The sequence below is a fragment of the Streptomyces sp. NPDC058464 genome (assembly GCF_042721035.1).
Lineage (GTDB): Bacteria > Actinomycetota > Actinomycetes > Streptomycetales > Streptomycetaceae > Streptomyces.
The window spans coordinates 1-40,621 of record NZ_JBHXMA010000067.1; the positions used below are offsets into that span (position 1 = coordinate 1).

General features: G+C 71.6%; 30 protein-coding genes and 1 pseudogene. 22 read left to right on the forward strand and 9 right to left on the reverse strand.

Translation table 11 applies throughout. From position 1 onward, the window contains the following. Positions 1–1,005 (reverse strand): esterase-like activity of phytase family protein (locus tag ACFWPQ_RS47920; protein WP_384050414.1); only part of this gene is annotated, 1,005 nt, incomplete at its 3' end. 659 nt (positions 1,006–1,664) lie between these two features. On the opposite strand from ACFWPQ_RS47920, the gene ACFWPQ_RS47925 reads away from it, so the two are divergent. The 17 genes and pseudogenes from ACFWPQ_RS47925 to ACFWPQ_RS48005 all read left to right on the forward strand — a co-directional run bounded on the left by ACFWPQ_RS47925 (position 1,665) and on the right by ACFWPQ_RS48005 (position 20,185). Beyond that, positions 1,665–2,753, forward strand: coding sequence for a cupin domain-containing protein (locus tag ACFWPQ_RS47925; protein ID WP_384050417.1), 1,089 nt, complete (start codon positions 1,665–1,667; stop codon positions 2,751–2,753). A 56-nt stretch (positions 2,754–2,809) separates the two neighbouring features. Further along, positions 2,810–4,012 carry an FAD-dependent monooxygenase gene (locus tag ACFWPQ_RS47930; protein WP_384050420.1) on the forward strand — a complete coding sequence of 401 codons (1,203 nt, stop codon included), beginning with the start codon at positions 2,810–2,812 and terminating at the stop codon, positions 4,010–4,012. A 10-nt stretch (positions 4,013–4,022) separates the two neighbouring features. Beyond that, the gene (locus ACFWPQ_RS47935; RefSeq protein WP_384050423.1) at positions 4,023–4,892 is read left to right on the forward strand and encodes a fumarylacetoacetate hydrolase family protein; all 870 of its coding nucleotides are present in this window, start codon (positions 4,023–4,025) and stop codon (positions 4,890–4,892) included. Then, positions 4,889–6,130, forward strand: coding sequence for a CaiB/BaiF CoA transferase family protein (locus tag ACFWPQ_RS47940; protein WP_384050426.1), 1,242 nt, complete (start codon positions 4,889–4,891; stop codon positions 6,128–6,130). The genes ACFWPQ_RS47935 and ACFWPQ_RS47940 overlap by 4 nt, the downstream gene beginning before the upstream one ends. After that, positions 6,127–7,059 (forward strand): hydroxymethylglutaryl-CoA lyase, encoded by a 933-nt coding sequence (locus ACFWPQ_RS47945; RefSeq protein WP_384050428.1) that lies wholly within the window; start codon positions 6,127–6,129, stop codon positions 7,057–7,059. Before ACFWPQ_RS47940 ends, ACFWPQ_RS47945 begins: the two co-directional genes overlap by 4 nt. Before the next feature lie 41 nt (positions 7,060–7,100). Continuing rightward, the gene (locus ACFWPQ_RS47950) at positions 7,101–8,072 is read left to right on the forward strand and encodes a MarR family winged helix-turn-helix transcriptional regulator (RefSeq protein WP_384050431.1); all 972 of its coding nucleotides are present in this window, start codon (positions 7,101–7,103) and stop codon (positions 8,070–8,072) included. A 227-nt stretch (positions 8,073–8,299) separates the two neighbouring features. Then, positions 8,300–9,358 (forward strand): annotated as a pseudogene (locus ACFWPQ_RS47955) (pyruvate dehydrogenase); the annotation flags it as partial. A gap of 481 nt (positions 9,359–9,839) precedes the next feature. Further along, entirely contained in the window at positions 9,840–10,328 is a 489-nt protein-coding gene (locus ACFWPQ_RS47960; protein ID WP_384050434.1) for a hypothetical protein, read from the forward strand. Positions 10,329–10,828: 500 nt separating this feature from the next. Then, the gene (locus tag ACFWPQ_RS47965; protein WP_384050437.1) at positions 10,829–11,302 is read left to right on the forward strand and encodes a nuclear transport factor 2 family protein; all 474 of its coding nucleotides are present in this window, start codon (positions 10,829–10,831) and stop codon (positions 11,300–11,302) included. An 89-nt stretch (positions 11,303–11,391) separates the two neighbouring features. Next, positions 11,392–11,808, forward strand: coding sequence for a nuclear transport factor 2 family protein (locus tag ACFWPQ_RS47970; protein ID WP_384050440.1), 417 nt, complete (start codon positions 11,392–11,394; stop codon positions 11,806–11,808). A gap of 94 nt (positions 11,809–11,902) precedes the next feature. After that, positions 11,903–13,168, forward strand: coding sequence for an MFS transporter (locus ACFWPQ_RS47975; protein WP_384050443.1), 1,266 nt, complete (start codon positions 11,903–11,905; stop codon positions 13,166–13,168). An 87-nt stretch (positions 13,169–13,255) separates the two neighbouring features. After that, a complete protein-coding gene (locus ACFWPQ_RS47980) occupies positions 13,256–14,809 on the forward strand; it encodes a GntR family transcriptional regulator (RefSeq protein WP_384050446.1) in 1,554 nt (517 codons plus the stop codon). 74 nt (positions 14,810–14,883) lie between these two features. Next, positions 14,884–16,386, forward strand: a complete 1,503-nt coding sequence (locus ACFWPQ_RS47985) for an aldehyde dehydrogenase family protein (protein WP_384050449.1) — start codon at positions 14,884–14,886, stop codon at positions 16,384–16,386. 64 nt (positions 16,387–16,450) lie between these two features. Further along, complete coding sequence (locus ACFWPQ_RS47990) at positions 16,451–17,320, forward strand: hypothetical protein (RefSeq protein WP_384050452.1); 870 nt, start codon at positions 16,451–16,453, stop codon at positions 17,318–17,320. 10 nt (positions 17,321–17,330) lie between these two features. Beyond that, positions 17,331–18,650 carry an acyl-CoA dehydrogenase family protein gene (locus ACFWPQ_RS47995; protein ID WP_384050455.1) on the forward strand — a complete coding sequence of 440 codons (1,320 nt, stop codon included), beginning with the start codon at positions 17,331–17,333 and terminating at the stop codon, positions 18,648–18,650. Positions 18,651–18,702: 52 nt separating this feature from the next. Further along, the gene (locus ACFWPQ_RS48000; RefSeq protein WP_384050458.1) at positions 18,703–19,500 is read left to right on the forward strand and encodes an SDR family NAD(P)-dependent oxidoreductase; all 798 of its coding nucleotides are present in this window, start codon (positions 18,703–18,705) and stop codon (positions 19,498–19,500) included. A 37-nt stretch (positions 19,501–19,537) separates the two neighbouring features. Next, positions 19,538–20,185, forward strand: a complete 648-nt coding sequence (locus ACFWPQ_RS48005) for an NADPH-dependent FMN reductase (RefSeq protein ID WP_384050461.1) — start codon at positions 19,538–19,540, stop codon at positions 20,183–20,185. A 302-nt stretch (positions 20,186–20,487) separates the two neighbouring features. Here the strand turns inward: ACFWPQ_RS48005 and ACFWPQ_RS48010 are convergent, their stop codons facing one another. The 7 genes from ACFWPQ_RS48010 to ACFWPQ_RS48040 form a co-directional block, all read right to left on the reverse strand. Further along, positions 20,488–22,869, reverse strand: a complete 2,382-nt coding sequence (locus ACFWPQ_RS48010; protein ID WP_384050464.1) for a SpoIIE family protein phosphatase — start codon at positions 22,867–22,869, stop codon at positions 20,488–20,490. Between the two features lie 175 nt (positions 22,870–23,044). After that, the gene (locus ACFWPQ_RS48015; protein WP_384050467.1) at positions 23,045–24,094 is read right to left on the reverse strand and encodes a hypothetical protein; all 1,050 of its coding nucleotides are present in this window, start codon (positions 24,092–24,094) and stop codon (positions 23,045–23,047) included. Between the two features lie 116 nt (positions 24,095–24,210). Next, positions 24,211–26,076: an MFS transporter gene (locus ACFWPQ_RS48020; protein WP_384050470.1), complete on the reverse strand. Its 1,866-nt coding sequence runs from the start codon at positions 26,074–26,076 to the stop codon at positions 24,211–24,213. Positions 26,077–26,083: 7 nt separating this feature from the next. Further along, on the reverse strand, positions 26,084–27,031 hold the full coding sequence (locus ACFWPQ_RS48025) for an amidohydrolase family protein (RefSeq protein ID WP_384050473.1): 948 nt from the start codon (positions 27,029–27,031) through the stop codon (positions 26,084–26,086). Further along, entirely contained in the window at positions 27,024–28,496 is a 1,473-nt protein-coding gene (locus ACFWPQ_RS48030; RefSeq protein WP_384050476.1) for an aldehyde dehydrogenase, read from the reverse strand. Before ACFWPQ_RS48030 ends, ACFWPQ_RS48025 begins: the two co-directional genes overlap by 8 nt. 100 nt (positions 28,497–28,596) lie before the next feature. After that, positions 28,597–30,126: a carboxylesterase/lipase family protein gene (locus ACFWPQ_RS48035; RefSeq protein ID WP_384050479.1), complete on the reverse strand. Its 1,530-nt coding sequence runs from the start codon at positions 30,124–30,126 to the stop codon at positions 28,597–28,599. A 107-nt stretch (positions 30,127–30,233) separates the two neighbouring features. After that, complete coding sequence (locus ACFWPQ_RS48040; RefSeq protein ID WP_384050482.1) at positions 30,234–31,286, reverse strand: hypothetical protein; 1,053 nt, start codon at positions 31,284–31,286, stop codon at positions 30,234–30,236. Between the two features lie 148 nt (positions 31,287–31,434). Between ACFWPQ_RS48040 and ACFWPQ_RS48045 the strand changes: the two genes are divergently transcribed. After that, positions 31,435–32,043 (forward strand): TetR/AcrR family transcriptional regulator, encoded by a 609-nt coding sequence (locus tag ACFWPQ_RS48045; RefSeq protein ID WP_384050486.1) that lies wholly within the window; start codon positions 31,435–31,437, stop codon positions 32,041–32,043. A gap of 56 nt (positions 32,044–32,099) precedes the next feature. On the opposite strand, the gene ACFWPQ_RS48050 is transcribed toward ACFWPQ_RS48045, so the two are convergent. Next, positions 32,100–33,545, reverse strand: a complete 1,446-nt coding sequence (locus ACFWPQ_RS48050; RefSeq protein WP_384050489.1) for an aldehyde dehydrogenase family protein — start codon at positions 33,543–33,545, stop codon at positions 32,100–32,102. 359 nt (positions 33,546–33,904) lie between these two features. Between ACFWPQ_RS48050 and ACFWPQ_RS48055 the strand changes: the two genes are divergently transcribed. The 4 genes from ACFWPQ_RS48055 (at position 33,905) to ACFWPQ_RS48070 (ending at position 40,190) form a co-directional block, all read left to right on the forward strand. Next, complete coding sequence (locus ACFWPQ_RS48055) at positions 33,905–34,708, forward strand: PaaX family transcriptional regulator C-terminal domain-containing protein (protein ID WP_384050492.1); 804 nt, start codon at positions 33,905–33,907, stop codon at positions 34,706–34,708. Between the two features lie 136 nt (positions 34,709–34,844). Continuing rightward, positions 34,845–36,425 carry an FAD-dependent monooxygenase gene (locus ACFWPQ_RS48060; RefSeq protein ID WP_384050495.1) on the forward strand — a complete coding sequence of 527 codons (1,581 nt, stop codon included), beginning with the start codon at positions 34,845–34,847 and terminating at the stop codon, positions 36,423–36,425. Then, on the forward strand, positions 36,422–38,509 hold the full coding sequence (locus tag ACFWPQ_RS48065; protein ID WP_384050498.1) for an acetate--CoA ligase family protein: 2,088 nt from the start codon (positions 36,422–36,424) through the stop codon (positions 38,507–38,509). The genes ACFWPQ_RS48060 and ACFWPQ_RS48065 overlap by 4 nt, the downstream gene beginning before the upstream one ends. Then, entirely contained in the window at positions 38,490–40,190 is a 1,701-nt protein-coding gene (locus ACFWPQ_RS48070; RefSeq protein ID WP_384050502.1) for a (2,3-dihydroxybenzoyl)adenylate synthase, read from the forward strand. Before ACFWPQ_RS48065 ends, ACFWPQ_RS48070 begins: the two co-directional genes overlap by 20 nt. Positions 40,191–40,621 lie beyond the last annotated feature (431 nt).

Genomic DNA, 40,621 nt, shown 5'->3' on the forward strand with positions numbered 1-40,621 from the left:
CGACTGGGCGGCGCTCGCGTTGTCGTCGCTGACCAGGAGGACCTTGTAACCGCCCTTGTCGTGGCCCGTTATGACCATGCCCTCGATGTTGTCGAGGAGCGGGTTGGGCTGCGGCTGCTTGGCCGTGGCGCCCAGCGACGGGCAGCTCGCGATGTCCGTGAGCAGGGTCTTCTTGACCAGCCGTACGTCGGCCTGCCCCGTCAGGTTGTCGATGCCACTGGTGTCGGTGGCGTGCCGGGGGTCGGCCAGGTAAAGGCGCACGGTGTTGCCGACGCCGGCCTTGTAGCCGCGCTCCAGGACCAGCAGGCGGCCGTCGGGGAGGGCCTGCACCTCGGAGACGCCGAGGGACGGGTCGTCGGTGCGGTAGGCGTACTGGGCCGACAGCTCGAAGTGGTTGTCCTTCGTGCGCTGCCAGGTCTGGAAGCGCACGGTCCCGGGGGTGTCGCCGGAGATCGCGTCCTCCATGGAGGCCAGCAGGGTGTGACCGCCGTTGAGCAGGGTCAGACCCTCGAAGGTCTGGTTGGAGGTGGCCCTTCCGGCGGGGGAGACCAGCAGCGAGGACGGCACGGGGAGGCGGTCCAGGATCTTGCCGTCCGCCGAGTAGCGGCGGATCGACGGCTCGGTCTCGGAGGTGATGAGCCGGGTGCCGTCCCGGTCAACGACCAGGCCCTCGGAGTCGAGCGCGGCGCCCTTCTCGTCGGCGAGCCCGACGACCGACTCGGGCGCGAGCGTCTTCGCGTCCAGGTCGAAGAGGTAGGACCGGTCGGCGAGAGCGGCGATGGAGCCGTCCTTGTCCACGGCGAGCGCGGACAGGTTGCCGACCAGGTAGCCGCCGAAGGTCGTCTTGTTGAGGGCGTCGGAGAAGCCGTCGAGGGAGACCGACGACGAACAGGCGTTGGCCGGGGCGGAGTCCACCGAAACGGCGGTGGCGGTCCCGGCGGCGGACAGAGAGGTGGCCGCCGCCAGGACGGCGGTGACGGTGGCGAGCGTGGTTCTGAGGTGCATGGCGGTCACCGTAGGCCGGGTTGGTGAAGTGGCGGAGATCAACTCATGAAGCGAAGGGACTCCTTCTGGACACCGCGGGTTTTTTGTGCAGTCTTGGTGCGGGAACGGTCAAGCCCGCTGATTCCCTCTCAGGGCGCCGCGAGGTCCTTGTCGGTGACCTTCGCGACGGCTGGATGGTGTTGATGCCGTGGCTCACGGTGTTGTTGTCGTGGGTCGGCGCGATCATCCGGTGGCCGTGGCCGCCGCCGGTGGACGTGCGTGGCGCGCTGCGGCCAGCCGTTCTCGACGTGCACGGGGACCCCGGACGGCACGCCGTACGGGTATGCCGGGCCCGCGGAAAGACCTGCACTCAAGCCCTCCTCCGCCTCGCCCGCCGCCGCGTCAGCGGCCGGTTCGGCACGGTCCCTGTTGGGGCCTCTGGCCGCCTGCTCGTTGCCATATAAAAAGTATACGGATCATAGAGCAGGGTTGGGTCGGGAGCGTCGAGTATCCGATTTGCTAACATATAGGCCCAAAATTGGCCTACTTGGCTGCCGGAGGCGGGCTTGACGCCTCACCGTGATGGGCTTAACTTCGCGGGAAGTAGTCCGTATACGTTTTAATTTTGAGCCGACAGCCTGAGCGGGCCACACTCCCGCGTCTTTCGAGGAGGAGGGCGGATGACCACCAAGCGATTCCATGACGACGACTCCGCCGTCGACGACTTCTACGCCGAAGTGGCGACGGCCGATCTGCAGCCGTTGTGGACGCAGGAGGGCCTTCTGACGAAGACGCCGGCCCGGCTCCGGCCGCACCTCTGGCGCTGGAAGACGCTCCGGGGGCTGGCCGAGCGGTCCGGGGAGCTGATCGGCATCGACCGGGGAGGCGACCGGCGGGTGCTGTCCCTGTCCCATCCGGACCTGTGCGGTCTGCCCTTCGCGACACACACGCTGTGGGGCGCCGTGCAGTACCTGCGGCCCGGTGAGCTCGCTCCCGCGCACCGCCACAGTCCGGCGGCCCTGCGTTTCGTGCTGGAAGGCAGTGGTGTGTGGACGCTGGTCAACGGTGACCCCCTGCACATGGCGCCGGGGGACCTGGTGCTGACTCCGAGCTACACCTGGCACGAGCATCACAACCCGGGCACCGAGCCCATGATCTGGTTCGACGGACTCGACCTGCCACTGGTGCGCAACCTCGACGCCGTCTTCTTCGAGCCGGGCAGCGACACGTTGACGGAGTACGAGCCCCGGCTCCGGTCGCGGTCCGAGGACCATTTCGCCGCCCCGGGCCTGGTCCCCGTCGGAGCCGAGGCCGTCGCCGTGCAGGACCCCGCGTCCGGCCGGTTCTCCAGGCTGCTCGCCTACCGCTGGTCCGACGTGGACGCGGCCCTGGACCGCCTTCTGGGGTCGACGGGCGGGGCGCAGGCCACGATCCGCTATGCGGACCCGGTGACCGGCGCCGACGTCATGCCGACCCTGCGGGCCGAGATCCACCGGGTGCTCGCGGGGCACCGCACCAAGCCGGTCCGGCGGGTCGGCAGCGGGATCTGGGTCGTGCACCGCGGCTCCGGCGCCTCGGTGGTGGGCGGCACCCGCTACTCGTGGTCGGCGGGGGACATGTTCGTCGCGCCGTCCTGGGCGACCGTCTCCCACGAGGCCGACGCCGACGCCGACCTCTTCCTGCTCTCCGACGAGCCCGTCCTGGAGGCGATCGGTCTTGCCCGCACCGAGGGGGCCGGCCGGGCGGACGGCGCGCCGGACGACAACTGAACCCGCTCTCGACCACCGCTGAGCCGCACCGAGCCGCAGTCCTGAGGAGAACGAAGATGACGAACACGACGCGCCGCGTCGAAAGACTGGTGGTCGGGGGAGGCATAGGCGGACTGGCCGCCGCCCTCGCCCTCGCCCGCCAGGGCCTGGACGTCCATGTGATCGAGCAGGCCCAGGAGTTCGCCGAGATCGGCGCCGGCGTGCAGCTCGCGCCCAACGCCCTTCGGACACTGGACCGGCTGGGCGTCCTGGAGCCCGTGCTCGACGGGGCGGTCAAGCCGCCCAGCGCCGTCCTGATGAACGCCGTCACCGGGGAACGGATCACCTCCCTGGGCTTCGGCCGGGGCTTCCAGCACACCTACGCCCAGCCCTACATCGTCACCCACCGGTCGGATCTGCTGGACGCGATCCTCGCGGCCTGCGTCGAGGAACCGGCGATCACTCTGGAGGTCGGCCGCAAGGCCGTCGTCCTCGCGGAGACCGCTCAAGGGGTCCTCGTGACGTGCGCGGACGGCTCGTCGTACGAGGCCGGCGCGCTGATCGGCGCCGACGGCCTGTGGTCGGCCGTGCGGGCGTACACCGTGGACGACGGGGCTCCCGCCTACGTAGGCGATGTCGCCTACCGCGGGACGATTCCCATCGAGGCGGCCTCGGACCGGGTGGGCCGGGACGACATGACCTGGTGGATCGGACCCGGCGTCCACCTCATCCAGTACCCGGTGCGGGGCGGCAGGCTCTTCAACCAGGTCGCGGTCTTCGCCGCCGACCGGTCCGGCGACCCGGCCGGCTGGGGCGCCCCCGCCGAACTCGACAAGGCGTTCGCCGGAGTCTCGGACCACGTCGCCGCGGGCGTCCGGTCCATCAGCCGTGACCGTCGCTGGGTGCTGCGGGACAGGCTCCCGGTGCCGACCTGGACCCGGGGCCGCGCGACACTGCTGGGCGACGCGGCGCACCCGATGCCCCAGTACCTGGCGCAGGGCGCGTGCCAGGCGCTGGAGGACGCGGTGGTACTCGCGGACGCCCTGGCGGCGCACGGCAGCGATGTCGAGGCCGCGTTCGCGGCGTACGAGGCGGAGCGCGTGCCCCGGACCGCCCGGCTCCAGGTCTGGGCCCGGCGGATGGGCGAGATCGTGCACGCCGACGGCGTGACGGCGATGCTGCGCGACGCGCTGCTCGCCCAGTGCGATCCCGCCGACCTGCCCCAGACCGACTACCTCTACGGCTACGAGCCCCGCCTCTCCGGCGTGCGGGCCGGGTGAAGGAGAACAGATGCGTCTCGTGAGCTACGACGACGGCCGCGTCGGCTGTCTGAGGGACGACCGTGTGTACCCCCTCACCGGCGTGCCGACCATGCGCGCGCTGCTGGAGAACTGGGCCGGAGCCGGGCTGCCGGCGATCGAGGACGGACCGGGGATCCCGCTCGCCGACATCCGGCTGCGAGTACCGGTGGCCGATCCGTCGAAGATCATCGCCGCTCCGGTCAACTACCGCGACCACCAGGCCGAGATGAGCGTCGACTCCCAGGTCGGGGCGCTCGGCTTCTTCCTGAAGGCGCCCTCCTCGCTGCTGGACCCCGACGGCACCGTCCAACTGCCCTACCATGACCGGCGGTTCGACCAGGAGGGCGAGCTGGCCCTGGTGATCGGCAGGACCGCCCGGCGGGTCAGCGAGCGGGAGGCGCTGGACCACGTGTTCGGCTACACCGGCCTGCTGGACATCACCATGCGCGGCGGCGAGGACCGCTCCACCCGGAAGTCGTTCGAGACCTTCACCCCGATGGGGCCGGTGCTGGTCACCGCCGACGAGTTCGGCGACCCCGAGAACGTCGAACTGCGGTGCTGGGTCGACGGCGAACTGCGCCAGAAGGCCAACACCCGGGACCTCATCTGGGGAGTGGCCCAGCTGGTGGCGTACGCGTCGACCGTGACCACCCTGTACCCGGGCGACGTGATCACCACCGGTACGCCCGCCGGCGTGGGCCCGCTCCGGGCCGGTGACACGATCCGGCTGGAACTGTCGGGGCTGGGGGCCGACCTCGCGGTCCTGGTGGCCGACGACGAGGCCACCGCCTCCGCCACCTCCGGCCGCGACAGCGGACCGGTGCCGCCGCCCGCGCGGCCCAGAAGGACGGACCGGTGACCGGCGCCGGGAAGCCACTCCCGCTGGCAGGCGCCGGCAAGCCGCTGCCGCTGGCCGGACTGCGGGTGATCGAGCTCGGCAGCCTCATCGCCGGGCCGTACGCCGGGCGGCTGCTGGCCGACTTCGGGGCCGAGGTCATCAAGATCGAGGCCCCCGAACGGCCCGACCCGCTGCGTGAGTGGGGCAACGCCCGCCACCGGGACCACACCCTGTGGTGGTCGGTGCAGAGCCGGAACAAGAAGGTCGTCACCCTCGACCTGCGCATGCCGGCGGGCCGTGAGCTGCTGCTGGACCTCGTGGAGTCCGCCGACGTCCTGCTGGAGAACTTCCGGCCGGGCACCCTGGAGCGCTGGGGTCTGGGCACCGACGTGCTGTGGGAACGCAATCGGGGGCTGGTCGTCGCCCGGGTCTCCGGATACGGCCAGACCGGCCCGTACCGGCACCGGCCCGGCTACGCGTCCGTCGCCGAGGCGTTCAGCGGCCTGCGCCACCTCGCCGGCTTCCCCGGCCAGCCGCCGCCGCGCATCGGCATCTCGCTGGGCGACAGCCTCGCCGCGCTCATCGCCCTCCAAGGCGTGCTCATGGCGCTGTACTGGCGGGACGCCCGGGGCGGAGAGGGCCAGGAGATCGACGTGTCACTGGTCGAGTCCTGCTTCTCGCTGCTGGAGAGCGTCGTTCCCGAGTACGCGGCCACCGGCGCGGTCCGCCAGCCCTCGGGCACGGCGCTGCCCGGGCTCGCCCCGTCCAACCTCTACCGCACCCGCGACGCGGGCTGGGTGATCATCGCCGCCAACCAGGACACCGTCTTCGAGCGGCTGACCAGGGCGATGGAGCGACCCGAGCTCGCCACGGACCCCCGGTTCGCCACACACGGGGCCCGGGGCCGCCACCAGGCGGAGATCGACGCCCTGGTGGAGGCGTGGTCCAGCGGGCTCGACCGGGCGGCGATCCTGGAACTCCTGGACGCGGCGGGGGTGCCCGCCGGCCCGGTGCACACCGTCGCCGACGTCTTCGCCGACCCCCTGTTCACCGAACGGGAGATGCTGCTGCCAGTCGAGGACGAGGAACTGGGCGAGATCGTGATGCCCGGTGTGGTGCCCAAGATGTCGGCCACGCCGGGCCGCGTGGAGTGGCCCGGCGCGCTCCACCCGGGAGCGCACAACAAGGAGGTCTACGGCGGGCTGCTCGGCATCGACGACGCTGAACTCTCCCGGCTGGAGAAGGAGGGGGTGCTGTGACCGGGGTGGAGATCGTCGAGGTGTGCCCGCGGGACGGGCTCCAGAACGAGAAGCGTGTGGTCCCCACGGACGACAAGATCGAACTGGTCCACCGGCTGATCGCCGCCGGCGCGCGCCGGATCGAGGTCGCGAGCTTCGTCCATCCGCGCCGCGTCCCGCAGATGGCGGACGCCGAGGCCGTCGTCGCGGGGCTCCGGCCGCCGCCGGGGGTGCGCCTCACCGGCCTTGTGCTCAACGCGCGCGGCCTGGAGCGGGCGATCGCGACCGGTGGCCTCGACGAGGTGAACTACGTCGTCCCGGCCACCGACGCCTTCGGCCTCGCCAACCAGGGCCGGGGCACCGCGGACTGCCTGGCAGAGCTGCCGCTGATCCGCAAGCTCTGCGACGAGGCGGGACTGGACCTGACCGTCACCCTCGCCGTCGCCTTCGGCTGCCCGTACACCGGGGACGTGTCCCCGCCGGCCGTGGTCGAGGCGGCGCGGCGGATCGTCGACGTCCGGCCGGACGAACTCGCGCTCGCGGACACCATCGGGTGCGCGGTGCCGGCCGAGGTGACCGGTCTGTTCCGTGCACTGCGGACCCTTCCGGGCCTGCCGCCGCTGCGCACGCACTTCCACCAGACCAGGATGACCGCGCTCGCCAACGTCCACGCCGCCCAGGCCGAGGGTGTCACCCGGCACGACGCCAGCGCCGGCGGTCTCGGGGGCTGCCCCTTCGCACCCGGCGCTGAGGGGAACGCCGCCACGGAGGACGTCGCCTGGATGCTCCGGCGCAGCGGTCACGACGCGGGACTCGACATCGACCGGATCACCGAGACCGGCCGGTGGATCTGTGCCCTCCTGGGTGTGCCCTCCCGGTCCGGTCTGGCCGCCGCCGGGCCCTTCCCCGGCGCCGACCTGGCCCGCCGTGACGGCGGCCTGTCAGACTGAGGAGCATACGTACCATCGGCGTGAAGGCGGGAAGGGGCACTGTGAGCGTCAGCGGGCTGGGGCTGGTGGCATCGGACGGGCTTCCCGTGCTGGGAGCGGCTCCGGGACATCTCGCCCGGTGCGCGCAACAGCTCCACGCGGAACTGTGGCAGCAGCGCGTGCCCCACCGGCTGACGTCGATGCAGTACGGGGTGCTGCTGGTCCTCGGCCAGCAGCCGGGCGCGGACCAGCGGACGGTGGCCGAACTCATGTCGCTCGACAAGACCACCGCGGCCGGGGTGCTGCGGCGGCTGGAGAGCCGTGGGTTCGTGGTGCGTGAGCGGGACGCCGGCGACGGCCGCAGAATGCTGGCCCGGCTCACCGACGAGGGCACCACGGCCCTGCTGGGAGCCGCCCCGGCGGTGCTGGAGGTCCAGGACCTGCTCCTGAAGCCGCTCACCTTCGACGAGGGAGAGGACCTGCTCAGGGTCCTCAGGGCCGTCGCCTACCAGGGCGTGCCGCCGTCCGTCACGGCGGCGTCACCGGAGAACGCGCCGGTGCCCGGCTGGCCCCTCAGGCTTCCCACGCTCCGGTTGCACACCACGCCGGGACACCTCGTCCGCCGTACCCAGCAGCTGCACACCACGCTGTGGGCCGAGCGGGTCTCCGCCGAGCTGACCTCGGTGCAGTACAGCGCCCTGCTCGTGCTGCACCGCGAGGCGCCGCTCGACCAGCGGTCGCTGGGGCGGCATGTCTCCTTCGACAAGTCCACCGGCGGCGATGTGACGTCCAGGCTGGAGAGCCGACGGCTCATCACCCGCGCCCGCGACATGGGCGACAGCCGACGCAACGTCCTGGCCCTGACGGAGTCGGGCCGCGAGCTCCTGTGGCGACACGCTCCCGGCGTGCTCGACGTGCAGCGGGAACTGATGCGGCCGCTGACGGACCCGGACCGCGCACTCTTCCTCACCCTGATGCAGCGGCTGACGAGCCAGACCGACACAGCTGAGGTCGGCGCGCGCGTCACCGTGTGATCCGAGGCCCCCCGGGCCCCTCACCGCCCCGGTGACCCGGGAGGGACGGCGGCACGTCCGCCGGCCTCGGCGCGCGTTGGTCCTCGGGCGTGCGGCGGGACCCCGACCGCCGTGCCCCGAGGCCACGGTCCGTGCCACAGCACGGGCGCACTCTCCCAGGTCCCCCATACGCACGGCCCTGAGGCACGGTGCGGTTCACGGAGGTGGTTTCGATGGTTGCGAAGGTCATGGCGACGGAGACGGCGCGACCGGAGAACGCGGTCCTGGCCGCCATCGGGCGCCGGGTGCTCTGGCTGTCCACGGCGGTGATCGACCACGCCAACCGGGTGCGGCCCAACACCTCGGGGATCAAGGTGGGCGGCCACCAGGCCTCCAGCGCCTCCATGGTCTCGATCATGACCAGCCTGTGGTTCCACGCCCTGCGGGCGGAGGACCGGGTCTCGGTCAAACCGCACGCCTCGCCCGTGTTGCACGCGATCAACTACCTGCTGGGCGAGCTGGACGAGTCGTACCTGAGCACCCTGCGCTCCCTCGGGGGGCTGCAGAGCTACCCGAGCCGTACCAAGGATCCCGATCCGGTGGACTACGCGACGGGATCCGTGGGCATCGGCGCCACGGCCCCGCTGTGGGGAGCGATCGCCCGGCGGTACGCGGAGGGGCGTTTCGGCGGCGTCGGGACGGGACGGCAGTTCTCGCTGCTCGGCGACGCGGAACTGGACGAGGGCGCGATCTGGGAAGCGGTCCAGGACCCCATGGTGCAGAGCCTGGGCGAGGCCGTCTGGATCGTCGACCTGAACCGGCAGTCCCTGGACCGGGTGGTGCCCGGCATCGCTGCCGACCGACTGCAGGGGATGTTCGCCGCCGCCGGCTGGCAGGTGCTCACCCTCAAGTACGGGCAGCTCCTCGAAGAGCTCTTCACCCGGCCCGGGGGAGACGCCCTGCGCACCCGCATCGACGCCATGGGCAACCCCGAGTACCAGAGTCTGCTGCGCTGTTCCGCCGGGGACCTGCGGGAGCGGCTGCCCGGCACAGGTTCGGCCCAGGCCCCCATAGCGGAGCTGGTCGCCGCCCTGGACGACGAGACGCTGCTCGCCGCGCTGCGGAATCTGGGTGGTCACGACCTGGGCGCGTTGCGGACCGCGTACGACGCCATCGACGACACCCGCCCGACGGTGATCTTCGCCTACACGGTCAAGGGGTACGGCCTTCCCCTGGAGGGACATCCGCAGAACCACTCCTCGCTGCTGACGGGCGATCAGATACGGGCGCTGGCCGACCGCTCCGGCGTCGTCCGGGCCGGGCTGGAGCTCCTCGACCGCTGTGGATGACGCCTGCGCAAGTAGGAGCATCGATCAGTAAACGGATCAAATTCCGACGATGAGCGACTGTTCGCCGGCTTGGTCACCGGACGGCGCGGAGCGGCGTCCCGTTGCCTGAAGCGGCAGTCCGAACGATGTTTTCACTTGGTTGTACGCGACGCGGACGCCGTGAGTCTTGACGCTCGTCAAGCAACCACTTAGCTTCAATTAATCCGTATGCGTCCTATCTGAAGCGGGCGTGTGATCGCGGACTCTCACGAAGGAGTGAGAATGATGAAGAAGTCACGTCGCTGGATATCCGAGGAGATCGACCGGCTCGACCCGGAGACCGACTCGGACGGCCGGGCAGGAGACCGCCGCACACCGGTTCTGGCGGGAGATCGGCAAGCTCGTCACCGACGAGCACGGTGAGCCGATCCTGGACTTCCCCGCCGGCTGGGACGCGCTCGTGGAGTTCAACCGCGAGTACGAGTGCCGGGCATGGCTCGTGCACGACGGGGGTGTCCTGATCGCCGACGCGCTCCTCGCCCAGTTCGCGCACCGCTGTTTCCCTCGCCCGCTGCACCCGCTCGGGCGGGCGCTGGTCCTGGCCACCGAAGAGGCCGGCGTCCTGCGGGTGCACGGGCTGACGGCACTGCGCCCGGCGGCCCGCACCGTGGTGCTGCGGGGCCTCGGACTGGTGACGCGCCTCGGCATGCTGAAGGGCGATCCCAGTGAGAACTACCATGAGCGGCTCCTCCGGGAGCCTGAGGAACGGCGTGCGCGGCACGCCGAGCGGATCGCCCGTCTCGACCGGGGCCTCATCGCCCGGTTCCGCAGTGAGCACGGGCTCACCACGCGCGGCGGCCGGCGCGCCCCCTCCGTTGAGCGAAAGGCAGGTACCCGACCGGGGCTGCGGATCGGCTTCAGGACGCTGTCGGTGATCTTCGCCCGCTGAGGCCGAGTCCGCCGGCCGCGCCTGCGGGGATGTCCTTGTGGTGCCGCGCCGGTATGAGCGGGGCGGGGGATTCCCTCGTTGACGGTGCGGTGATCTCACTCGGCACGCCGGCGATGAGAGGCTCCGTCGGATCCGGACCCTTCCATGTCAGGTGTCCCGTACGAGCTGGTCGAGCACGTCTGCTGGCTCGTCTGCGCCGGAAGGCGTCAACTTCGCACTCCTGGCGCAGGCTGGGGGTGCTTCAAGCAGAACTTGTCGGTCCTGGCCCGCTTACGTGGGGACGAGACCCTCGCACAGGTGGGGCCGGCCACGGTCCGTACTCCGTGCCGAGGACCAGGACGGGCAGCGTCGACCGGTGTCACCCCGGGTGTGTCGGCGCCGGCGCCGGGACCACTGCGGCACACACCGCAGAAGCAGGAGATCCGCCGTCTGGTTTGGGCGGGTGAGCCCTCTCTACGATGGCGAAATCGCGCAACGGAGCGTATTCAAGGAGGCCCAGAATGACAGAGGGTAAGCGACTGTCTGTGGAGGACCGGCTCGATATCCAGGAACTGTTCGCCAAGTACGCCTGGGCGCTCGACACCGGTGATCTGGAGGGCTATCTGGCCTGTTTCACCGAGGACGGCTACCTCGTGTCGGTGAACGGGGAGAAGCAGCGCGGCCGTGAGGCCATAGTCAAGGAGATCACCGAACTCTGGTACGGCCGGGGCAACGCCTTCAAAGGCCGCCAGCACCTGGTCAACCATTTCCTCCTGACGCCCGAGGGCGAAGGCGTGCGGGCCCGGGCCTTCTTCTTCATCCCGCAGTTCAGCGTGGACTACATGACCAACATCCTCTTCGGCATCGGCACCTGGGACAACTTCTGCGTGAAGCAGGACGGCGAGTGGCGGTTCAAGGCGGTGAAGCCGGTGCCGTGGCTCAGCGAGCAGCATGTGCCCTGGGGCGGGCTGCCGAATCCGGGCGACCCGGCGTAACGCACCTGATCCAGCTGTGGGCCTTACCCGCTTCTCTGTCGGATTCCCTGAAAAACTCTCCGGCTCCACCATGCCCTGGGGAAGGAACCATGGCACACAATTCATCGATCGCCGCTCCCGAATTGGCGGCGAACAAGGAAGTCATACGCAGGGCAATGGCTCTGCTGCTCGATCCGGAAACCGCTGAAGAGGCACGCGGATATCTGACCGAGGAATACATTCAGCACAACCCCAACATCGTCTCCGGAGCCGACGCCATCATCGCGTGGACGAAGACCGAGGAGGCGCGGCAGGCACGTGAGTCCATGCGCCCGGCACCCGAGCCGCCGGTGTTCGTGGCCGAGGGAGACAGGGTCGTGATGATGCTCCCGCGGGACGTCCCCGACCCCACCGACCCCACCAGGACGTACCGAACCTACTGGTTCGACATGTGGCGCGTCGAGAACGGCAGGCTCGCCGAGCACTGGGACGGCGCGCCGCTGGAGCACAAGGAAAGCGACCGATAACCACAGAGCAGCTCCGCAGTTCCAGGAAAACCGGGCCGGCCCCGGATTCCATTGCCCACACGCAGGAGGCGTAATGGCGCGCTCTCACCGCATCATGTCCACAGTCGGGATATTCACCTGTACGGCCTTCGGTATGTCGGGGGTCTTCGCCGGATCGTTCTCGGTATTCCAGCAGCCGGTCACGCAGTCCCTGGGCTGGGCGACGGCCGTATTCGGCGCCGTCTTCACCGTCGTGAACGTCGTCATGGCCATCGGCAGTCCGCTGGTCGGCCGCCTTGTCGACCGCATCGGTGTGCGCGTTCCCGTCGTCGCGGGCGTCGTGCTGTTCGCCCTCGGGTTGTTCGGGATCTCCCAGATCCACTCGGCGGGGGCCTTGTACTGGATCTCCGCCGTCTGCCTCGGCCTCGGAGCCTCGCTGGCCGGCCCGGTCGCCGCGATGCGGGTGGTGTCCTCGTGGTACGACGGCAGCCGGGCCCTCTTCCTCGGCGTGGTGATCGCCGCCGCACCGCAGCTGGCGCAGGCGGCGGTCGCACCGACGGCCCGGTGGCTGATCGGCTCGGTGGGATGGCGTGGTGCCTACCAGGTGCTGGCCACGGCGGTGCTGGTCTTCGGCGGTGTGGCGGCGGTCTTCCTGGTGCGGACCCGGTCCGCCCCGGCCGGCCCCGCGGTGCAGGACGCCGGTCCCCGGTCGGCAGGGGCACAGCCACTGTCCGAGCCCGGAGTTCCCGCCCGGCGGGCGTACCGCTCCAGAACGTTCTGGTTCATCACCGTCGCCGACTGCCTGGTGACCGGTGCCCTGATCGGGACACAGACGAACATGGTGGGCTGGCTGACCAGCCGAGGCACCTCCGGCGGCACGGCGACCCTGCTGCTGTCGATCCTGGCCCTGTCGGTGCTGGCCGGTGTGGTCTGCTGCGGCTACCTCGCCGACCGCATCCAGTCGCCGCGCGTGACAGCCGCCTGCTACGTGCTTCCGGTGCTCAGCCTCGTGTGCCTGCTCGCGGCCGGCAACTCCTTCGGGCTTCTGGTCCTGGGCGTCGTGATGATGGGCATGGGGCTGGCCTGCGCCGCGATGCTGCTGCCCTTCCTCGTCACCCGTTACTTCGGGCTCAAGTCCTCCGCCGAGATCTACGGCGTCAGCACCGCGGCGAACGTCGTGAGCTCGGGAGTCGGCACCCTCGCGATCGGGGCGGGGTTCGATGCCACCGGCAGCTACACCCTGCCGATCGGCCTGGCGGCGACGGGGACGGCGGTCTCCCTGCTCCTCATGCTGACGCTGAAGCCCTACGCCTACGGAGCGGCCAAGCCGGAACCGACGGGTGTGGAAGGCATCGGCAACACCGCCCCCACCACCGTCTAGCCCCCGGCACCGTACGCACCTGGCCGCGGACGGTTCCCCGCTCTCCCGCCCGCGCCCGCACTCCCTCTTCCTGTCCCAGGAGCAGCCATGCCGACGACGAAGCCCTACGGCCGGAATCCGCATCCCCACCCCCTGAACCCCGTCGAGGGCACGTTGTCACAGCTCTACGTCAGTGTCGTGGGCCTGGAGGACGGCCCCTCCAAGTTGCCGCTGCTCATCGCACGGGACCTGGAGGAACGCTTCATCCGCGACGGCTGGCCGGTGGGCAGGGTGTACGGACACGAAGCCGAGTTGGCAGCGTGGTACCGCGTCGGCCGGGACGTGATGCGGGAGGCCGTGCGCATTCTGGACGCACGCGACTGCGCGCGGATGCAGCGCGGCCCGCACGGGGGACTCGTCGTCACCAAGCCGCGCGGCGCGCACCTGCGGGACGCGCTCGGCAGCTTCGTCCACCTGACGGAGACCAGCCCGGCGAAGATCCTGGAAGCCTGGAGTCTGCTGCACGCGGCGGCGGCACGGCTCGCGGCGGACAACACGGGCGGGGAGCCGCCCCCCGCTCCGGCCGGGGACGACCGTGCCTCGGGCGGCGCCGCCGCCCAGCTCAGGCACTACGGCAGGGGGCTCGTCGCACGCAGCGGCAGCGATCTCCTGGCCCGCCTCAGCGACCTGCTGGCACCGCTGCTGCCACCGGTGTGCCAAAGCCCGGCCGCCGACCGTCTCGGGCAGGTGACCGACCGGATCGACCGGGAACTGGACCGCCGGGCGGCGGACAGCGCGGCGCGGCGGGTACGGGCGCTCTTTCGCGGCGTGGAGGGACGCAACCTCGACGCGGTACTCGGTTCGGGTGACTGGGAGCGCACCCTCCGCCCGCAGTGCGAGAACCGGAGCAGCACCCCCGCCCTGGAAGTCGTCCGGCGGATGATGGCGGACGTCACCCCGGGGGAGTGGACGGCAGGGCACCCGCTCGGCAACGAGCTGGACCTCTGCGAGCGCTGGCGGGTGGATCGCAGCGTCATCCGGCAGGCCATCCGCATCATGGAGGACGCCGGCACGGCCATCACCCTGCCCGGCCGGGGACACGGCCTGGTGACGCGGCGTCCGCACTCGGCGTCCCTCAGCCGCCAGCTCTGCGTCTTCCTCGCCTCGAACTCCCAGGACCTGGCGGACGCCGAGACCGCCCTCGACGCTCTGCTGACCGAGATGGCGGCGCTGTCCGCGAGGCGGCTCCAGGCCGCGGACGCCCCGCTCCTCACCTCGCTCTTCGACAGCCTGGACCATCTGGACAAGGCGGCACCGATCTCCAGCGTCCAGCCCATCGAGCGGCTCCAGCACCGGCTCGCACACAACACGCTGCTCTCCCTGCTCGTCGACGGGGTGAAGGCCTATCTGTCGTGGAGCATGGCCGAAGAACTGATGGCGCCCACCTGGATCATGCGGGTCTACGCCGACGCCACGCGCGAGGTGCTGCTGGCCATCGGCCGACACGATGCGAAGAGCGCCGCGCTGTCGGAGCAGGCGAAGCTGGCCACCCTCAAGCGGTGCCGCCGAATCATCGTCGATCCGCCCCCCGGCCCGTCGCCGTTCCCAGACGGACACGAGCGTTGGAACGGTCCGGGACCCGAGCACAGGACGCGCGGCTGACACCGACCGCTCCCCGGCACACCTGCCGCTGACACACCACCTCACACTCCACCATCAGGAGAGGCCCCAACGTCATGGATCAGCCTGCCCACGCCCCGGCGGCGCGCCTCAGCGCCTCCGGCCTGCTCGACCCCGCCCTATGGACCGGCAAGGTCTTCACCGGGCGATGGCACGCCCCCGACGCCGGCGTTCTCGAAGTCCGCGAGCCGGCGACCGGCCTGCTGCTCGGCACGGTCGGCGCGTCCTCACCGGAGGCCGTGGCGGCCACGGTGCTGTCGGCAGGCCGGGCGCAGCCCGAGTGGGCACGCACCCCCGCGGAGGAGCGCGCCCGCGTCATGCGCCGGGCCGCCGCGCTGTTCGAGGAGCACCGGGACACCCTCATCGAGTGGGTGATCAGGGAGACCGGAGGGGTGCGCGGCAAGGCGGAGACGGAACTGGCGGGCACCATCGGCGAGCTCTACCATTCCGCCGCGCTGCTGATCGAACCCGAGGGACAGGTGCTCCCGTCGGCCGCCCCGGGCCGGATGAGCCTGGCCCGCCGGGTGCCGCTCGGCCTCGTCAGCGTCATCACACCGTGGAACTTCCCGATGCTGCTGGCGATGCGGTCCGTGGCCCCTGCCCTGGCGCTCGGCAACGCCGTGCTGCTCAAGCCCGACCCGCAGACACCGGTCACGGGCGGCGTCGTCCTGGCGCGCATCCTCGCCGAAGCGGGCGTCCCGGAGGGCGTGTTCAGCATCGTCAACGGTGGCGCCGAGGTCGGTGAGGCGCTGGTGACCGCGCCTGACGTACGCCTCGTCACCTTCACCGGTTCGACCGCCGTCGGCCGGCGGGTGGGCCGGCTCGCCGGGGAGCACCTGAAAAAGGTCTCGCTCGAACTGGGCGGCAAGAGCCCGATCATCGTCATGGACGACGCCGACATCGAGGCCGCCTCGTCGGCCGGGGCATGGGGGGCCTTCCTGCACCAGGGGCAGATCTGCATGGCTTCCGGCCGGCACATCGTCCACCGCGACGTGGCCGACGACTACGTCGCCGCGCTGGCCGAGCGCGCCGAGCGGCTGCCCGTCGGCGATCCGTTCCGCGAGGAGGTGGCGCTCGGGCCGATCATCAACAGTCGTCAGCTCGCGCGCGTCGACACCATCGTGAAGGACACCGTCGCGGCGGGGGCGAAGCTCATGGCCGGCGGTACCTGCGAGGGGCCGTACTACGCCCCGACGGTGCTCTCCGACGTGGCCCGGGACATGCCCGCCTACGACCTGGAGGTGTTCGGCCCGGTCGCGCCGGTGACGGTGGCGGAGGACGAGGAGCACGCGATCTTTCTCGCCAACGACACGGACTACGGGCTCTCCGCCGCCGTCTACACCTCCTCGCTCGACCGCGGTCTGCGCATGGCCGCCCGGATCCGCTCCGGCATGATCCACATCAACGACCAGACCATCGCGGATCTGCCGGGGATCCCCATGGGGGGCATGGGCGTATCGGGCAACGGCTCGCGCTTCGGCTCCACCACCAACTGGGACGAGTTCACCGAATGGCAGTGGATGACGGTCGGCAGCGGCCAGACGGCTTACCCCTTCTGACCGCGTCTTCCGACCACCGTTTCTGACCCACCCCTCTGACGCGGCACCGGAACCGGAGACCCGCATGGACGCAACGACCCGTACGCCTGCCCGGCCCGCCGCGGTGAGCGGCGCCCCGGACGGACAGCGCGCCCTCGCCGCGCTCGGCGCGGGCTTCCTGGAGAGCCTCACCTCCCACGACCCCGGGAAGGCACGGCTCGCCCCGTCCTTCCGAGCTACCGAGAACCTCCGCGAGGTGCCGGTCGGCGCGGGGCTGTGGGAGACCGCCGAGGACTTCCTGGGCCTGTTGACCTTCATCGATCCGGCGCAGAGCCAGCTGGTTCACCTGGGCGTCGCCGTCGCCGGCGGGCACCGTCCCTTCGCCCTGCGTGTGAAGGCGGAGGGCGGCCTGCTGACGGAGGCGGAGACGATCCTCGGCAGCGATGTCAAAGGGCACTTCGCCGACGTGGACCAACTGCTGAAGCCGGACATCATCTACGGCGCACCCGTCCCCCCGGACCGGGCGAGCGACCGCGACGGGCTCCTCCGCGTCGCGGACAGTTACTGGCGGGGGCTCCAGGAGAGCGACGGCAGCCTGGTGCCCGTCGGCTACCGCTGCGACCGCTACGACAACGGCAAGAAGATCACCAACACGCTCACCACACTGCTGTCTCCGGACGCGGCCGTCCACACGGTCGCGAGCTGCCTCAACGCCACCAGGGGCGCCAGGCCGAGGGTGCGCGGTCGACGATTCCCGGTCCTCGACGTCGCGCACGGTGTCGCCGTCAGCCTGGCCGTCGCGGACTTCCACCCCGTCCCGTCGAGCCCCCGGCCGGACAGCGGCTCCTTCTACGTGGTCGCCGTCTTCAAGGTGGTCGACCAAGAGATACGCATCATCGACGAGATACGCGAGATCATGCCGCTGGGCACACCCTGCGCATGGTCGGGCGAGTGAGGAACCCCACATGACGCGGCATTCTTCCCTGCACGGATCCGCTCCGGACGCCCTGCACGAATCCCCCCTGACCACCGCCGAGGGCCGCCGTATCCGCGACGCCGTCCGGGCACTGGTGCCGCTGATCCGCGAGCACGCTCCGGAAGGCGAGAAACTCGGCTGCCTGCCGCCGGCCACGCTTCAGGCGCTGAGCGGCACGGGCGTCTTCCGCGTCTCCGTGCCGGAGAAGTTCGAAGGCCACGCCCTCGGTGCCCGCGACCTCGCGGAGATCGTCACCGAGGTCGCGCGCGGCGACGGATCCGCGGCCTGGACCGTCATGATCGCGAGCGGGTTCACCCGCGTGATGCTGACCTTCCCGGACGAGACCGTGAACGAGGTCTACACGGGGGCCGCCGACTGGCCGGGTCCCGTGGTCGCCAGTGCCTCGCTCTTCTCCGAGCGCATCCAGCGGGCCCGTCGGGCCGACGGTGGCTACGTGGTCGAGGCGGGCGGCAAGTGGGCCTTCGGCAGCGGTTGCAAGCACGCCGCGTACGTGGTCGTGGGCGTCCAGGTCGAGGAGGAGTCCGGCGGCGCGACGCGTGGCATGGCGCTCCTGGAGAAGGGGCGGTACGAGATCCTCGACGACTGGCAGGTGATGGGGCTCCAGGGCTCGTCCAGCAACAGCGTCACCACGCCGCAGGACGTTTTCGTCCCCGAGCACCACTTCGTGGGACTCGCCGACTTCCCGCGGCGGCTCGACGAGATCCGCGACCGCTACGACGGCCTGGGGCTCGCCCTGGACGGACGCGGCCTGATGCTGGTCGTCGCGCTGGAGACCATGGCGATCACCCTGGGTATGGCCAAGGGCGCGTTCGACTGCTTCGTCGAGCAGTGCCAGGGGCGCAAGCCGTTCAACCTCCCGTACGGCTCCGTCGCCGAGACGCCGTCGGTACAGGTCGTCGCCGGCAAGGTCCGGGCCATGATCAACGCCGCCGAGGCGCTGGTCCTCGGCCGCGCGGACCACATCGACCGCAAGGCGCGGGCCGCGGAGCCGTTCACGCCGGCCGAGGAGGCCGAGATCACGATGGACCTGGTCCATGCCGGCAATGTCTGCGGCACGGCGATCGACATGATCCAGATCGCCCTCGGCTCGTCGACCGTCAGCCTGAAGAACCCCGTCCAGCGGTTCGCCCGCGATGTCCGCGTCGCACTCACGCACGGCTCGACCCGGCTCGACCCCGCCGCGGAGATCAGCGGCCGTGTCCTGCTGGGGCTGCCCCCGCTCACCCCGGGAATGGCCGCCGTGCCCGGCGTCGACAAGGCGGAGAACCGGGCCGCCGCAGCCCACTGACCCATGCGTCCGAGAGCCGTACGGCGACCGGAGAACGGAGTACCGAACCACCATGGACCTGGAACTCTCGAAGAAGCGCGCACTGGTGACGGGCAGCAGCTCGGGCATCGGCAGGGCCATCGCGGTCATGCTCGCCGCGGAGGGCGCGAACGTCGTCGTCCACGGTCGCGACCGCGACCGTGCGGCGGAGACGGCGGACATGATCCGCGAGGGCGGAGCCGAGGCGGACGTCGTCCTCGGAGACCTGACGGACGAGCAGCAGACGGACGCCATCTGCCGCCAACTGGCGGAGTCCGGCGGGGTCGACATCCTGGTCAACAACGTGGGCGGCCGGTACGGAGGCTGGCAGCGCGACGAGTGGTTCGCCACTTCGCCGAACGCCTGGCTGGAGTCCTACCGGCGGAACGTGATCGCCGCCACCGTCCTCATCAACGCGCTGGTCCCCGCCATGACGCGGCGGCGCTGGGGGCGCGTCATCCAGATCAGCAGTGCGGTCGCCCTGCACCAGCCGCCCCACTTCCCCGACTACCAGGCCGCCAAGGCCGCGGAGATCAACCTCTCGCGCAGCCTGGCCAAGGCGCTCGCCGGAACGGGCGTCACGGCCAACTGCATCAGCGCCGGCATCATCGACACCCCGGACTCGGCCCCCCAGATCGCCGAGGCGGCCGCCGGTCTGGAGAGGACGGACGACGGCCGGTACGACGAACGCCGACTCGCGCTCGACGTCTTCCGGCAGTCCGTCGACCGCGTCGGCCGCCCCGACGACATCGCGGCGGCGGTGTGCTACCTCGCCGGCTCGGCAGCCGACTTCGTCACGGGCGTCAACCTCGTCGTCGACGGCGGCATCTGACCGACCGCTTGTCCGACCCGACTCAGGAGCGCAGCACATGAACGCCCTCTACCCCGACACCTCGCCCGTCTCCTCCGCCGGTGACCTCGGCGGATCGTTGATCGTCGGCGTCGGCGGCACCTTCCGGGCAGGATCGACCAGCGAGCAGGCTCTCCGGTACGCGCTGCGCGAAGCCGCCGCGGCGGGCGCCGCGACCCTGTTGCTGTCCGCCGCGGATCTCCAGCTGCCGCTGTACCAGCCGGACGCCACCCACCGGACGCCCGCCGCATTGCGACTGGTCGATGCATTGCGGCGGGCGGACGGCGTGATCATCGCATCGCCCAGCTATCACGGCGGAGTGTCCGGCCTGGTGAAGAACGCTCTGGACTACGCGGAAGACCTGAGCCCCTACGCGGAGCACCGGGGGCCGGGTGCCCGCCCGTACCTCGACGGCCGTGCCTTCGGATGCATCGCCACCGGCGCCGGCTGGCAGGCTCCCGTAGCGACCCTCGGTCAGTTGCGGTCCATCGGGCACGCGCTGCGGGCCTGGCCCACACCGCTGGGCGTCGTCATGAACTCCTCGCAGCCGTGTTTCACGCCCGACGGCGCGCCGGTCGCCCCGTACGACGAGCAACTGGCCCGACTCGCCCAGCACGTCGTCGACTTCATCCGCACACGAATGGCCCCGGTCCCCATGCCGGGCTGAACGTCCCCCGGCCGCCCCGCAGAGGGTCGCCGCCGGAGCTCGTTTTCCCGGTCGCCTGGACGTTCTTATTCCGTCTCAGCTGGACGAACCACCCGTGAGCCGGGAAGCCACCACCGTCCCGTGTCGGCGCCAAGACGTGACGCGAGGTGGCGCGGTCGAGCCCGTCCCGGACTGTGCGTCCGGCCGAAGAGGTCGCTCGGCGCGTGGCTGGCCACAGCCGTCGTCTGTGCCCTCGCGGCCCCGCGCCCCGACGTTCTCTCCCGACGGGGTTCCGCACCACGAGGGCAGGCGCAGGCCGCCCGTCACCCCGAACCGAGCAACTGCTCGGCCCAGATGGTCTTGCCGACGCGGGTGTGGCGGGTGCCCCAGCGATGGGTGAGCTGGGCGACCAGCAGGAGTCCGCGGCCGCCTTCGTCGAAGTCCCGGGCCCGGCGCAGATGAGGGCTGGTGCTGCTGCCGTCGGAGACCTCGCAGATCAGCGTCGCGTCCTTGATGAGACGAAGCCGGATGGGGCCGGTGCCGTACCGGATCGCGTTGGTCACGAGTTCGCTGACCACGAGCTCCGTGACGAACGAGGCCTCGTCCAGGCCCCACGCGGTCACCCGCTCCGTGGCCAGCCGCCTCACATCGGCCACCACGGACGGGTCACTGCGCAGGTCCCAGACGGCGAGGCAGTCGTCGTTCAGAACCCGCGGACGCGCCAGAAGCAAGACGGCGTCGTCAGTGCGTCGAGCGGGCTCCAACCGGCGCACGGTTCTGTCGCACAGCTCGTCGAGCGAGGCGGCGGGCTCCGCGAGAGTGCGGCACAGGGTCTGGACCTGCTCGTCGATGTCCTGGCCGCGCCGGTCGAGCAGGCCGTCGGTGAACAGGGCGAGCAGACTGCCTTCTGGCAGGGCCATCTCCGTCACTTCGAACGGCAGGCTCCCCAGGCCGAGCGGAGGACCGAGGGGCATGTCGACGACGGTGCTGGAGCCGTCCGGCCGAACCAGGACGGGCGCCGGATGACCGGCCCGGGCCAGTGAGCACGTGCCGGACACCGGGTCGTAGACGGCGTACAGGCAGGTGGCGCCGATATCGCCCGGGATCTCGGTGTCCTCGTCCCCACTGGCCGAATGGGACGCGAAGGACACCAGGTCGTCGAGGTGGGTGAGAAGTTCGTCGGGCGGCAGGTCGATGTCGGCCAGCACGCGTACGGCCGTACGCAGCCGTCCCATGGTCGCGGAGGCATTGACACCGTGGCCGACGACGTCTCCGACGACGAGACCCACCCGTGCGCCGGGCAGCGGGATCACGTCGAACCAGTCGCCTCCGGCCTCGGTCTCCGCGCCGGCCGGGATGTAGCGGGCGGCTGTCCGGACCGCCGCGTGCTGCTCGGGGCTCTGGAGCAGCAGATTGCGTTGGAGCCGCAGGGCGATGTCCCGCTCCCGGGCGAATCTGCGTGCGTTGTCCAGGCAGATCGCGGCCCGGGCGACCACGTCCTCGGCCACGGCCAGATCGTCGGTGTCGAACGCTTCCGGGTAGCCGGAGCACCTGACGAACACCACCAGTCCCAGGGGAGTGCCCCGGGCGGGGATCGGCACCGCGATGAGCGAATGGGCGCCCTGCTCCCGGGCCCGCGCCCCGTGGACGGGGTCCTCGGCGAGCCACCGGGCGAAGAGCGCGTCCGAGGCGTTGAGCAGCAGGGTCCGGTCCTCGGCCAGGCATTTGGCCAGGGGCGAGAAGAGGGGAAGCGTCCATGTCCCGCTGGGCGGGGAGGCGTCCTCGGGCGGAATGGCGAACGCGGACCGGAACGCCGCCTGGAACAGTTCGACGGGAGTCGAGGAGAGCACCGGCCGTGGAAGCCCGCCCTTCAGTACGGGCGGCAGGACCGCCACGCTGACCAGGCTGGCGAAGCGGGGTACGACCACGGCGGCGAGTTCTCGCGCGGTTCCCGCGATGTCGAGGCTGTTGCCGATACGCGTCCCGGCATCCGTCAGCAGTGCGAGGCGCAGCCGGGACTCGTACTGCTTCGAGTAGTCCTGGATGGACTGGCCCACTGCGCGCACCCGGCCGGTGGCGTCCACGAGGGGAAAGTAGTCGACCGCCCACGCGTGGGCCTTCTCCTCGCCCGGGAGCCGGACGAACGACTCACCGAACTGCGCCTCACCGGTCTCCGCCACCTTCAGGATCCGCTGCACTCCCAATTCGAACGTGGGTCCGGGCAGGAAATCCGATACGCGGAGACCGCGGACCTGCTCCTCGGTCAGTCCCGACCTCTCCAGCAAGGCCCGGTTGACGTGCATCACTCGCCCGTCGCAGTCATAGATCACCTGTCCGATGGGGTGCTGCTGGAACAGCGCTCTTCCCAGGCCGTCGGTGTCGCTCTCTTCGTCGGTCGCCAAGCCCGGCACGCAGGTCATCAGGAACGCGGGCACGCCGGTGGCGTCGACCAGCGGAGACAGCCGCAGCCGGAACGCGAGCGCCCTTCCGTCGCGATGACGCAGCACGTCCTGCGGGCCGACCAGATCGGACACCGGCCTGCCGGTGATCTCGGCCGGCGGGTATCCCAGGAGAGCCTCGGCTTCGCCGCTCCAGTGGGTGACGCGGCCTCGCTGATCCGTGAGCCCCGCCCCGACGCCGGATTCGGCGGGCGCCGCAGCGAGCCTGCGGATCAGATGGTCGATCGGTTCGTCGGATCCACGCATGTCACGTCCTAGGGCCTCCGAGCGGCCTGGCGAGCCCCTCCCACGATCGTATGGGCGGGAGCGGGGGGCAAGGCGAGCATGGCCGTGACCGAGGCCGCACCGGGCCCGGTACGGCCGGACGGGGATGCGCACCGGGGGAGCGGCCGTGGGCCCTGGTCTGTCGGTCAGTGGGATGTCACAGGGGCTGGTCCACGGCCTCGACCGCACTGCCGTTGCGCGAGCGCAGGGGCACCGGCGCGTGCGGGCAGCTGACGTCGAAGTCCAGCCCGCGCGCGTTCTCGTGCAGGGCCCGGTGCACCGCCACGTCCACCGCGCCGGACGCACTGCCCTGGGCGGTGGCCTGGAGACGTCGCCGGTCCGGCCCGGACACCGTGGGGTCGGCCTGGAGACGGGCGGCCAGGAAGCGCGCCTTCATGGCGGTGCGCGCGGCCGCGTCCAGGGCGGGCGAGGGAGTGGGAATGCCGAGGACCCGCCGCATGCCGGGGCTGAAGAAGGTGGTGATCATCGTGCGCCCGAGCGGCTGGAGGAGGCGCGGGAACCAACGGGTGGCGAACTGGTCGAGGATCGCGCCCACGGCGGCCTCGCCCACGGGGTTGTCCGGCCAGGACCGGTTCTCGTACTCCCGGCGGAACTCCTCCATCGCCTCGAAGCTCTCCGGAAGGGCCATGGCCTCGGGCACCGGACGCCCGTCCTCCACCGTGAACAGGGCGGCGAGCTTGGACCAGAAGAGGTGGGCCGCGATCTTCTGGTTCTCGGAGTAGCCGGGGAGCCCCAGGGAACGCACTACCCCGTCCATCATGCAGGCCTCGAAGCTGAAGAGGTAGACGTAGTCGTCCGCGTAGGAGAACGCGCCCGGGTACTTCTTGGCCCAGTGCGCGTGCAGCTTGTTGACGACCTCCGCCGACCTGCGGGTCACGGGGGAGTCCGGGCCGTGCTCGGACCAGATCGCGGTGTGGCCCGTGGTGTCGGCGACCCGCCTCTCGTCACGCTTGATGATCTTTCCGTTGCCCTCCCGGTAGACCGTCTCGGCGCCCCAGGTGGTGATCATGAAGTGCGGGAAGTTGAACGCGTACATCCAGTGACGCTGGAACTCGCTGCTCCGGTACGTGGTGGACAGGCGCCAGATCTCGGCGTAGTCCTTGTACGGATCCAGCCGCGCGATCCGCTCGGCGATCCACTTCCGGGCCGGCTCAGTGCCCTCGGCGGGGTTTGCTTTCTCGGTCATTGCTCGACCTCCACGGTCATCTGTGCGGCGGGGCCGTCCCGATGGGCCCGGGTCGCCGCGTTCAGTGCTGGAAACTTCGGTAGACGGGTCGCGCCCGACGGCGCGGTGCGGGCGGCTCAGTCCTCCTCGGGCGCGGAGGTTCTACCGCCGGCTCGCAGCAGGACCTCGACCGGGAGCGCGGTGGCGCCGGGTGCGGGAAGGAGGGCGGGGCGCAGGCGCTCGGCGTTGACCGCGACGGTGCGGATGCCGGGCGGTGGGGCCGGGAATGTGAACCCACCGCGTGCATTCGTCCGTTGGGCGTCGACGAGGCGTCCGTCCTCGTCCAGGAGCAGGACCAGCGCGCCCGCCACGGGAACACCGGAGTCGGCCGCCCGGACCAGCCCGGCGAGTGCGTCTTCGTCCGTCGGCCGCAACTCCTGGTCGGACGGGGCGGCGGTGTGGTGGGCCGCGACGGCGGTCCGCGGACGGGCCCGTCCCACGAAGAGCACCAGCACCAGAGCCACCAGGGCGCATCCGGCCGCGTAGCCGAAGACGTCTGCGATGGCGTGGCCGTAGGAGTTCCGCACCACGTCACGAACGGGGGCCGAGAGCCGGTCACCGGAGGCGACGGACGACATGGGGTCACCGATGGCCTTGAGGCCGTCGTGTTCGTAGCGGGCGAGGCGGGCGCCGAGTACCGCGCCGAGGGCGGCCACGCCGACGGCGCCGCCGAGGGAGCGGAGGAAGGTGACGGTGGAGCTCGCCGAGCCCAGGTCGGGCGGTGCCACGCGGTTCTGGACCACCAGGACGCGGTTCTGCATCATGAGCCCGATGCCGATCCCGACCAGCGCCTCGTACCCGGCGATCTGCCAGTAGGGGGTCTGCCAGCGGACGCGGCCGAGCAGGGCGAGGCCGCAGGTGAGGCAGAGACCGCCGGCGACGAGGAGACCCCGCCAGCGTCCGGTGCTGGAGATGAGCCGGCCGGAGCCGACCGAGGCCAGGAACAGGCCCGTGACCAGGGGCAGCATCATGAGACCGGCCGCCACCGGTGTCCGGCCCCGGGCCAGCTGGAAGTACTGGCTGATGAACACCGTGCCGCTGAACAGGGCCACCCCGACGAAGGCGCCGGCGAACGCGGTGAGGGTGACGGTGCGGATCCGGAAGAGCCTGAGCGGGAGGACCGGTTCACTTGCCCGGGATTCCACGGCAAGGAAGAGCAGACCGAGCAGGATGACTCCACCGAGCATGATGCCCGTCTGCCAGGACAGCCAGGGGTAGGAGTCACCGGCCAGCGTCACCCAGACCATCAGCAGACACACGGCCGACGTGATGAGGGTGGCACCGAGCCAGTCCACCCGGACCCGTCGCTTCTCCACCGGAAGCCGGAGGGTCTTCTGCAGCAGTGCCATCGACGTCAGGGCGAGCGGTACGACGAGGAAGAAGCACCAGCGCCAGCCGAGCCAGCCGGCCTGGGTGATGAGCCCGCCGACCAGCGGGCCGCACACGGTGCCCACCGCATACGTAGCGCCGAGATAGCCGCTGTAGCGGCCGCGGTCGCGGGCCGGCACGAGGGCGGCGATGATCACCTGGGCGAGGGCGGAGAGGCCGCCGGCACCGATGCCCATGACGGCCCGGCAGGCGATGAGCCAGGCGGCGGACGGGGCCAGTCCGGCGGCGGTGTTGCCGACGACGTAGAGCACCAAAGCGAGCTGCACCAGAAGCCGCTTGCTGAAGAGGTCGGAGAGCTTGCCCCACAGAGGGGTGGTGGCGGTCATCGCCAGGAGCGCGGCGGTGACGATCCAGGTGTAGGCGCTCTGGCCGCCGCCCAGGTCGGCGAGGATCGTCGGCAGCGCGGTCGAGACGATCGTCGAGGACAGGACCGCGACGAAGTAGCCGAGGAGCAGACCGGAGAGAGCCGGCACGATACCCGGGCGGGTCATCGCGTCCGGGGTCACGGGGTGCTCCTTCGGCTCGGTGCCGGGTGCGTGCTCGGCGTCTGTCATCGCCGGCTCAGCTGAGCCGGGCGAGGCGCGGGAACAGAGCCGCCGCGTTCCCGCGGTGGATGGCCGTACGGTCGTCCACCGGGAGATCGAGGGCGTCCAGTTCCCTGGTGAAGGTGAAGGCCGAACGTCCTGGCGCGTACGGCCAGTCGCTGCCGAACAGGATCCGGTCCGGTGCGGCGAAGGCGCGCAGCGCCCGCATCGTGGGGGACGCGGAGGACAGGGCCGTGTCGAAGTAGAAGCGACGCAGTTCGGTGAGGAACAGGTCCGGAGCGATCGCGGGTTCGGTCTCGCCCGGCGGGGTCAGCAGGGCGATCCGGCCCGCCGCGTAGGGCACCATGCCACCCGCGTGGGACAGGATGATCCGGATCCGGGGACACCGGACGGTCACACCGTTGCGGACCAGGTTCAGCGCCGCCCGGGTGGTGTCCAGCAGGTAGTCGGCGACGAACGGCGGTACGCCCGGCAGGGGAGGGAGGGCCGGTGCGGCGGGGTGGACGAGGACCACCGCGTCCCGGCGGTTCAGCTCCTCCATCAGCGGTTCCAGCAGGGGATCCCCGAGATAGGTGCCGCGTGTGTTGCTGAGCAGGACCACACCGTCGGCGTGCAGCGTGCCGAGGGCGTGGTCGAGTTCGGCGAGGGAGCCTTCGACGTCCGGCACCGGGAGGGTCGCGAAGAGGCCGAAGCGGCCGGGATGGTCCCGGGCGAGGTCCGCCGTGTAGTCGTTCACCCGCCGGGCCATGGCGCGGGCCTCGCGCGCGTCGCCGAAGTGGACGCCGGGGGTGGTCAGCGACACGACCGCGGTGGCGATGCCCATCTCGTCCATCGCGGCCAGGGCCCCCTCGGGCGACCAGGCCGGAATGCGCTGACCACTGGAGTAGTTCAGGCGCTCCAGGTGCTCGCGCCACAACGGCGGCACGATGTGATGATGCGTGTCGATCTTCGCGTGCTCAGACATGGCTGCCCTTGTTCTCTTCGAGTCGGTGGACCGACTGGTGCTTGAGATACGCGCTCAGGCCCTCGGGGCCGAACTCCGCGCCGAGACCGCTGTCCTTCCAGCCGCCGAAGGGTGCCGCGTGGTTGGTCCCGAAGAAGTTGACGCCGACACTTCCGGTCTCCATGCGGGTGGCGAACTCCAGCGCGTGCCCCTCGTCCGCGCCGAAGACGGCCCCGCCGAGGCCGTAACGGGAGTCGTTGGCGAGGGCGAGGGCGTCCTCCTCGTCCTCGTAGGGCAGGACGGCCAGGACCGGTCCGAAGATCTCCTCCTGGGCGATCCGCATCGCCGGATCCACGTCGGCGAAGACGGTCGGCTGGACGTAGTACCCGACGGGGAACCCGGCGGGACGGCCGCCGCCGGTCGTCGCCCGGGCGCCCTCGGCGGCGCCGACGCGCAGGTACTCCTCCACCTGTGCCCGCTGGCGCGCGGAGACCACGGGACCGAACACGGTGGCCGGGTCGGTGGGGTCGCCGAGCGGCGCGGAGCGCACCGCGTCGGTGACGATGTCGACCACCTCGGCGTACCGTGCGCGCGGTGCGAGCACCCGGGTGGCGTTGTAGCAGGTCTGCCCGGTGTTGCGCAGACAGGTCTGCAACACCCGGGCGGCGAGGACCCCGAGGTCGGCGTCGGGCAGGACGACCGCCGCGGACTTGCCGCCCAGTTCGAGCGTCACGGGCCGCAGCAGCTCACCGCAGGTGCGGGCGATGGCCCGGCCGGCCCCCGTGGACCCCGTGAACGCCACCTTGTCCACACCGGGGTGCTCCACCAGCGCCCGGCCGGTCTCGGCGCCGCCGGTCACGATGTTGACGACACCGGCCGGGAGACCCGCGGCCTCGACGGCCGAGGCGAGCACGGCGGCGTGGTACGGCGTCTCGGGTGCCGGCTTGACGACGACGGTGCAGCCGGCCAGCAGAGCGGGGGCGAGCTTGGCCACCAGGAGGTGCAGCGGGAAGTTCCAGGGGGTGATGAGAGCCGCCACGCCCACCGGTACCCGCCGGACCACCGTGCTGGCGTGCCCGGCCGGGAAGGGACGCAGGTCCTCGACGTCCAGGAGAGGGGCCAGCGAAGCCGTGTGCCGCAGCATCATGGCGGTCACGGCGGCGGCGTCCGCGGTCAGGGAGACCGGCGACCCGTTCTCCTCGGTGATGGTCCGGGCCATCTCCTCGCCGCGGGCTTCTAGTTGGGCGGCGAGCGCGAGCAGGAGCCCGGCCCGGTCGTCGGGCGTGAGGCCGCGCCACGCGGGACGTCCGAGGGCGGCGCGCGCGGCGCGCACCGCGGTGTCGACATCGCTCGCGTCCGCGTCGGCGACCTGGCCGATGACCCGCTCGGTGGCGGGGTTGACGACGTCGACGTGACGCGTGCTGTGCGCGGCGCGCCAGGCGCCGTCGGCGTAGATGCTGTGCGAGGGGAGGGGGAGCGGGTTCACGGTGCGCTTCTCTCTCGGCCGGGGCCTCGGCCCACGAGGGTGATGAGGTTCTTGAGCGGGGTGGCCATGTCGGTGACGTGCGAAGCCGGCGGTCCTTCGGTCACGGCGCCAGCAGCGGCAGTGCCGTGAAGCGCTGCCGTGCCCACAGCCGGCGTGAGGCTTCCTCCGGGTAAGGGACCACCCGGCACTCCGTGTCGAGCACCTGGACGGGACGCTGCTCGGGTTCGAAACGCGGCCAGCCCGGGTCGCCCGTCGCGGCGAAAGCCGTCCAGGTCGCGCGCAGCCGTGCGGCGAACGCCTCGGTCGCGTCGTCGGAGTCCGCGCCGATCAGCAGCTGCGCCAGCCCCGCCGTCGTGTTGCCCAGCACGAGCGGGTAGTCGGCCATGTGACAGGCCCCCAGGACACCGCCCATACCGGGCGCGCACCAGGTGAACTCGTAGGCGAACGTCCTGCCGCCGCCCGCCACCTGCGCCTCGGCGAGGCGCAGGCTCGGCATCCGGAACAGCGCGTCGGAGTGGACGAGTTCGTACAGGGTGCCCGCGTCGGCCTCGGGGAACGCCTTGCGGTAGGCCTCCTCTGCGTCGGGCCCGGGTCCCAGGGCCCGCAGCGCCTGCGTGGCCTGCTCGTCGGTGATCCGTCCGAGCAGCCCCGGCAGTGCGATGAAGATCCGGTACTCGTCGCGGGTGTGGCCGACGACGAGGTCGACGTCGCGGGCGGCACCGTTCTCCAGTGCCTGCCAGGGGTCGGCGGGGAGCACGTCGCCGTCGACGACGGGTGCGAAGGGCGTGCGGCCGGAGGCGAGCTGTCCCCAGCGCGGCCGGTGTCGTTGCCAGTCGGCAAGCAACGGGGTGAGGGCCGTGGCCAGTTCGCGGGGATCCGTGCGGGCGAGGGACGCGGCGGTGGGCGGATGGCCGAGCTCGGCGCAGAGTACCCGGGCCACGTCGGAGGCGAGTTCACGGCTGAGGAACGTGCCCGGCAGGCTCTGCACGATCGCGCGCCGGAAGAGTCCGGCGGCGCGGGGCGCGGCGAGCAGGGCGGCGACGATTCCCGCGCCGGCGGACTGGCCGAAGACGGTGACCCTGGCGGGATCGCCGCCGAACGCCGCGATGTTCTGCCGGACCCACTCCAGCGCGGCGATGGCGTCCAGCACGCCCCGGTCGGCGGGCGCGTCGTCGAGCTGGGCGAAACCCTCGATGCCCAGACGGTAGTTCAGCGTCACCACCACGACGTCGTTCTCCCGGGCCAGCCGGGCGCCGTCGTAGTCCGGCTGCGCCGCGGTCCCCTGCAGATACGCTCCGCCGTAGAACCAGACCATCACCGGCAGGGCGGCGTCCGGGTCCGGCGTGCGGGTCCAGACGTTGACGGTCAGCCAGTCGTCGCCGGGCGGATCCGTGGTCGGCGCGCTGAGTCCCGGCAGCCGGGACTGCGGGGGCGGCGGGCCGAACGACGTCGCCTCACGCACTCCGTTCCAGGGGGCCGCGGGCCGCGGCCCGGCGAAGCGGGCCGCGCCCACCGGAGGCTCGGCGTAGGGGATGCCCAGGAAGGCGGTCACCGCGTTCTCGCGGCGGCCGCGTACCGCACCGGCGGCGGCCCAGGCGTGACAGAGGTGATGCTCTTCTTCGGTAGCCATCGGAGTCTTACCTCGGGTGGGTGGGCTGGGGAGGAAGGGCGTCGGCCCGAGGTGGGGTGCGCCCGGAACTGCGGCACCCCACCTCGGCCTCGGCAGGGGCGGAGAGGTCAGACCACCGGCTGGTCCACCACGTCCGCACGCGGGGTGCGGCGCAGCGGCACCGGCTCGTGCGGGCAGGCCGAGTCGACATCGGGCATGTCGCCGTGGTCGCGCCGTACGGCGCGGTGCACCGCGACATCGACGGCGCTGTACGGGCAGAGTCCCTCGGCGGCCATACGACGCCGGCGGTCGGGAGTCGACTCGGCCGGATCGGCCTGGAGGAACCGGGAGTACAGGAAACGGGCCTTCATGACGGTGCGGGCCAGACCGCGCCAGACGGGCTTCGGTTCCGGGATCCGGTGCACGCGCAGCATCCCGGGGCTGTAGAAGACCGTGACCATGGCCTCGCCCAGCGGCCGCAGCCAGCGGGGGAACCAGCGCTCGGCGAACTGGTCGAGCACGGTGCGGGTGAGCCGGTGCCCGGGCTCGTTGTCGCCCCAGTCGCGGTTCTCGTACCCCTCGCAGAACCGCACCATCCCGTCGAAGTCGTCCGGGATGTGCGCCGCCTCCGTGATGGTGCGGTCCGTATCGACGGTCATGTGCGAGGCGATGCCGTACCAGAAGCGGTGCGCCGCGATCTTCTGCTTCTCCGGCAGGCCGGGCAGCCCCAGCGTGCGCATCGCCGAGTGCATGTTGGTCGCTTCGAAGCAGGCGACGTAGACGTAGTCCTCGGCGTGCGCGAACGCGTCCGGGTACTCCCTGGCCCAGTGCGCGTGCAGCTTGTTGATGATGTCGATCGAGGCCAGGGAGTACGGCGAGTCGGGGCCGTGCTCGCCCCAGACGAACACGTGGCCGGAGGTGTCGTCGACCCGGTCCTCACGGAAACGGAGCAGCTTGCCGCGGCCCTCCCGGTAGACGGCCTCGGCCGTGCGCCGCGGGATCGCGAAGTGCGGCATGTTGAGGGCGAACGCCCAGTTCCGAAGGAAGTTGCTGGTGCCGTACATGATCGCCAGCCGGTAGATCTCGGCGTAGTCCGCCTCGGGATCCAACTGGTCGATCCGCCGCTGGATCCACTTGCGCGAGGGCTTCGTGCTCCCGTGCAGGGGCATACCTGTGGCCATTGCTGCACCTCCGGTGAACGTCGGCACGGGCGGCTCCGCGGCGTGCCATTTTCCATACTGGCGAGTTTGGTAATTATGTCAAGGCCCCGGGAGGTAGCGTCGAGGGGATCCACGAGAATGCCCACCACACGGTGCGAAGGAGTCGGAGTTGCCAGGCGCAGCACGTCAGTCCACGGAGCCCGCCCGGCGTGGGCGCGGCCGGCCCCGCGACACCTCGAAGGACACGGAGGTGCTGAAGGCGACCCTGCGGCTCCTCGCCTCCGAGGGCGTGGCGGGGATGTCCATGGACCGGGTGGCGGCCGAGGCGGGCGTGGCGAAGGTGACGGTCTACGCCCGCTGGCGGACCAAGAACGAGCTCATCGGCGCTGCCCTGTCGCACCTGCGTGTGGAGCTGACCGGGGAGCCCACCGGCGACGTCCGCGCCGACCTGATCGCCCTGCTCACCGGGATGAGTCGCGGCTACGAGGAGGTCGGCGGCCTCGCCATCATCCTGAACTGCATGGCGACCGCGCCCGCGTCGGACGAGTTCGTCGCCATCATCCGGGAGGCGACACTGCTGCCCCGGCGGGCGAGCTTCGTCCGTGTGCTCGACGAGGGTGTCGCCGCCGGGCGGCTGCGTCCCGATGTGAACCCGGAACAGGTCACGAGCATGCTCATCGGCATGCTGTACGCCGACCATCTCGCCGGCCGCACCACCGAGCCCGACTGGGCCGAGTCGGTCGTGGACGTGGTGTTGCGGGGCATCATGGCCGGATGAACCGACGGACGGCGCGTGCCGCACGGGTGCGTGCCGTCCGTCGATGCCCGCTCCGGCTACTTCAGTGCGCGGATCGAGTGCTCCTCCACGTACTCCTTCATGCCCGCCTCGCCGAACTCCCGGCCGGTACCGCTCTGCTTGACGCCGCCGAAGGGCATGCGCAGGTCGAGGGAGTCGAAGGAGTGCGTGTTGACGAAGGTGCTGCCGGCCTCGATCCGGCGGGCCAGCGCCAGCCCGCGCTCGATGTCCGAGGTCCACACCGAGGAGCCGAGGCCGTGGTCGGAGTCGTTGGCCCACGCCACGACCTGGTCCTCGTCGTCGTACGCGATGAGCGGGACGACCGGCCCGAACTGCTCGCAGCAGCTGATGAGCGAGTCGTGCGCCGCCTCGCGCACCACGTGCGGCTGGATGTAGTACCCGTTCTCCGCCGACGCGAGCTTCCTGCCGAGCCGCAGCACCTTCGCGCCGGAGGTCCGGGTGCTCTCGACGAGGTCGTTGACCTTGTCGAACTGCGCCTTGTTGTTGAGCGGACCGAAACTGGCGTCCTCGTCCAGGCCGTGTCCGACCGCGTACCCCTCCACGCGTGCGCAGAAGGCGTCCGCGAAGGCCTCGTAGCGCGAGCGCGGTACGTAGATCCGCTTGACGGCGAAGCAGATCTGCCCGGAGCGGGTGAACACGCCCTTGAGCATGCGGTCGAGGGTCGCCTCGGTGTCGGCGTCGTCCAGGACGACGGCCGGGTCGTTGCCGCCGAGTTCCAGGGTCAGGTTCTTGATGGTGCCGGCCGCGGAGCGCATGACGTGCCGGGCCGTCTCGGTGCCGCCGGTGAAGCCGACCTTGCGCACCAGCGGGTGCGAGACCAGCGCCTCGCCGACGTCGGCGTTGCCGTGGACTACGTTGAGCACGCCCTCCGGGAGTATCCGCGCGATGCGGTGCAGGGCGAGAGTGAGCGCGGCGGGGGCGAACGGGGAGGGCTTGAGCACCAGGGTGTTGCCCGTGACGAGCGCGGGGGCGAGCTTCATCATGGTCAGCACGACCGGCATGTTCCAGGGGACGATGGCCGCCACCACGCCGCGCGGTACGCGCTCGACGCTGATGAAGCTGGTCTCGTCGTCATACCGCACCGGCTCGAAGAAACCGCCCACCAGCCCGGCGGTGTGCTGGAGCACGCCGGTGCCCAGGCCGAAGTCCGTCTGTGCCTCCCACAGCATGCCGCCGTGCTCGCGGACGAGCAGCGGGGCCAGTTCCCCGGCGGAGCCGATCAGGATGTCGGCGGCCTTGAGCAGCAGCTGCGCCCGCTCGTCGGCCGGTACCCTCCGCCAGGAGCCGAAGGCCTGGTGGGCGAGACGGACGGCGGCGTCCACGTCCTCGGGCGTGCCCACGGCGACACGGGCGACGACGTCGTCGAGCCGGCCGGGATCCCGTACCTCGGCGTACGCGCCGGTATCGGTCAGCTCATGACCGATGAGGTGTCCGACGGTCGGGGCATCTTGGCTGGTGGTCATCGGTGAGTCTCCTTCGGAGGGAAAACCGGGATGGTGGCCTGCGCGTGGAGAGGCGTGGAGAGGCGTGGAGAGGAGTGGAGAGGCGTGGATCAGGAGGAGATCCGGAAGGGTTCCGCCGTCGCCCGGCACCGGCGCAGCGGCGCCGCGGGGAATCCGACGGCTCGGAGCGCGCGGCGGTCGGGCATGCGGAAGCGGGAGACAGTGCTGCGGCGCACTGAGTGGCGCGCATCGCTCTTGACGTGCGGCCATCATCATGACGTAAATCCGGCGTGTCAATATTGTTGCGTTCGTCTTCAGAGTGAGTTGGTCCGAGTGCGGGCGGACCAGCTGCCCGTGCCGGGCCCGCACGGAGGTGCCGAGTGAAACCCCGCTCACTGGTGTTCGATCTGTTCGGCGACTATCTGCGCTACCGCGGCGGAGAGGTCCGGCTGCGCGCTCTCGTCGCGCTGATGGGCTGCTTCGACGTGCCCGAGGCCACGGTGCGCGTGGTCGTGGCGCGGATGCGCAAGGAGGGCTGGCTGCAGAGCCGGCGGGAGGGGCGCGAGACCGTCTACGCGCTCACCGCCGATGCGTGGGAGCTCCTGGACGAGGGCCGGGACCGCATCTTCAAGCGCGCCCAGGGTCCCTGGGACGGTCAGTGGCACATGGTCGTCTACTCCGTGCCGGAGGCCGAGCGGGGGCTGCGGGAGCGGTTGCGCAAGAAGCTGGCCTGGTTCGGTTTCGGGCCGCTGTCGTCGGCGATATGGCTCAGCCCGCACGACCGTACGGGCGAGGTGCTGGCGGCGTTCGCGGACTGTCCCGCCGTTCGGCTGGACACCTTCAGATCGCGCTCCGCCGGCCTGGAGGCCGACCGCGACATCGCCTCCCGTGCCTGGGACCTCAAAGTGCTGGACGAGGACTACGCCGCGTTGCTGGAGACGTACGGGGCGCGCCTCGCCCGCTACCGGGACGACGACGCGCTCACGGCGGAGGAGGCGCTGGTGGAGCGCATGCGCCTCGTCCACGACTACCGGATGTTCCCGTTCCGGGATCCCGACCTGCCTCCCGAGCTGCTGCCCGAGGGCTGGCGGGGCCGCCGGGCGCACGACATGTTCCTGGAGGCGCACGGACTGCTCAGGGCGCGGGCCGAGGAGCGCGTCGACGGGTTGCTGGAGGATGGCTGAACGCCCTCGATATGTTTCACTCTGTAGACGACCGTCTTAACAATGTCGTACGTTCATGGAGTGGCGCCGTCGCGGCGCCCCAGGAACCGACGGGGCGCCTCTTCGCCCCGCCCCCGCTTCTCTCCAGGGGAATCCCATGCGTATTGCTGTCGCGGGCGGCGGCCCGGGCGGGCTGTTCTTCGCCACCCTCATCCGCCGCGCCGACCCTTCGATCGACGTCACGGTCTTCGAACGGAACCGCGCCGAGGACACTTTCGGCTTCGGCGTCGTCTTCTCCGACCGCACCCTCGCCGCCATTCACGAGGCCGATCCGGTGCTCCGGGACGCGCTGGACGAACACGGCCGGCACTGGGACGAGATCGAGGTGCGGCTCAAGGACGAGCGGGTCCGGTGCGGAGGTAACGGCATGGCCGCGGTCGCCCGCCGCACACTGCTGACGCTCATGCAGGCGCGGGCCCGAGAGGCCGGCGCGGAGCTGCGCTTCGCCACCGAGGTGAGCCTGGACGACCTCGCCGGCTACGACCTGGTGGTCGCCGCGGACGGCACCGGCTCGCGGATCCGTGAGCGGCTCGCCGCGGACCTGGACGTGCGGGTCGAGACCGCCACCGCGAAGTTCATCTGGTTCGGCACCGACTACATGTTCGACGGGCTGACCTTCCTTCACGAGAAGGGCCCGGACGGCGTCTTCGCCGTGCACGGCTACCCGATCTCCGACTCCGTCTCCACGTTCATCGTCGAGACGGACGAGGAGTCCTGGCGTCGCGCCGGCCTCGACGGATTCGACGCCACCCAGCCGCCCGGCGTCAGCGACCAGGTCTCCAAGGAGTACCTGGAGAAGCTCTTCGCCGAGCAGATCGACGGCAGGGAACTGCTCACCAACAACTCCCGCTGGGGCAGCTTCCGCACCCGGCGGACCAGCCGCTGGCACACGCCGGCCCCGCGGCCGGTCGTCTTCCTCGGTGACGCGGTGCACACCGCCCACTTCTCCGTGGGGTCCGGGACGAAGATGGCCATGGAGGACGCCATCGCCCTCGCCCGGGCACTCACCGCCCACCCGGGTGACATCGACACGGCGCTGGCCGCCTACGAGGAGGCCGCACAGCCCTCGGTGCGGCGGATCCAGGACGCGGCACGGCCCAGCCTGGCCTGGTGGGAGCACTTCGGCCGGTACTACGACACCTTCGAACCCTGGCAGTTCGCCTACCACTTCCTCACCCGGAGCATCAGCGACGCGCGCCTCTGCCGCCGGGCCCCGGACTTCGTCGCGGGCAGCCACCGCGCCTGGCGGGACCGGTACGGCGCCGAGCCGCTGGACACCCCCTTCACGAACGCGGGCTGGACGACCCCGGCCCGGCTGGCCCGGGTCGCCCACGACGCCTCCGGCACACCGACGACGGTGGACGGAACTCCCGGCCTCACCCTCTGTGCCGACCCGGTGCCCGGCCCCTGGGGCGCACTCGTCACCGCGCCCGACACCGAGGCCGGGCTGCCCGCGGTGCGGGACCGGCTCGCCCGGCTCGCCGCACTCCCCGCACCGGAGCGGCCGGTCCTGGCCGCCGTCCACGGCGGCGTTCCGCTGACCCGGATGCTGGTATGTGAACAGGCCCGGATGCACGACGGACTCCCCGCTCTGCTGATCGACCCCGAAGCCGACCGCGACCGCGCGGTGACCACCGTCCTCTCCGGCCGCGCCGACCTCACAGGGGGCGCACGGTGACCAGCACACTCGAACCCGGGACCGTGACGGAACCGGGCGGCGCGCTGAGCCCGCTGTTCCTGCCGCGCGGCATCGCCGTCGTCGGAGCCTCCCGCAACCCCGGCAAGCTCGGCGCCGCCCTGGTCCGCTCCCTCGCCGGATTCGCGGCGTCGGGCGGGCACCTCGCCCTGGTCAACGGGCGTGACGACACCATGTACCCGTCCGTGTCGCGAGCCGCAGAGGGCGGTCCCCTCGACGTCGCGATGATCTGCGTCCCCGCGGCCTCCTGCCCCGGCGTCCTCGCCGAGACGGCCGAGGCGGGCGTACGCGCCGCCGTGGTGTGCGGGGGCGGATTCGCCGAGGCTGGGAGCACCGGCGCGGAGTACCAGCGGGAACTGGCGAACGTCGTCGCCACCACCGGCATCCGCCTGCTCGGCCCCAACACCAGCGGGTTCCTCGCCCCGCACCACGCCCTGACCGCCAGCTTCGTGCCCGGCGTGGACCGGGTCCGGCCCGGCGGGGTGGCCGTGGTCGCGGCGAGCGGCGGCGTCAACCACGCCCTGGCGTTCCTGCTCACCGAGTCCGGACACGGCGTCAGCCTGGCCGTCGGGCTGGGCAACGGCGCCGACATCACCGCGCCGGACGTCCTGGACCACCTCGCCGACGACCCGCACACGACGGCGATCGCCCTGCACGTCGAGTCGGTCGCCGACGGCCCCCGCCTGGTGGAGAGCGTCCGGCGGCTCGCGGCCCGCCGGCCCGTGGTCGCGTTGGTCGTCGGCCGGCACGACGTGGGAGCCTTCGCCGCCTCCCACACCGGGGCGCTCGCCACCTCCTGGCGCACCACCCGGGCCGCGCTGGCCCAGGCCGGTGCCGTGCTCGTGGCCGACGAACGTGAACTGGTCGACGCCGTGGGCGCGTTGGCCGTGACCCGGGCACGGCCCGCCGCCGGGCCCGGCGTGGGCGTGGTCACCGCCCAGGCCGGGCCCGGCCTGCTGCTCCTCGACGACCTCCGGGGCCGGCGCGTGCCCGTGCCCGAGCTGACGGCCGGCACCCAGGAGACGCTGGGGCGGTTGTTGCCTCCGCTCACCTTCCAGCGCAACCCCGTCGACACCGGCCGCCCCGGGCCGGAGCTCGGCCGCGTGCTGTCCGCCGTCGGCGCGGATCCCGGCGTGGCGGTCGTCGCCGGGTACGCGCTGTACGAGCCGGGCGCGGTGGACCTGGTGGCCGCGGTGCGGGAGGGCCGTACCGCCGGTGTGCCGACAGTGTTCGGCGTCGGCGGCACCGGACCGGAGGTGACCGAGGCCAGGCGGGCCCTGCTGGAGACCGGCATCGCCGTCGCCGCCGACCCGAAGGGGGTCGCCGCGGCCACCGTCGCCCTGGTGACGGACGCCCGGAACCGGCTCCTCGGCACCGCCCCGGCGACCGCCGAGGAGACACCGGCCGTGATCGAGGGCCCCTACGACGAGCACCGGGCGAAACAGCTCCTCGACCGGCTCGGGATCGCCACACCCTCGCGACGGGCCTGTGAGGACCGCGCCGCGGCGCACGCCGCGCTCACCGAACTCGGCGCTCCGGTCGCCGTCAAGATCCTGGACGCCACCGTCCTGCACAAGACCGAGATCGGCGGTGTGCACCTCGGGGTCAGGACACCCGCCGACCTGGACACCGCGCTCGACCGCCTCGATGCTGTCGGTGCCCGCCGCTACCTCGTCGAGGCCATGGCACCCGGCGGTGTCGACCTCGTCGTCGGCGCGCGCCGGGACCCAGTCTTCGGACCCGTCGTCCTCGCCGGTCTCGGGGGTACGACGGCGGAGGCGCTCGCGGACGTGAGCATCCGCCTCGCCCCGGTCACCGCCGAGGAGGCGGCGGCCATGCCGGCCGAACTCGCCGGCCGCGCCCTGCTGGACGGCTGGCGCGGCGGGCCGGTACTCGACCACGCCGCGTTCGGCCGCGTCGTCGCACGACTCGGCGCGCTGCTGGCCGCCACGCCCGCACTCGACGAGATCGAGGTGAACCCCCTGCGTCTCACCGCCCGGGGTCTGGTCGCACTCGACGCAGCGATCATCACCAAGGAGACAGCCGATGCCCAGCCCGATCTCTGACCACGTCGTCCCCTGGCCACCGGCGGTGGCCGAGCGCTATGTCGCCGAGGGCTACTGGGCGGGCACTCCCCTCGGCCACGCGCTTCGGGAGGCCGCCGCGCGGGTCCCGGACGCCCCCGCGCTGGTAGACGTGACCGGCCTGGGCGGCGCCGGACTCCGCCTGACCCACGCGGAGCTGGCCGAACGGGCCGACGCGGCCGCCGTCCGCCTCTTGGAGCTCGGCATCGCGCAGGGCGACCGGATCGTCGTCCAGCTCGGTAACGGCTGGGAGTTCGTGGTCCTCGTGCTCGCCTGTCTGCGGGCCGGCATCGTGCCCGTCATGGCGTTGCCCGCGCACCGCAGGGCCGAACTCACCTACCTCGCCACCCATGCCGAGGCGGTCGCCATCGCCGTACCCGACCGGATGCGGGACTTCGACCACCAGACGCTCGCCCACGAACTGTCCGGGCCGGTACGGGCGGAGACCGGCGCCCCCTGGCAGGTGCTGGTCGCCGGTGACGAGCTCGCGCCCGGCAGCGTCGACCTGCGTGCCCTGTGCGCCCCGGCCACGGACCCCGGTGCGGACACCGCGCGGCTGGACGCCGCCCCGCCGAACAGCCGTGACGTGGCGGTCTTCCTGCTCTCCGGGGGCACCACCGGCCTGCCCAAACTGATCGCCCGCACCCACGACGACTACCTCTACAACGCCCGGCGCAGCGCGGAACTGGCCGCCCTTGACGAGCGAAGTGCTTACCTGGTCAGCCTCCCCGCAGGCCACAACTTCGCCCTCGCCTGTCCGGGCATCCTCGGCACCCTGCTGAGCGGCGGGCGAGTCGTCACCCTTCCGTCCCCCCGGCCGGACCGCGCGTTCGCCACCATGGCCGCCGAACAGGTCACCCACACCGCCGTGGTGCCCGCCGTCGCGGCGAGCTGGCTGGAGTACGCGACCGAGCAGGGCGCGGCGGAGCTGTCGAGCCTGCGCGTCCTGCAGGCCGGCGGCGCCCGCCTCGCCGATGAACTCGCCCGCCGTGTCCGGCCGGTGCTCGGAGCGACCCTCCAGCAGGTGTTCGGCATGGCCGAGGGACTGCTCAACGTCACCCGGCTCGACGACCCCGACGACCTGCTGTGCGGTACACAGGGCCGACCGGTCTGCGAGGCGGACGAGGTGCGGATCGTCGACGAGTTCGACGTCGACGTCCCGGACGGCGGTCCCGGGCTGCTCCTCACCCGCGGGCCCTACACGCCACGCGGGTACTACCGGGCGCCCGAGCAGAACGAGCGGGCGTTCACCGCCGACGGCTGGTACCGGTCAGGCGACATCTGCCACCGGACCGCCGGGGGCTACCTCGTCGTCGAGGGCCGCGACAAGGACATGATCAACCGGGGCGGGGAGAAGATCTCGGCGGAGGAGGTCGAGAACCTCGCCTACCGGCTCGCGCAGGTCGCCCGCGCCGCGGCGGTCGCGATGCCCGATCCGGTCCTCGGCGAACGGGTGTGCCTCTACGTGGTGCTCCGGCCCCGGACCACCCTCACCCTCGTGGAGGTCAGGACGGCGATGGAAGAGGTCGGCATCGCCCGTTTCAAGCTGCCCGAACACTTGGTGATCGTGGACGAGTTGGCAGCCACGAAGGTCGGGAAGATCGACAAGAAGGCGCTCCGGGCCGACATCGCCCACCGACTGGCGTCCACGTCACCCGCGTAGCCGCCTCCGCCACGCCCCGCCGGAACCTACCCTCCGGCGGGGCTTCGCCGCCTCGACCGGCCGTGGGGCGATGCCTTGCAGGGGGCGTCGTATCGGCCAGGTGCCGGGGCGCGTCCCGCGACGTGGTGGAGGAGGTCAAGCACGTGGTGTTCCGGTTCGCGGCCCACGGCGGTCGCCGCGAAGGCGGCAGCCTGCGGGGCTCCCCGGTCAGGCGGGACGTCACCGGGTGCCCGGATGCGGCGCGTGCGCCACAGCGTGGGAGGGGGCGAGAGCAGAGGACGTTCTGCCTGGCCCGCCCGGCGGGGGGACGTCCTTCGGGACATGGGAAGCCCGTGGTGGGGGGGGGGGGGGCGCGGCCCGGGCCCCCCCCCCCCCCCCCGGGTGGGGGGGGGGGAATCACACCCCCCCGGAGCGGCGGGGGGGCGCCCCCC

Coding starts and splice junctions, on each gene's coding strand:
- ACFWPQ_RS47925 (WP_384050417.1), top strand. CDS start 1,665: ATGACCACCAAGCGATTCCATGACGACGACTCCGCCGTCGACGACTTC.
- ACFWPQ_RS47930 (WP_384050420.1), top strand. CDS start 2,810: ATGACGAACACGACGCGCCGCGTCGAAAGACTGGTGGTCGGGGGAGGC.
- ACFWPQ_RS47935 (WP_384050423.1), top strand. CDS start 4,023: ATGCGTCTCGTGAGCTACGACGACGGCCGCGTCGGCTGTCTGAGGGAC.
- ACFWPQ_RS47965 (WP_384050437.1), top strand. CDS start 10,829: ATGACAGAGGGTAAGCGACTGTCTGTGGAGGACCGGCTCGATATCCAG.
- ACFWPQ_RS47970 (WP_384050440.1), top strand. CDS start 11,392: ATGGCACACAATTCATCGATCGCCGCTCCCGAATTGGCGGCGAACAAG.
- ACFWPQ_RS47975 (WP_384050443.1), top strand. CDS start 11,903: ATGTCCACAGTCGGGATATTCACCTGTACGGCCTTCGGTATGTCGGGG.
- ACFWPQ_RS47980 (WP_384050446.1), top strand. CDS start 13,256: ATGCCGACGACGAAGCCCTACGGCCGGAATCCGCATCCCCACCCCCTG.
- ACFWPQ_RS47985 (WP_384050449.1), top strand. CDS start 14,884: ATGGATCAGCCTGCCCACGCCCCGGCGGCGCGCCTCAGCGCCTCCGGC.
- ACFWPQ_RS47990 (WP_384050452.1), top strand. CDS start 16,451: ATGGACGCAACGACCCGTACGCCTGCCCGGCCCGCCGCGGTGAGCGGC.
- ACFWPQ_RS47995 (WP_384050455.1), top strand. CDS start 17,331: ATGACGCGGCATTCTTCCCTGCACGGATCCGCTCCGGACGCCCTGCAC.
- ACFWPQ_RS48000 (WP_384050458.1), top strand. CDS start 18,703: ATGGACCTGGAACTCTCGAAGAAGCGCGCACTGGTGACGGGCAGCAGC.
- ACFWPQ_RS48005 (WP_384050461.1), top strand. CDS start 19,538: ATGAACGCCCTCTACCCCGACACCTCGCCCGTCTCCTCCGCCGGTGAC.
- ACFWPQ_RS48010 (WP_384050464.1), bottom strand. CDS start 22,869: ATGCGTGGATCCGACGAACCGATCGACCATCTGATCCGCAGGCTCGCT.
- ACFWPQ_RS48015 (WP_384050467.1), bottom strand. CDS start 24,094: ATGACCGAGAAAGCAAACCCCGCCGAGGGCACTGAGCCGGCCCGGAAG.
- ACFWPQ_RS48020 (WP_384050470.1), bottom strand. CDS start 26,076: ATGACAGACGCCGAGCACGCACCCGGCACCGAGCCGAAGGAGCACCCC.
- ACFWPQ_RS48025 (WP_384050473.1), bottom strand. CDS start 27,031: ATGTCTGAGCACGCGAAGATCGACACGCATCATCACATCGTGCCGCCG.
- ACFWPQ_RS48035 (WP_384050479.1), bottom strand. CDS start 30,126: ATGGCTACCGAAGAAGAGCATCACCTCTGTCACGCCTGGGCCGCCGCC.
- ACFWPQ_RS48040 (WP_384050482.1), bottom strand. CDS start 31,286: ATGGCCACAGGTATGCCCCTGCACGGGAGCACGAAGCCCTCGCGCAAG.
- ACFWPQ_RS48050 (WP_384050489.1), bottom strand. CDS start 33,545: ATGACCACCAGCCAAGATGCCCCGACCGTCGGACACCTCATCGGTCAT.
- ACFWPQ_RS48060 (WP_384050495.1), top strand. CDS start 34,845: ATGCGTATTGCTGTCGCGGGCGGCGGCCCGGGCGGGCTGTTCTTCGCC.
- ACFWPQ_RS48070 (WP_384050502.1), top strand. CDS start 38,490: ATGCCCAGCCCGATCTCTGACCACGTCGTCCCCTGGCCACCGGCGGTG.